Genomic DNA, 55987 nt, shown 5'->3' with positions numbered 1-55987 from the left:
CCGGCTCGTCGCAGGTCACCCGCAGCATCTGGTCGTGGTGGCGCAGCTCCACCACGTCGTCAGGGCCGCCGTGGCGCAGCGAATACGTCGTCTGGTGCGGCCGGACATCCACCCGCAGTGCCAGCCCGCGCCACTGGAGCGAGAACTCCAACCGGTTGAGTCGGCTGGAGAGCCGGGGGGCGAAGGACAGTTCGCCGTCGTGGTCCCGGAGACCGCCGAACCCGCTGACCAGGGCGAGCCACGCGCCGGCCAACGACGCCATGTGTACGCCGTCGCGGGTGTTCTCGTTGAGGTCGTGCAGGTCCATCAGCGCGGCCTCGCGGAGGTAGGTGTGCGCGAGTTCGGGGTGGCCCACCTCGGCGGCGAGGACCGACTGGGTGCAGGCCGACAACGACGAGTCGCGTACGGTGCGGCGCTCGTAGTAGAGGAAGTTGCGCACCTTCTCCTCGGGGGTGAAGGCGTCCCCCCGCCAGTGCATGGCGAGGACCAGGTCGGCCTGCTTCACCACCTGCTTGCGGTACAGCTCGAAGTACGGGTAGTGCAGCAGCAACGGGTACTTCTCCGCCGGTGTGTGGGTGAAGTCCCATTCCTGGAGTCGGGTGAAGCCCTCCACCTGCTGGTGGACCTCGAGCTCCTCGTCGTACGGGACGTGCATGGAGGTGGCGGCGTCCCGCCAGCTCGCGGCCTCCTCGTCGGTGACGCCGAGGTGGAACGCCTCGTCCCGGTAGCGCATGACCACGTCGGCGGCGGCGAGCAGGTTCCGCTGCGCCATCAGGTTGGTGTAGACGTTGTCGTTCTTCACGGCGGTGTACTCGTCCGGGCCGGTGACACCATCGATGTGGAACTGCCCGTGCCGGTCGTGGTGGCCGATCGAGCGCCACAGCCGGGCGGTCTCCACCAGCAGCTCCAGCCCGATCTCCCGTTCCGACTGGGTGTCCCCGGTGACCATCACGTAGCGGCGCACGGCGTCGGCGATGTCGGCGGCGATGTGGAACGCTGCCGTACCGGCCGGCCAGTATCCGGATGATTCCGGGCCCTCGATGGTCCGCCAGGGAAAGGCGGCACCCCGGAGGTTGAGCGTCTCGGCACGTTCCCGCGCCGAATCCAGCGTGCTGTGTCGCCACTGCAACGCGCTGCGCACCGCGCTCGGCTGGGTGTACGTGAGCACCGGCAGGACGAACATCTCGGTGTCCCAGAAGGCGTGACCGTCGTAGCCGGGGCCGGTCAGCCCCTTCGCCGAGATCGGCCGCTGCTCGGCCCGCGCGCCTGCCTGCAACACGTGGAAGAGCCCGAACCGGACCGCCTGCTGCACCTCCGGGTCGCCCTCGACCAGCACGTCGGAGGCGTCCCAGAACGCGTCGAGGTAGTTGCGCTGCTCCCGGTGCAGCCCGTCCCATCCGTCGAGCCGGGCACCAGCCAGTGCCGCGCCGACCTGGTCGCGCAGAGCCGGCAACGACCGGCGACTCGACCAGCTGTACGTCAGATACTTGATCACCCGCAGCTTCTCGCCGGGCTGGAGCACGCAGGCGATGGTGGTACGCACCCAGTCCTGGTATCCCTCGGACTCGATGGTGGTGTGGTCCGGGCCGTGCACCTCGTGCTCCATGGCGGCGGCGACCCGCAGACCGGAGACCTTGGTGCGGTGGATCAGCTGGCCGCCGTCGGGGGTGGTCAGCTCCTCCTCGGCCTGGAGCGGCGACTCCAGCACCGCCGCGACCCGGGGGTCCTTGCTCTGCGCGGGCAGCGACTCGTTCGCCACCAACTCGGACTGCACGATCAGTCGCAGCGGGCCGTCGACGGCCTCCACCTCGTAGCTGATGGCGGCCACGGACCGCTGGGTGAACGAGACGAGACGGGTGCTGCGGACCTTGACCTCCCGGCCGGCGGGCGAGCGCCAGTGCAGCTCCCGGTGCAGCGTGCCGGCCCGCAGGTCGAGGATCCGCTCGTGGGCGATCAGCTCGCCGTAACGCACGTCGAGCGGTTCGTCGTCGACCAGCAGCCGGATCAGTTTGCCGTTGGTGACGTTGACGATGGTCTGCCCGGACTCGGGGAAGCCGTAGCCCGCCTCCGCGTACGGCAACGGACGCAGTTCGTAGAACGAGTTGAGGTAGGTGCCGGGCAGGCCGTGCGGTTCGCCCTCATCGAGGTTGCCCCGCAGGCCGACGTGCCCGTTGGAGAGCGCGAAGACCGACTCCGACTGGGCCAGCACGTCCATGTCCAGCCGGGTCTCGCGGACGTGCCACGGCTCCACCGGATAGGCGCGCTCCCGAATCATCCGGAGCCTCGTTCGGCGGCGAGCGGGTCGGTAGCGGTGCGGTTCGGCGCCGGTGGGTCCGCGCGGTCGAGAAGGTCGGCCAGGTCCGTCACCACGACGTCGGCGCCGTGGGCGAGCAACTCGTCGGCCTGCCCGACCCGGTCGACGCCGACCACGTAGCCGAAGCCACCGGCGCGGCCGGCGGCCACCCCGGAGAGCGCGTCCTCGAAGACGGCGGCCTGCGTCGGCTCGACTCCGAGCACCCTGGCCCCGGCGAGGAACGTGTCGGGGTGTGGTTTGCCGCGCAGCCCCTGCGCACGGGCGACCAGCCCGTCCACCCGGGCCTCCAGCAGCGGCTCGAATCCGGCGACGGCGACCACCTCGCCCCCGTTCGCGCTGGCGGTGACCACGGCTCGGCGGAGCCCGGCGGCGGTCGCCGCCTTCAGGTACCGCACGGAGCCCGGGTAGACCTCGACGCCGTCGGTACGCAGACGGTGCAGCAGCAAGACGTTCTTGCGGTTGCCCAGGCCGTTGACGGTCTCCGCCTCCGGCGGGTCGTCCGGGCTGCCCTCGGGCAGCACGATCCCGCGGGAGGCGAGGAACGACCGGACGCCGTCGGCCCGGGGGCGGCCGTCGACATAGCGGTTGTAGTCCGGGCCCGGATCGAACGGTTGGAACGGTTCGCCGGAGACCGTGGCGCGCTGGCGGAGAAACTCGTCGAACGTCTGCGTCCAGGCAGCGTTGTGTACGCGGGCGGTCTGCGTCAGCACACCGTCCAGATCGAAGAGACAGGCGGTCACGTGAGCAGGTAGGCCCAGCACGGTACGAATCTATCCACCCTGCTGGGTCCGCAAACCCGTTTCGGCCGCCATGGGGCGTTTCAGTTCGGTCGCAGCGTCCAGATCACTGTCATCTCCGAGGTCGGCTTGCCGTCCTCGGTGGCGATCTGGACCGCGACGGGGAATTCCGGGCGCCGACCGGCGGCCAGCTCCTCGGTCACCTCGGCCGCCGGCCGGCCGAGTCGCGCGGTGGCCAGCACCGGACCCATGGCGAGTTTCCGGTAGGCGATCTCGGCCCGGACGGCCAACGGCACGGCCCGGTCGAGCAACTGCCCGAAGGCGGCCAGCACTACCGCGCCGGAGGCCGTCTCGCCGAGGGTGAACATGGCGCCGGCGTGCGGGCCCCCGATGTGGTTGTGGGTGGCCGGCGAGTCGGGCAGCCGGACGACTGCCCGCACGCCGCCCTCCGCCTCGGGTGCCACCTCGACGAACTCGATACCGAGCGTACGAGCGAACGGCACCGCTTCCAGCATGCCGGCCGCCACCTGGCGGGAGTCGATAGTCATGGCCTGACGTTACTAACCGGTAACCAGGCCGGCAACCAGCGACTCTGCCGCCGGGGCACGGTCAGAGGTTGCCGATGATCCGCAGGATCTCCGCATAGAAGTTGCCGTCGATGCTGCGGAAGAAGGAGAAATCCTGCCCCGGGTCGCCAAAGAACGGCCGCAGCGTCCAGGCCAGCTGGGTGCCGACAAAACCGAAGAGCAGGATCCAGATGTAGAGCAGGGTCATGCTGGCCGGACGCTGCGTCGGCTCCCCGCGTCGGACCGTACGGCCGTCCCACGGGCGTTGCGCCACGTAGCCGGGCGGCAGCATGCCGGGCGGGAACGAGGTGCCGGCCGGCTGCCCGGCCCACTGCGTCGGAACCTGGGCCGGAACCTGGGGCGGAACCTGGGCCGGCGCCGTCGCGGTGGTCACGGCACCATTAGCAGTCGACTCGGCCACGGCGGCCCCGGCCGGCACGGCGACCGGCTCGGCGCTCTGACCCGCGACCGGCGCGGCAGCCGGCGTCGGCCCGGCGGGCACCGCGGCCGGCACGGCCTGGACCGGCGCCGGGGCGCCGGCCTGCCCGTCGACAGTGGCGTTGGCGGCCTCGGGCGCGAGCAGGCCGTGGTCGTTGAGCACCTGCATCCCGCTGGTCAGGAAGCGCAACCCGACCAGCGCCGACAGGGTCAGGATCGACACGTTGAGCAGCTTGAAGAACCCGTAGTCGTTGGCGGTGATCAGGAAGAAGAGGCTGATCGGCGCGAACGCCACAGCGAGCATCGAGGTGACGGTGATCGCCACCATCACCAGCGCCAACGACTGCCGCACCGAGAGCCGGGCGCCGAAGACCAGGTTGAACAGGTAGAGCGTGGGCAGGCAGATGACCAGGGTGACCAGGAACAGCAGCGGCAGCTTCAGCGCCGAGGTCAGCGCCATCAGTGGGCTGTGGAAGAAGCCCAGCACCGCCCCGTAGCAGGCCAACGCGATGGCGGAGCTGGTCAGCATCCGCCCGGTCAGGGCGTTGAGGTCACGCTCGGCAACGATCTGCTGCCAGATGCTCTCGCGATCTCGCAGGATGCGCTCGATGACGAGCGGGCTGGGACGGTCACCCGACACGGGTGCACCCCTCTCGGTGGTCTTTCACTGTGGACTGGTGGGCAGACGGTAGGGCACCGGGTGGCGGGCCCGCCACCCCGTCCGGGCACGTCGTCAGCGCCAACCCACGTCGATCCGGTCGCCGCGCTCGTCGAAGAAGTGCAGCGCGTCCATCCGTACCGAGACGGCGAGCGGGTGACCGGCGCTGACCGCCGGGTACGGCGCCAGCCGTACCGCCAGCTCCGCCGGGCGACGGTGGTGCCGGCCCGGATCGGGCAGCACGCTGGTCTGGACGCCACTGGCCGGTGCCTCCTGCGCCTCAACCGGCTTGCCGGTGAGCCGCTGCATCACCGAGCCGAAGCGGCGCAGACCGCGCTGGCCGACCGGCGGCGGTTCGAGCGGGGCACCCATCTCGTCCACCACGATCGCTGTCGCGCCGATGTCGAGGAACGCCAACGACTCGTGCCCGTGGTGCTCCAGGTAGCGGATCCGCCCGCGCAGCACGTCGCCGGGGCTGTCCGGAGCGACCGGGGTGAGCGCCTCGGCCCGCATACCGACCACGATCCGCTCACCGTGGTAGTGCGCCACCGCCCGACTGCGGATGTCGTTCCAGGGCAGGTAGAGCGACTGGTCACCGAGGTTGAGCGTGACGTACCGGTCGAGATGGACGTAGACCGACGCCTCCAGCAGGTTCATCCGTGGGCTGCCCAGGAACGCCGCCACGTAGAGCGTCGCCGGCCGGCCGTACACCTGGGTCGGTGTGCCCACGTCCTGGAGCACGCCGCGGCGCATGATGGCCACCCGGTCGGCCATGGTGAGCGCCTCGGCCTGGTCGTGCGTGACGTAGACAGTGGTGACGCCCAGCTCGCGGGTCAGGCCGGAGATCTCCGCACGCAACTCGGCCCGCAGGCCGCTGTCCAGGTTGGACAACGGCTCGTCCATCAGGAACAGGCCGGGCCGGCGGACGATCGCGCGCCCCATCGCGACCCGCTGCCGCTGCCCGCCGGAGAGCTGACCCGGCTTGCGGGCCAGCACGTCACCGATGCCCAGCGCGCTCGCCACGTCGCTGACCCGCTCGCCACGCGGCTCGGGCTCGACCCCGGCCAGCCGCAGCGGAAACGCGATGTTGTCGCCAACGGTCATGTGCGGGTAGAGGGCGAAGTCCTGGAAGACCATGGCGATCCTGCGGTCCCGTGGGGGCAGGTCGTTCGCCACCTCCCCGTCGAGCATGACCGCACCGGTGGTCGGCTCCTCCAACCCGGCGATCATCCGCAGCACTGTCGACTTGCCGCACCCGGACGGCCCAAGCAGCACCATGAACTCGCCGTCGTTCACATCCAGATTGATGCTGTCGACGGCCAGCGTGCCATCCCGGAAAACCTTGGTCACATCCTTGAGCGTGACGGTGCTCACCGTCGTCCCCCCCAGCGCGCGTCGACCGAACCCCACAAGACTGTGACCAGGATCATGGGTTTGTGACATCGGGTAAACGTCTCATGTTCGATCGATGACACTGCTATTACACGACAGAAACCGCGATCAGCAGCGCGTGGATCGCTCGCCCGGCTCCCCGAGGAACACCTGCCGCACCACCCGCTCCGCCGCCCGCCCGTCGTCCAATGTGCAGAACCGGGCCCGGAAATGCTCGCGGGCCTTGGTCGCCGCGTCCGAGCGCACCCCGTCGGTACGGAACAGGTCGAGCAGATCGGCGAAAGTGGAGGCTACCGCGCCCGGCGGTTCGGCGGTGACATCGAAGTAGACCCCCCGGGCCAGCCGGTACGCCTCCCAGTCCGGGGTGTAGAGCACGATCGGCCGGTCCAACACCGCATAGTCGAACATGGCCGACGAGTAGTCGGTGACCAGCACATCCGCCACCAGGTAAAGATCCTCGACCCGTTGATGGCCGCTGACGTCACGAACCCGCTCCCAGTCCCTCGGCTGGCCGGGGCGTCGATCACGGTCGTGGAAGTAGTGGCTGCGCATCAGCAACCGGCCCGAGTCACCCAGCGCCTGGACGAACCGGTCCGGGTCGAACGGCGGCCGGTAGCCGGGCAGGTGCTCGCGGTGCGTCGGGGCGTACAGGACGACCTGCTCGTCGGGGTCGAGGCCGAACTCCGCGCGGAGCCGGCGCACCTCGTCCGGGCTGGCGGTGACCAGGCGGTCGTTACGCGGGTACCCGACCTCCAGCGTGGTGTACGTGGCCGGGTACGCCCGGTCCCACATCTGGGTGGAGAAGCTGTTGGCGCTGACGCTGTAGTCCCAGCGGTCCACCCGGCGTAGCAGCCCGGCGAAGTCCATCCGGCCCGCGCCGATCGGGTAGCGCTGCTGATCCAGCCCCATCACCTTGACCGGCGTGCCGTGGTGGGTCTGCACGTGCACCTGTGCCGGTCGCTTGCGGACGAAGTCGGGAAAGTTGACGTTGTTGATCAGCCACCGGGCGCGGGCGAGCACCCGGTAGTACGCGGGCGTGCCGGCCACCACGTACTCCACTCCGGCCGGCACGGTGTCCACCCGGTCCCGGCGCACCACCCACACCCCGCGCACCCCCGGCGCCAACCGGCGGGCAACCTCGTAGATGGCCGCCGGGTTGCAGGAGTAACCCCGGTACCAGTACGCCGCGTACACCGCGAGCGTCGGGTCGACCGGCCGCCGCAACTCGGCCCGGTAGTACTCGCGCAGCAGCCCGTCCCGGGTCAGCCGGGCACCGCGCCGGGCGACCGGGCCGACAGTGCGCCGCGCGGTGCGGGCCCGCCGGCGGGCGGCGTCGCGGACCCGGCTGGCGGCCCGCAACGCGCTGAAGGTGCGCCACCGGCCGGACGCGACCAGCTTGTGCTTGATCCCCTCGACCCCGTCCGGCACCGGATAGCCGCCGGCCGGCAGCCAGCGCTCGTAGTCGGCGGTGATCTGCGCGAAGAACGCCTCCCGCAGCTCCGGCGCGATCCGCTGACCGTTGCCGAGCACTGTCAGGTAGTGCCAGATCATCCGCTCGAAGACCGCCGGCCGCAGGGCCTCCGTCGCCGACCCCCACGAATCCATCAGGTGGAAGACCCGGTGCCACTGCGGGAAGACCTCGAAGTGCCGGTCACCGCGGGTCCGGGTGATCGCGCCGGCGCGGCGTTGGCGGTAGTTGACGCAGACCCGGTCGAGTACGCCGATCCGGTGCGCCGCCATCAGCACCGGGTAGCTGAACGAGACGTCCTCGTACCAGCCGGGCGCGAAGCGCAGCCCCAGGTCGGCGAGGAACTCCCGACGGACCAGCCGGTTCCACGCGGTGTGCAGCAGGTGCATCGCCTGCGGCCGGTCCCGCAGGCGGAAGGTCCCCGGACCCGGCGACTCCGGAAACACCTCGGCCATCGCGCTGCGGGTGGCGGTGTCGTTCCAGTGGGTGCGGACGTGGTCGACCAGCAGGACGTCCGGGCGCGTGACCCGCAACCGTTCGGCGACCTCGGTCAGGCACTCCGGAGCCAGCCAGTCGTCGCCGTCGAGGAACCACACGTACTCGCCGACGGCCCGGTCCAGCCCGATGTTCCGGGCCGGACCGAGGCCGACGTTCTCCGACAGCCGGACCGAGTGGACCCGCTGATCGCGGGCCGCGTACTCGTCGATGATGTCGCCGCTGGCGTCCGGCGAGCAGTCGTCGACGGCGATCACCTCGATGTCCGTCTCCGGCTGACCGAGGATGGAGTCCAGGCATTCACGCAGGTATCCCTGCACCCGGAAGGCCGGCACCACGAAGCTGATCAGAGCCATCCGGCCGCCCTCCGTCAGCGCGGCGCGGCACCTCCAGCGCCCGCCGGCGCCACCGACGCCCGCGCGCTACGGGCCGGTCGCACGAACCAGGCCAGGACGACGCTCACCACGAAAACCACGAGAAGGTACGCACCGAGTGTAGCCAGTCCGATACCCGCAATACCGGCGATCGCCGCGAGGGCCAGCAGCACCGAGCGCCCCTCCCAGCCCAGCGTCGCCGCGTGCAGGGGCGGTGCCACCTGTCGCTTCTCCAGCCGGGCGGTCAGGTCGTAGTGGTGCACGGTGAGCACGAAGACGTACCCGAAGATCAGCCAACCGGGCGCCGCACCGACCACCCCGACCGCGATGGCGAACAGGTACTCGGCGGCCCGCAACGCCGCAGGCACCAGCCAGTCCAGCGGACCGTTGTGCGCCGCCCCGGCACCCAGGCCGCCGACCAGCAGCACCAGCAGCGCCACCGGCACCGCCCAGCGCAGCCCCTCGGGCGCGTCGCTCAGCAGCGCCCCGACCAGCAGCGCCGCCGGGCCGAGCGCGGCGATCACCGCCAGGGTCAGCGGCCCCATCGGGCGGACCACAGGCAACCAGCGGGCCAGCGGGCCGTCGTCGCGGTGCAGGGTGGCGTCGACAGTGTCCAGCACCGGCACCCACATCCAGCGGGCGCGCAGCGTCCGCAGCGCCCCGGTGTACGCGAACGCCAGCACCCCCCAGACCAGCACGGCGATCAGGCTGACCAGCGGGTTGAACAGCGCCACTGTCAGCGCGATCAGCGCCCACCGCTCACCGATCGGGAAGACCACTGTCCGCTTCAGCCAGTACGACACAGACCCGGTGTCCGCCTGCACCCGGGTCGACGCCGCGTTGAGCCGGTCACCGATCCCGCCGCTGGCGTTCGTCGCCGTACGCGGGCGACGGGCTGCCTCGTCGTGCAGCACCCCGTACCAGGTGTCGGTCATGTGCCGGACGGTCTGCAACGTCATCGCGGCGATCGCGAGCGCCCACCCGTTGCCCAGCCCGGCGTGGCTCACCCCGAAGCCCAGCCCGGCGTAGACCAGGTATTCCTTGGCCCGGTCCGCCATCGTGTCCAGCCAGCCACCCCAGGCGCTGAAGTGCCGGGTGTAGCGGGCCAGTTGGCCGTCCACGCAGTCCAGCACGAAGCCCAGGTAGAGCAGCACCGCGCCACCGACCAGCGCGGGCCGCCCACCGACTCCGAACAGCACCGCCGCGGCCAACGCGAAGAGCACCGATATCGCCGTCACCCCGGTCGGGGTGAGCCGGAGCCGGGCCGAGAGCCGGACCACGTACGGCGACCAGGTGCTGACGAAGTAGGTGGAGAAGAAGTCGTCCTTCTCCTTCACCGACAGCCGCAGCTCGGCCCGGTCCTCGTCGACGGCGGTCACCGCCGCCTCGGCAGCGGTCAGCCCGGCCTGGTCTCCGACCCGGTGGGCGACGAGCAGGCGTACCCGCTGGGCGAAGATCAGGGTGCCGAGCGCCGCGAGACCCGCGAAGAGCCGGTCCACGGCGGACCCGGGGCCACCGGCCGCGACCGACCCTCCGGACCCGGCCCCGCCGGTCGCCGGCAGCGGCGCCACGTCGCCGACCGGGCCGATCGGGGCGGCGACGGGGAGCATCCCGGACGCGGCGGCCCGGGCGGCGGCCGCGAGGGTCGGCAGGTCGTCCACGCCGACCCGCAGCGCGCCGCCGAACACGCCGGTGGCGGCCCCGTCGAGGGCGTCCAACGCGCCGGCGTCGACCACCTGGCCGCGCTCCTCCCGCACGGCGGTCCGACCGGGCACCGGCGGGTCGCCGAGGACCAGCGCCACAGTGGGACCTACCGGGCTGGTGGCCAGGTGCCGCAGTACGGCGGTGTGCGCGACCAGGTCCGTGCCGGTGATCAGCACCGGGGCGGTCGCGGTGGTGACCAGGTCGGACAGCTCGTCGAGGTTGGCGGCGAAGCGCACCTCGTCCGCCCCGGCCAGGCGCAACTGGGCGGCCAGCCGGTCGGCCAGCGGCTCTCCGGTCGCCGTGGTCAGGCCCGCCGCGGGCGTCCCGGCGGCGAGCACGATCGCGAGCGTCACCGCGGGACCGCGGCGTGGTACGCGTCGAGCGCCTCGGCGATGGTGCCGTCGAGCGTCAACCGGCCCGCGTCGAGGTACAACCCCCGACGGCAGAACCGGGTCAGGTCCTTTTCGTTGTGTGACACCAGCACCAGCGTGCGCCCCTCCCCGAGCAGACGATCAATAGTCGCGTAACACTTCTTGCGGAACTCCGCGTCCCCGACCGCGGTCACCTCGTCCATCAGCAGGATCGGGTGCGGCAGGTGCGAGATGATCGCGAAGCCCAGCCGCACCTTCATTCCCGACGAGTAGTGCCGCACCGACGTGTCGATGGCCCGTTCCACCTGCTCACCGGCGAACTCGACGATCTCGTCGAAGTGCCGCTTCAGGTAGCTCGTCGACAGTCCGTGCAGCCCACCGACCAGGTGCAGGTTCTCCCGCCCGGTCAGGTCGTTGGAGAAACCGGCGGACAATTCCAGCAACGGCGCCACAGCGCCGTGCACCCGGATGCTGCCCTCGTCGGGTATGAGCACCCCGGCGATCAGCCGCAGCAGTGTGCTCTTGCCGGTGCCGTTGCGCCCGATCACCCCGACGGTCTCACCGGGCTGCACGGTGAACGACACGTCCCGCAACGGCCAGAACTGGCCGGGCAACGCGCCGCGGGCGCCCCGGTGGATGAACAACTCGCGCAGCCGCAGCTGGCGGCGACGATTGCGGACGAACCGAATGCCCAGGCCGTCGGCCTCGATGATCGGCGCGGCCACCTCAGAGCTCCTTGAGCACGGCGGGCTCCAACCGGCGGAACGACCACCAACCGGCGGCCAGCACCAGCAGGCTGCCGACGATCGTGGTGGCGAGCAGCCGGGCGTCCGGGAACTCGTCCGGATACCAGATCGCGTGGTGCAGCTGGAAGATCCCGACCAGCGGGTTCAGCTCGTACACCACCTTCAACCAGCCGGGCAGCCCGGACTCCCGGACCAGGCTGAGCGGATAGATGATCGGCGTGGCGTAGAAGAGCACCCGGATGATCAGCCGCATCAGCCGTTCCACGTCGCGCATCAGCACGTTCCACGCGGACAGCAGCAGGGCGAGCCCGGTCAACAGGACGGCCTGGACGGCCACCGCCAGCGGCAGGGAGAGCAGCGACCAACCGGGGTGGATCCGACCGTGCACCGCGTAGATCACCGCGATGGCGATCAGGATCGGCAGGCCGGCCGCGTACTCGGCGAACCGGCCGGTGACCCGGCCGATCGGAAAGACCTGACGCGGCACGTTCATCGTGGTGATCAGCCGGGACTGGCCGGTCAGAGCGTTCGTCGCCTCGCTCAGCGCCGAACTGGTCCACATCCAGGCGAAGATGCCGGTGATCAGGAACAACGGGTACGACCCGGCCGCCTCACCGAGGTGCCGACCGGTGTCCCGGGAGTAGAGCACCCCGAAGACGAACCAGTAGATGGCGCCCATGCCGAGCGGCTCGATCAACGACCAGAAGTAGCCCAGCACGGACTGCTGGTACTTGACCGCGAGATCCCGCCTGACCAGGATGCGCAGCGAGTTGCGGTGCGACCACAACGCCGCGACGCCAGAGGTCACCGCAGCCTCCCGCCTCCTGAAACGGACGACAGGTTAGCAGTCGGTGAACGATTGCCCCGAATCGACCGGACTCAGCACTCGATCACGTTGACGGCCAGACCGCCGCGCGCCGTCTCCTTGTACTTGACCTTCATGTCGGCGCCCGTCTCCCGCATGGTCTTGATGACCTTGTCCAGCGACACCTTGTGCACCCCGTCGCCGCGCAGCGCCAGCCGGGCGGCCGTGATCGCCTTGATGCTAGCCACCGCGTTCCGCTCGATGCAGGGGATCTGCACCAGGCCACCCACCGGGTCACAGGTCAACCCGAGGTTGTGCTCCATCCCGATCTCGGCCGCGTTCTCCACCTGCTCAGGGGTGCCACCGAGTGCCTCGGCCAGCCCCGCCGCCGCCATCGAGCACGCCGAACCGACCTCACCCTGGCAGCCCACCTCGGCACCCGAGATGGAGGCGTTCTCCTTGAACAGCACACCGATCGCGCCCGCCGTCAGCAGGAACCGCACCACACCCTCGTCATCGGCGTCCGGCACGAACCGGGTGTAGTAGTGCAGCACCGCCGGAATGATCCCGGCCGCGCCGTTGGTCGGCGCGGTGACCACCCTGCCCCCCGCGGCGTTCTCCTCGTTCACCGCGAGCGCGAACAGCGTCACCCAGTCCATCGCGTGCAGCGGGTCGGCCGTCCCGGCCTCCGCCTCCAGGCCACGCCGCAGCTCCGCCGCGCGCCGCCGGACCTTCAACCCCCCAGGGAGTACGCCGTCCCGCTCGCAGCCGCGCTGCACGCACTCCTGCATCACCCGCCAGATCTCCAGCAGACCGGCCCGGATGTCCGCCTCGCTGCGCCAGGAACGCTCGTTGGCCAGCATCACCTCGCTGATCGACAGCCCGGTGCGGGTGGTGACGTCGAGCAGCTGCGCCCCGGTCAGAAAGGGGTACCGCACCACAGTGCTGTCCGGCTTGATCCGGTCCGCCCCGGCCGCCGCCTCGTCCACCACGAACCCGCCACCGACGGAGTAGTAGGTGCGGCTGCGCAGCTCGGCGCCGGCCCCGTCGTACGCCACGAAGGTCATCCCGTTCGGGTGGTACGGCAACGACCGGCGGCGGTGCAGCGTCAGGTCCCGATCCGGGTCAAAGTCGATCTCGTGCGCGTCGAGGATGTTGAGCCGCCGCTCGGCCCGGATCCGCTCGACCCGAGGACCGACGGTGTCCGTGTCAACAGTCTCCGGCGACTCGCCGGCCAACCCGAGCAGCACCGCCGGACCGCTGCCGTGGCCGTGCCCGGTGGCACCCAGCGAGCCGAACAGCTCGGCCTGCACCCGCGCCGTGTCGCTGAGCAGCCCGTCGGCCTTCAGCCCGCCAACGAACGTCCGCGCGGCCCGCATCGGCCCCACGGTGTGTGAGCTGGACGGCCCGATACCGACGCTGAAGAGGTCGAAAACACTGATCATGGCTGCGCTTCCTCGCCGTCGTCCCGGCGTACGGGACCCGGACGGGTCGTGACCGCCGGTCTGGCGGCCCCGCTCGTGACCGTCCGGGGTATGGGGTGCCGGCCCTCCGGGGTGTGGAAGGCCGATCAATCAGCCTACCCGCCCAGCTCACCGCCCACCCGGTCCGGGACGTGAACACCCGACCACCGTCTCTCCCGCCCGGCGCACGCCTCCCCCGGGCCGGCTGCGGCGGACGGCGGGCGGGGCGGGGAGGCGTCAGCGGGGGGCTGCCCGGGTAAAGCACCTACGGGTCCACGGGTTGCCGCTCCTCCTCGGGACCGAGGGCGAGGTGGCCATCCCTTTCTACCGTGGATTGCAGACGCGGCGCACCGCCGCAGAGTGGGAGTACGACGATGAGTCGCAAACTGGTCCGGCCCCGCGAGGGGCGCATGATCGCCGGTGTCTGCGCCGGCCTCGGACGGCGGTTCGGCATGTCGGCCGGAATGGTCCGGCTGCTGTTCCTGCTGTCGTTGCTGCTGCCCGGCACGCAGGTGATCGTCTACCTGATCCTGTGGGTGCTGATGCCGAACGAGGACCGCTACCTGGCGTCCACCGGCCACTAATCTCGCCCCGCGCACCCCACGTAAGCAGATCTTGGACAGTTTCCGTCACGCGCTGACGGAAACTGTCCAAGATTGCTCGTATCGCGGCCACACCGACACCTCAAATCCGGCAGATCGGTGCCGGAGACCGGCTTGGGGCCGCAGGCCCCCGCGGGGCACCACGGAAGCGCCCGCTCCGACGAGAGTCGGGGCGGGCGCTTCGGCGTACGGGGGCAGGTCAGGGGGCTATGTAGGTGACCGTGATCTGTTGGTAGCCGAGGGAGCGGAGCAGCCCCTCCAGCATCTTGCGGGTGTTCTCCTCGGCTCGGGCGGAGAGCCCGCTGTCCCGGGCGGCGGCGGTGATCCGGTCCTCGGCGAGCTGGTAGACCTGCTGCTGCCGGTTGGGGTCGTTGCCGACCAGGTCACCGAGTCGGTTGAGCAGACCGCGCTCCTCGGCGAAGACGTAGCTCTTCTCCATGTCGAGGTTGGTCTCACCGAGCTGCGGCGCGGGCAGCTTGATCTCGACGGACTTGCCGTCGGCGGACTGGACGACGGCACCCTCACCGATCTTGGTGAAGTCGACGTACGCCTCGACGCTGCCGGCCCCGACGAACAGGGTGCGCTCGTTGAGCAGGAAGTCCGGAACGTTGCGCCGGTCGTTCTGCGTGTCGACCACGACCTGGAAGTTGCCCTCCGCGGCCACGTAGCGGCTGAGGTCCTGGATCGACTTCAGCAGCGGTGGCTGACTGCGGTCGGTCTGCTCCTTGGCGAACGGGTTGCGGAACTCCGGCAGGATGCCGGTCGCCTGAATGCCGAGCAGGACGACCACGGCCAACGCGGCGGCGCCGAGCAGCAGGAGCAGACCTCGGGCCGCCCCACCGCCACCACCACCGCCGGGGCCGTCGCCACCGCCCGTCGGGCCACCGGGACCACCGGGGCCTCCAGGCCCGCCGGGGCCAGCAGGCCCACCGGGACCGGTCGGCTCACCGGGGCCACCCGGCGTATCCGTGGTCCAGTCGTGTGTCGCGGTCGACCGCGCCTTGAGATCGTCACCGGTCGGGTAACCGGGGAACTCTCTCGTGGGCTCGTTGCTGCCAGCGTCGCGGGCCATCACGCTCACCGTCCTCGTCAGACACGTCGTCTGTCAATGACGGTACGGCCCCGATACGACAGGCGCGCGGCGAGCGCCAGGAAGCGACAAACGAGCAGGTCAGGCGAACGCGGAGAGCCCGGTGAGCCGCTGCCCGATGACCAGTTGGTGGATCTCGGAGGTGCCCTCGTAGGTCAGCACGCTCTCCAGGTTGTTGGCGTGCCGCATCACCGGGTACTCACCGGAGACGCCGTTGGCGCCGAGGATGGTGCGGCACTGCCGGGCGATGGCCAAGGCCTCCCGCACGTTGTTCAGCTTGCCCACGCTGACCTGCTCGGGTCGCAGCCGCCGGGCGTCGGCGAGCCGGCCCAGGTGCAGCGCGAGCAGTTGCCCCTTCACCAACTCGACGGCCATGTCGGCGAGCTTCGCCTGGGTGAGCTGAAAGCCGGCCAGTGGGCGACCGAACTGGGTGCGGCTGCTCGCGTACGCCAGGGTGGTCTCCAGGCAGTCTCGGGCCGCACCGACCGCGCCCCAGACGATCCCGTAGCGGGCCTCGGTGAGGCAGCTCAGCGGCGCCTTGAGCCCGACCGCCTCGGGCAGTTGGGCGTCGGCCGGGAGCCGGACGTCGTCGAGCACGATCTCGCCGGTCACCGACGCGCGCAGCGACATCTTGCGGCGGATCTCCCGGGCCGTTACGCCGGGAGTGTCCATGGGTACGGCGAAACCCCGCACGCCCTCGTCGGTGCGCGCCCAGATCACCGCGACGTCCGCGATCGGGGCGTTGGTGATCCACATCTTCCCGCCGGTGAGCACCCAGTCGTCGCCGTCGCGGCGGGCCCGGGTGGCCATCGAGGCGGGGTCGGAGCCGTGATCCGGCTCGGTCAGGCCGAAGCAGCCGATCGCCTCACCGGTGGCCATCGGCGGGAGCCACCGTTGCTTCTGCTCCTCGCTGCCGTAGCGCCAGATGGCGTACATGGCGAGCGATCCCTGCACGGAGACCAGGGAACGGAGGCCGGAGTCGCCGGCTTCCAGCTCCTGGCAGGCCAGCCCGTAGGCGACCGCGGAGGCGCCGGCGCAGCCGTAGCCGGTCAGGTGCATGCCGAGCAGGCCGAGCTTGCCGAACTCGCGGGCCAGCTCCCGGGCGGGAACCTTGCCGTCCTCGTACCAGTCGGCGACGTGAGGTCGCACCCGGTCGTCGACGAGTTGGCGGACGACGTCACGGATCTGCCGCTCCTCCTCGCTGAGCGACGGGTCCAGGTCGAGCAGGTCCAGCGCAGCGGTCATGGACGCCACCCTAACGAAGGTTCAGCGCGGGAAAGAAGGGCTCGTCACTCGATGGGCTCGGAGAGCACCAGCACCCGCGCGTGGATCTGGTTGCGCTGCTGGAGGGCGGCGCGCAGCGCCCGGTGCAGCCCGTCCTCCAGGTAAAGCCCGCCGTTCCACTGCACCACGTGCGGAAAGAGGTCACCGTAGAAGGTGGAATCCTCGGCGAGGAGCTTGTCCAGCGCCAACTCGCGCTTGGTGGTGATCATCTGATCCAGGCGCAGTGGCCTCGGCGGGATCTCCGCCCACTGCTTGAGCGTCAGATTGTGCTCCGGATAGGGACGCCCGTCCCGGACCGCTCTGAAGATCACGACGGCACGCTCCCCTCCCCGTGGCCGGGCCGACCGACGGCGCCGAGCCGGGCCGCGGCGGGCACCGCGCGGCGCGGCACCGATGACCGTGCCAGCCTAGCCGCCCAGCGCACGCTACGTTCTGCTCCCTGATGTCAGTTTCGCTACCGCTCGTCCGATCCTCAACCGGACGAACGGGACGTCGGCGTCAGTTCCACCGGCCGCGCCGCACGACCTCGTCCATCGGGCGACGTCCACGGCGCAAAGATGGTGACCGATGGTCGGGCGCACGGTAACCGATTGTGACGGCGCCGATGGGTTGGTACTCCGCCGGCACGCCGAACGCGTCCCGGTACGCGGCGAGCCGCTGCGGCGGAATGCCGAAGAAACACGCCCCCAGCCCCTCGTCCACAGCGGTGAGCAGCATCAGCAACGCCGCGAATCCGGCGTCCACGTGCCAGTACGGCACCGGCCAGCGGTCCGTGGACTGATCCGTCCAGCCCTTGTCCGGCTCCGCGTACCGCCGCAGGTAGGCCGACTCGTTGGCGTGCGGCACCACGATCAGGGGTGCCCGGCGCATGCCCGCGAGCCAGCGCTCCCGCCCACCGCCGTCGGGGGTGGTGGCGGCCCAGAACCGGTCCCGATCGGCCAGTTCCTCCAACACCAGGAAGCCCCAGCCCTGGGCGAAGCCGGCCGACGGCGCGCGGACCGCGTGGTCGAGCAACCGGTCCACCACGTCGGGCGGGACCGGGCGGTCCGGGTCGTAGTTGCGCACCATCCGCCGTCGGCGGACGACCTCGGCGAACTCCATCAGGCGCCGGGGCGGATGCCCCAGGCACCTCGCCAGGTAGTGCCGGGCTTGAGGGTGAGCAGGTCCTTACCCGACCGGAACGCGTCCGGTGGGCAGGTCATCGGCTCGATCGCCACCGAGCGGCGGTGCCGTTCGCCGGTGAGGGCGTCCCCGGTGAACACCTGCCACCAGCCGAACTCGGCGTCCGCCCAGATGCTCACCCCGGCCGAACCGTCCGGAGCGGCGAGGCTCACCGAGGAACCGCCGTCGGCGTCCCGAATCACGTCGCCGAAGCAGGAGTCCAGCACTGCCGCGCCGATCCGGCGGGGGCTGGTCCAGTCGTACTCGGTGCCGGCCACCGGGGTCACCCCCACCGGCAGCAGCCGACCGTCCACCAGCACCCGGCTCCGGGTGGGCAGCCGCAGCACCAGGTCGTCCACCGCGACACCCGGCAGTTGCAGGTACGGGTGCACGGAGAAGCCGAACGGGGCCAGCTCCCCGCCGATGTTTGTCACCTCGTGTTCGGCGCGCAGCCCGTCGGCGTCGACGCTCCACCGGCTGCGCAGCCGCAGCGGCCACTGGTAGCCGGGCTGCGGCGGCAGGTCGTAGCCGACCGTCACGGCGTCCGCCGACTGCTCAAGCAACTGCCACGGCACCCAGTTGACCAGCCCGTGGATGGCCACGTGCCGCTCCGGCTCGGTCAGTGCGAGCTGGTGCGTCCGCCCGTCGAACGAGTAGCGACCATCGCGGATCCGGTTCGGCCAGGGTGCCAGCACCTGCCCCGTGCAACCGGGGCAGACCTCGTCGGTCTGGTACCCGTCGAGCAGGTCGACACCGTCGTGCCGGTACGTCCGGAGCCCACCGCCGACCTCCACGATGACGGCCTCGTGGCCGGCGGCGGAGATGGTCCACTGGGCGCCGGAGAACGGGCGCGGATCGGGGCTTTCCATGCCGGCGACCCTAACCGGTCAGGTCCGGTTGTCGCTCGACGCCGTCGCCGCCCGGTAGCGCAGCAGCGCCGGGAACGCGACAGCGAGCACCACCACGAGCACCGCGGAGGCGAGCCCACCGGCCACCCAGGCCACCCCGCCACCGAACCCGGCGGCCATGGTGCCGGCGCGCAGATCACCCAGGCGTGGGCCACCCGCCACCACTACCGTGTTCACGCCCTGGAGCCGGCCGCGCATCCGGTCCGGTGCGTAGACCAGCAGCATCGACTGACGCAGCACCGCGCTGATCAGGTCGGCGGCGCCGGCCACGGCGAGCAGCACGACCATCAGCCAGAGCTGGTGGGCCAACCCGGCGGCGGCGATCGCCAGGCCCCAGCCGACCACCGCGAGCACCAGGCCGAGCCCCTGCCGGCGGAGCCGACCGATCCAGCCGGAGGTCAACCCACCGATCATCGAGCCGATCGCGATGGCGCTGTAGAGCAGACCGACCGCGCCACCGCCACCGAAGCGCTCGTGCGCGATCTCCGGAAAGAGGGCCCGTGGCATGGCGAGGATCATCGCGATCAGGTCCACCCCGAAGGACAGCAGCAGAACCGGGGTGGTGGCCAGGTAGCGGAACCCGTCGACGACACTGGCCAGACCGGCACGCCGGGCCTGGCCGTCGGCGGTGGGCTCGGGCGGGAGCGAGGGCAGCCGCAGCGCGGCCCAGAGCATCGCGGTGAACAGCACCGCGTCCAGCCCGTAGGCGATCGGCAGGACCACAGTGGTGTCCGGCGAGGCGGAGAGGATCAGGCCGGCGGCGAGCGGGCCGGCGACCGAGGCGGCGGTGAAGGTCGTGTAGTTCAGCGTGGTGGCGGACGCCACCAGGTCTTCCGGCACCAGCCGGGGCAGCATGGCGCTGCGGGCCGGCGAGCTGATCGCGAAGGCCACCGACTGCAACGCCATCAACGCCAGCAGCAGCACCGGGCTGCGCACGTCCAGCACCGCCTGGAGCAGCAGCCCGAGAGTGGATGCCCAGAGCAACAATGAGCCGCCGAGCAGCACCGCACGCCGGTCACGGGCGTCGGCGATCGCGCCGCCCCAGAGCCCGAAGACCAGCAACGGTACGAAGGCAGCCACGCCCAGCAGGCCCACCCAGAACGAGTCCCGGGTCAGGGCGTACATCTCCACCGGCACCGCGACGGCGGTGAACTGGAAGCCGAACATCGCCACTGTGTTGCCGAGCCAGAGCCGGCGGTACGCCGGAACCCGCAGCGGGCGCACGTCGATCGCCCAGCGGCGCGCGGCGCGCGGCCGGGTCTCCCGCACACCCGTCACGGCGCCAACCGCTCGACGATCCAGCCACCCTCGTCGAGGCGACGGAAGCGGAGCCGGTCGTGCAACCGGCCGGCCCGGCCCTGCCAGAACTCCACCGACTCGGGTTGGACCCGCAGTCCGCCCCAGTGCGACGGGGTCGGGATCTCGGCCTGGTCGGCGAACCGCTCGGCCACCTCCTGGTACCGCTGCTCCAGCGCCGCCCGACCCGACACCACCTGGGACTGCGGGCTGGCCCAGGCACCCAGTTGGGAGCCGCGCGGCCGGCTGGCGAAGTACGCCTCGCTCGTGGCGCGGTCGACGTGCGCCACCCGCCCGGCGACCACCACCTGACGCTGCATGGGAAACCACGGAAAGACCAGGCTGGCGTACGGGTTGGTGATCGCCTCGACGCCCTTGCGCGACAGGTGGTTGGTGAAGAAGACGAAGCCCTCCGGGTCGTACCCCTTCAGCAGCACCGTCCGTCCGCTCGGCCGGCCGGCCGAGTCGGCGGTGCCCACCACCATGGCGTTCGGTTCGGGTAGCCCGAAGGCCACCGCGTCGGCGAACCAGCTGTCGAACTGGGTGTGCCAGTCGACGGCCAGGTCAGCCTCGGTCAGGCCCAGGTCCGCGGCGTACTCGTTACGCATCGCGGCCGGGGCGGGTGTGTCGCCCGTCACGTCCCCACTCCTTCTCGGGGGCCCCACCAGCACCCTCCCGCGCTGACCAGCCCGCCCTGCCCAGTCTCACTGAGCCGGACGGAGAATGCGCGTCCGGGGATGTCGCGTGCAGCACAGTCGCAGCGGGTCGCGTATCCCTTACTCAGCAGGCAGTATGTTGCGAACACATCCCTGAGGGTCGCCTAAGGCGCTCGGCCGATCGGGCCGGATGAGCGATCGGGCGCACCGACCAGATCCAGGAGAGCGACATGGCCGATTTCAAACCCGGGCTGGAGGGCGTCGTCGCCTTCGAGACCGAGATCGCCGAACCTGACCGTGAGGGCGGTGCGCTGCGCTATCGCGGAGTCGACATCGAGGATCTGATCGGCCAGGTGTCGTTCGGCAACGTGTGGGCACTGCTGGTCGACGGCCGGTTCGGGCCGGGCCTGCCGCCGGCGGAGCCGTTCCCGGTGCCGGTGCACTCCGGTGACATCCGCGTCGACGTGCAGTCCGCGGTCGCCATGCTGGCCCCGTACTGGGGTCTCAACCAACTGCTGGACATCTCCGACGAGCAGGCCCGTGAGGATCTCGCCCGGGTCTCGGTGACCGCGCTCTCCTTCGTCGCCCAGTCCGCCCGCGGCCTCGGCCTGCCGGCGGTGCCGCAGAAGGAGATCGACAAGGCGCAGACCATCGTCGAGCGGTTCATGAAGCGCTGGCGCGGCGAGCCCGACCCGCGGCACGTCAAGGCCGTCGACGCGTACTTCATCTCGGCCGCCGAGCACGGCCTGAACGCGTCCACCTTCACCGCTCGCATCGTCGCCTCCACCGGGGCGGACGCGGCTGCCTGCATCTCGTCGGGCATCGGCGCCCTCTCCGGCCCGCTGCACGGCGGCGCCCCGTCCCGGGTGCTCAGCATGCTGGAGGCGGTGGAGCGCAGCGGCGACGCCGAGGGCTACGTCAAGGGCGTCCTCGACCGGGGCGAGCGGTTGATGGGCTTCGGCCACCGCGTCTACCGTGCCGAGGACCCGCGCGCCCGAGTGCTCCGGCGTACGGCCAAGGAGCTGGGCGCGCCGCGCTTCGAGATCGCCGAGGCGCTGGAGAAGGCCGCCCTCGCCGAGCTTCAGGCCCGCCGCCCCGACCGGGTGCTGGCCACCAACGTCGAGTTCTGGTCGGCAGTGGTGCTGGACTTCGCCGAGGTGCCGGCGCACATGTTCACCTCGATGTTCACCTGCGCACGGATGGGTGGCTGGAGCGCCCACATCCTGGAGCAGAAGCGCCTGCAGCGGCTGGTCCGCCCGTCCGCCCGCTACATGGGCCCGGAAACCCGCAAGCCGTCCGACGTCGAGGGCTGGGCGGCCATCCCGCACGGCGTCTGAGCTGGTAGACAAGGGCCCCTCCTCGACGCCGGACGTCAATGAGGGGCCCTTCTCGTCGGTTACCGGAGCCGACTGTGGCGAAGGACTCAGACCGACCGCCGGGACCCAGCCCATCGCCGTCCGGCCCGGGTGCGAGGATGAGGGCCGGCAGTGTCGCCGGGCCCGCCCTCGCCCTTGCGGAAGGATCTTCAAGACCGTGGCTGACGCACCGATCATCCGGATTCCCGATGAGATCAAGCCCGCCGATGGACGCTTCGGCTGCGGCCCGTCCAAGGTCCGCCCGGCGGCGGTGTCCGCTCTCGCCGAGGTCGCGACCACCTACCTCGGCACCTCGCACCGGCAGAAGACGGTCCGTGACCAGGTGGCCCGGCTGCGCTCCGGCATCGCCGAGTTCTTCTCGCTGCCCGAGGGCTACGAGGTGATCATCGGCAACGGCGGCACCACCGCGTTCTGGGAGGTCGCCACCTTCGGCCTGATTCGCGACCGGGCCCAGTTCGCCAGCTTCGGCGAGTTCGGCGCCAAGTTCGCCAAGTCGGTCAAGGACGCCCCGTTCCTCGGTGAGCCGACCGTCCGCAAGTCCGACGCGGGCAGCGCGCCGACCCTGGTCGCCGAGTCCGGCGTGGACGCGTACGCGACGCCGCAGAACGAGACCTCGACCGGTGTGGCCGTCCCGATCAGCCGGGTGGCCGGTGCCGACGAGGGCGCGCTGCTGCTGGTCGACGCGACCTCCGGCGCGGGTGGCCTGGAGGTCAACGTCGGCGAGACCGACGTCTACTACTTCGCCCCGCAGAAGTGCTTCGGCTCCGACGGCGGTCTCTGGCTGGCCCTGATGTCCCCGGCCGCACTGGACCGGGCCGCCGAGATCAAGGCGTCCGGGCGCTACATCCCCGCCTTCCTCGACCTGGTCACCGCGATCGACAACTCGCGGCTGGAGCAGACCTACAACACCCCGGCGCTGGCCACCATCTTCCTGGCCGCCGAGCAGACCGACTGGATGAACGCGCAGGGCGGCCTGTCCTGGGCGGCGAAGCGCACCGCCGAGAGCGCCGCCGCGGTCTACGGCTGGGCCGAGCGGTCCAGCGTGGCCACCCCGTTCGTCACCGACCCGGCGCTGCGCTCCAACGTGGTCGCCACCATCGACTTCGCCGACTCGGTGGACGCCACGGCGATCGCCAAGGCGCTGCGCGCCAACGGCATCGTGGACACCGAGCCCTACCGCAAGCTCGGTCGCAACCAGCTGCGGGTGGCGCTGTTCCCGGCCGTCGAGCCGGCCGATGTCGAGGCGCTCACCGCGTCCATCGACTACGTGGTCGAGCGACTCTGACGTTCGGTCACGGTCGGTGTCCGTTGGGGCCTCCACGGACACCGACCGTGATCATCGCCGCAGCTCAGTCACGACATGCGGGGTGTCGCTTCCCCCACCCCGAGGCAGATGCGCGTACGGTGGTCCGAGACGCCTGGGTGGCCGACTCGTGGCGTGCGGTCAGCGAAGCGGGACGGAGGCAACGCTATGCGCCCAGTACGCTTCGTCGCCCTCTCCGAGGACGGCCAGGCCCTGGTGCTCGCCGACGAGGTGGGGCGACTCCTCGCCCTGCCGATCGACGAACGCATCGCCGGCGTGATGCACCCCGAGCCGGGTGCCCCGCCGCTCGCTGTGGCACCGAGCACCGTCGATCCGATTCCCTCACTGTCTCCTCGGGACATCCAGGCCCGCATCCGCTCCGGTGAGTCCGCGGAGGATGTCGCCCGCATCGCCGGGGTGCCGGTCGACCGGGTGCTGCGCTATGCCGGCCCGGTGTTGCAGGAGCGGGCGATGCTCGCCCAGCACGCCCGCCGCACCCGCCTCAAGGGCGCGGAGAAGCCCACCCCGCTCGCCGAGGTGGTCAACGGCCGGCTGAGCCAGCACGGCATCGACACCGAGAAGATCTCCTGGGACGCCTACCGACGCGACGACGGCACCTGGCGGATCATCGCCACCTGGCCGTCGGGCAAGGCCACCGCGCAGGCCATCTGGGACATGGACAAGGCCCGGCAGGTGGTCACGCCGCACGACGACATGGCGCAGTACCTGTGCGCCGAGCGGCCCACGCCGATCCTCGGCCAGGAGCCGGCACCGGAGCGGACCGGGCACGCCCTGCCCGGTCCGTCGCGTGGCGAGCCGAGCCGTGGTGGGCACGGGTTGCCTGCCGCGTCCGAGCACCCGCGCCAGGGCCGCGATCCGATCCGGGCGGGCCGTGACGCGCTGCTCGCCTCACTGGACCGCCCGCTCGGCGGCTCGTCGGGCCGTGGCCTTGAGCCGCGCACCCCGGCTGCCCTTGCCGGGTCGGACGCGCCCCGGCAGCGGCCCGTCGGCGGGGGTGCCGCCGCGCTGCTCGGCGGCGGCCAGGGGTCGGCCTTCGACGACGACTCGGACGCGCCCAAGGAGGTGCCGGCCGTGCCGTCGCTGGCGGTGCTGCGGCCCCGTAGGACGGCCGCCGCGGCAGCCTCCGGCGAGTCCACCGACGCCAACGGCAAGCCGCGTAAGCGGTTGCCGAGCTGGGACGACGTGCTCTTCGGCAGCGGCCCGGCCGCCCGCGAGTCTTCCTGACGCTTCGCGTTGACGGGTGACTGTCGCCCGTCAACGCGAGCGTGCGGACCTCACCGGATGTCTCCGGCCCCTTCGCGATGAGGGGCGGCGACCCCGCGTACGGCCTCGGCGACGGCGCGGAAGTCCTTCTTGAGGATCGCACCGTGGTTGCTGGCGACCTTCGCCCCGATGGTGATGTGCGGGTTGCGGGCGGTCACCGCGTCGAGGCTGGCGCGGATCTGCTCCTGTTCGTCGCCGCGACTGCCGAGGGACGTTCCCGAGGCGACCACGTACCGCACCGGGACGCTGATGGCGTCCAGCACCGGGCCCAGTTCGCGCTCGCGGGAGAGTTCGCCGAGTTCGATGTTGCTGTCCGCCATCTGGTCGGCATTCATCCGTGGGGTCAGGCCGGTCGGGCGGAGCAGCGGCATGAACAGGTTCATCCGTCGGAACATCTTGCGGATCCGTTGCGCCATGGCCTCGTCGAGCCAGTCGTGCGGGAACGCGCCGTCGACCAGGACCGCCCCCAGGGCACGCTCCGGGTTCCGGTTGGCCCAGTGCGCCCCGACCACCGCTCCGTAGGACCAGCCCACCAGCACCGCCCGGGCCACCCCCCGGGCGGCGAGAACGGCGTCGACGTCCCGGACGGCCGCTTCGAACGAGTAGTCGGCTGAGCGCTTCGACTTCCTGCCGCGAGCCCGCTCGTCGTAGGTGATGTGCCGGAATCCGGTGCCCAGTTCGGCGATGACCCGCCGCCAGTAGCCCTGGGTGGCGAACTGGCCGTTGAGGTAGACCACTGGGATGCCGGGGCCGCCGGTGTCGGTGACGGCCAGGGCCGTGTCGTCGACCGGCACCATGCCGGTCCACGCCGAACTGGTCGAGGACATGCTGTTGTTCGTCATCTCGATCCGTCCTTTTCAGAGGCTGCGGGCGTTGATGTCGCCATGCAGGGTGCTGGCGTGGATGTCGAGTTCGACGGTGCCGTCGTTCTTGAGGGCGTTGCTGACGCGGCCGTTGCCGGTGCCGGCGTCCAGGGCGGCCGAGACGCCGGCCGCCGCCGCGACCGAGATGTCGCCGGACTGGGTACGGAGGACGACAGTGCCGCGCATGGCCTCGGCGACAGTGATGTCACCCCGGGCGGTGCTGATCTCGGCGGGGCCGTTGAGCCGGCCGACCTCGACGTCGCCGTCTATCGCGGTGAGGCGAACACTCGCTGCCTCGTCAATCTTGATTTCCCGGTACGCCCCGTCGAAGGCGACGTCGCCGAGGCGGCCGACGCCCCGAAGCTCGGCGCTGGCGGCCCTGCCCTCGAGGTGGGAGTCGGCGGGCACCCGGACGGTGACCTCCAGGGAGCCGGAGGGGCCGAAGAGCTTGTTGATGGGACGTGCGGTAGTGATGCGCAGGACGCCGTCGGCGTAGGCGACGGTGGTCTGCTCGGCGGCCCTGGTGTCGCTGCTCTTGGCGGGGTCGGCCGGGAGGACCTCGACGGTGGTGTCGGCGCGGTCCGCGGCGATGAGTTGGATGCGTCCGGCGGGGATGTCCAGGACGGCGGAGATGGGGGCGGGTGTGTCGAACGTCTGCATCGTGCTCTCCCAGGTTGGCGCGTGTTTCCGATGTGGGAAACGCTACGTTGCTTTCCAGTTTCTGCAACTGCCTCGTTGCAGCGAAGCGACGTTTTAGCTGTTCAGAATTGTGCAATCGTTGCAACGATCCTGAATCTAATGCAACGCTATTCCCGCCCTCGTTGCATTGACGTGTGGGTTAACGCTATGGTGGCGGGGTCGGGGGCCGCCGCCCTACGGGACCACGAGGGAGATCGCGATGCCGGGAGGCAGGCTCACCCAGCAGGAACGCCAGCAGATCGCGCTGGGGCTGGCCGACAGCCTCGCCTACGCCGAGATCGCCCGACGCCTCGACCGTCCCACCTCGACGGTCACGCGCGAGGTGATGCGCAACGGCGGCCCCACCGGCTACCGTGCCGACCTGGCCCATCACGCGACCGAGCGCCGCGCCCACCGGCGCAGGCCCGCCCCTTCCCGAGGCGCCGAGGCAGCCCTCCGACCGGACGGACGCGACGCCCAGGCCGTGGCCGACTACGAGGAGGCGTTCACCACCGTCCTCATGGCCTCCGGTCTGAACAAGATGGGCGCGCGAGTGTTGACCAACCTGTTCCTCACCGACTCGGGCAGCCTCACCGCGGCTGAGCTCGCCCGGAGCCTCCAGGTCAGCCCGGCGTCGATCTCCAAGGCGATCACCTTCCTGGAGAGCCAGAGCCTCGTCCGCCGCGAACGCGACGAACGCCGCCGCGATCGCTACCTCGTCGACGACGAGCTCTTCTACCAGGCGACGATCGCCAGTGCCCGGGCCAACGACCATCTCGTCGCTATCGCACGCCAGGGTGTCGCTCTCCTCGGCGCGCACACCCCCACCGCCGCCCGACTGGAGAACATCGCCCGTTTCCTCGACTTCATCAGCGAGAGCATCACCCGCGCCGCCGAACAGGCCCGCGAGCTTCTCCGCAGCGGGCCTTCCACAGCGGCCAGCCACGTGCCGCCGGGTCACAGCGACCAGGCGGCGATCCGCTCGTAGCGCGGTCGGCCCCCGCCGAGGTGGCTGCGCACCAGCAGCAGCTCCGACGCCGGCCACGATGGCCCTTCGTACCCGTCCAGGCTGGCCCGGTCGGCCTCGACGTCGGCCGGGTCCATCCGGTCACCGGGCCGGGCGACGGTCAGGTGCGGCCGAAACGGCTTCTCGTCGCACGGCAGCCGGCCGTGGCTCAGCCGGGACCGAATCAGCCCGGCCAGCACGTGCAACGCCTCGATCTCCCCGCGCAGGTCCACCCACAGCACCGCGGATCGGCCCCCTCCGAACCGGCCACCGCCGCCGAGACTCAACCGGGGTGCGGCACCTCGGTCGTCCCGGAACCGCTCGGCGGCCAAGCCGAGCGCACTCTCCACCTCGACCAGCCGGTCAGACTCGACGGCGCCGAGGAACGCCACTGTGAGGTGCAGGTCGGCCGGGTCGGCGAGCCGGACGTTGACGCCAGCGGCGGTCGCCGCCGCGACGCGCAGACGGGCGACCCGTACGCCAAGGTGATTGACCGCTTCGACGGACGGGCGGACCGCGACGAAGAGTCGCACAGCGTGCGGCCGCTCAGCGGTGCCGCTGCCGAAGCCCAGCCCGCGCCGCCGGAAGGGCCAGCCCGGCGGCGTGCAGCACGCCCTCCACCCGGACCCGCTCGATCTCCTGATCGACGCCCTCCAGCTCGGCGAGGTGTTCGGCGATGCCGAGGGCGCGACAGGCGAGACGAAGCCGGTCGTCGTACGCCTGGAGCAGCGCGCTGTGCCAGACCATCGATCGACCACCGCCGCCGATCCGCTGACCGCCGAGGCGGCGCAGGTCGGCGGCGAGCTGCTCCAGCGGCCGGCGGTCCACGCTGTCGAACTCGCTGAGGTCGATGTCCCGGGTCAGCGCGTCGGCCTCGATGGCGCGGTCGAGACGGGCGATCGTGCGCTTCTCCCGCCGGCGGTCACGCCACTCGGACCAGCCGCAGACCACCCGGTCGACGATCTCGTCGTAGCAGAAGATCAGGGCGAATGCCGCCGGCAGCGTGGCCACGGCGAGGAACGCCAGGGCCAGCATCAGCGCGCGTCCGACTCCCACGTATCGACGCTAAGCCCCACCGTGCCACCCCGCCACCGGTTTCGCCGCATCCGCGCGATCCGCGCAACCGGACGCGGCCGGCGCCGGTGGTAAACCTCAGCAGTCGGTGGAGGTGACGTAGAAACGGGGCATCGGCAGCACCCGGAAACGCAGCCGGGCACCGGAGTGGCGGAGCTGCCAGGTGAGCGCGACCACCGCGGCGGCCAGCGAGATGAGCCCGCCCATCCAGATGCTGGCACCGGCACCGTAGTGCTCGGCGACCCAGCCGATCAGCGGCGCGCCGACCGGGTTGGTGCCCAGGAACACCAGCACCCACAGGGCCATCACCCGTCCCCGGAAAGCCGCGTCGACGCCCATCTGGATCCGCTGGTTGGCGGCCTGGGCGAAGAAGACCATGCAGAAGCCGGTCGGCACCAGCAGCGCCACGACCAGCCAGTACGCCGTGGAGAGGCCGACCAGGGTGCCGAAGCTGGCGCAGGCGATCGCCGCGCCGAGCACCAGCCACACCGACGGACGGCTACGGCGGCCGGTGCCGCTGAGCGCGCCGCCGAGCGCGCCAACGGCCAGCGCCGTGCTGAACAGGCCGAAGGAGGCGGCGCCGGTGTGGAAGACCGTCTTCGCCAACGCGGCCAGGGTGAGCTGGAAGTTGAACAGCGACATGCCGATCACCGACATGATCGCCATCGGCAGCAGCAGGTCGGGGCGGCGCCACACGTACCGCAGCCCGTCGACGACCCGGGCGGACGCCCGCTCGTCACGGGGCAGCAGGGCGTCGCGGTGCAGTTCGGTCGTACGCATCCGGACCACGTTGACCAGGGGCGCGACCGAGCTGAGGGCGGTGAAGAGGAAGACCGGACCCACGTCGAACGCGGCGATGGCCAGGCCGGCGATGGCCGGGCCGACGATCCGGGCGGAGTTGAACACGGCGGCGTTCAGCGACAGCGCGTTGGGCAGCAGCGACGTGCCGACCAGTTCGGAGACGAACGCCTGCCGGACCGGGGTCTCCACCGCGTTGGCCGTGCCGAGCAGGGCGGCGAAGGCGAAGACGTGCCAGAGCTGCACCAGGTCGGTGAGGACCAGCACCGCCATGCCGAGCGCCAGCAGGCTCCAGAAGGCGTTGGCGGCGAAGAGCAGCACCCGCTTGTCGTACCGGTCAGCGAGCCGGCCGGAGAGCAGGGTGAGCAGGAGCACCGGGGTGAACTGGCAGGCGGTGACCACGCCGAGCGCGGTCGCCGAGTTGTTGGAGAGCTCGAGGACGAGCCAGTCCTGGGCGATGAACATCATCCAGACGCCGATCAACTTGATCAGCTGCCCGGATGCGAAGAGGCGGTAGTTGCGGACCTGTAGGGACTGGAACATCGTGCTCAGCTTCGCCTGCACTCTTGGTGCGCCTCCTCCGGACGTACGCGTCATCGACACGTGACGGCACGGACCCGGTGGCGCGGGTGCGGCTCAGGCGCGAGCGAGCTGCTGAAGAATCTCGGCGGCCCTCTGCAGGGTCTCCCGTTCGTCCTCGTCGAGTGCGGCCAGCCGGTGGGCCAGCCACTCGTCGCGGGCCCGCTCGAACTGGTCGAGCACGGCCTGCCCTCCTTCGGTCGCCGCGAGGATGACCTGCCGCCCGTCGGTCGGATGGGGTGTCCGCCGCACGAGGCCGCGGTCCTCCAACTTCCCGACGATCTTGGTCATCGTCGGCGGCTGCACCCGCTCCACGTCGGCCAGCTCCCGGGGTGTCATCGCGCCCGCCAGCCGCAGGCTGGTGAGCGCGGAGACCTGGGTGACCGTGAGGTCGCCGACCGGTCGGGCCTGTCGGACCCGTCGGTTGAGTCGGGTGATCGCATCACGCAGCTGGGGAGCCAGCTGCGCCGGTGGCACGCGTTCCGCCGTCACCGTCCGCTCCGTCACAGTAGTTAGCTTAACTAATGAGCCTGGCTAACGACATCCGTTATGACCAGGCTCACGAGGGGATTCAGATGGTACGGGCGGGGAATCCTGATCGACTCCCCGCCCGGACGTGCCTCAGAGCACCAGGGACTCGATCGGCCCACGCAGGAAGTACAGCACGAACAGCGCGGCCACCCCGTACAGCAACGGGTGGATCTCCCGGGCCTTACCCCGCGCCAGCTTGACCACCACGAAGGTGATCAGACCAGCGCCGATCCCGTTGGAGATCGAGTAGGTGAACGGCATCAACACGATGGTGAGGAACGCCGGAATGGCGATCTCGTAGTCGGACCAGTCGATCGTCCGCACCGCTGTCATCATCAGGAACCCGACCACCACCAGGGCCGTCGACGCCGCCTCGAACGGCACGATCACGACCAGCGGCGCCAGGAACATCGCGAGCAGGAAGAGCGCGCCGGTGACCAGGTTGGCCACGCCGGTCCGGGCGCCCTCCGCGACACCGGCCGCGCTCTCGATGTACGACGTGTTGCTGGAGGTGCTGGCCGCACCACCGGCCGCCGCCGCGATCGAGTCGACCAGCAGGATCTCCTTGGCCTTCGGCGGGGTGCCCTGCTCGTCGAGCAGGCCGCCCTCCTGGCCGACCGCGACCATCGTGCCCATGGTGTCGAAGAAGTCCGTGATCAACAGCGTGAAGATGAACATCAGCACGACCAGCCAACCGGCCCGGCCCCACGAGTCCAGCACGTTGAACTTGCCGAGCAGCGACAGGTCCGGCAGGTCGACCACCGACTTCGGCAGCTCCGGCACGTTCAGCGACCAGCCCTTCGGGTTGGGCTGACCGTTGACGAACGACGGGCCGATGTTGCCGATCGCCTCCACGATCACCGCCAGCACCGTCGAGGCGAGAATGCCGATCAGGATCGCGCCCTTCACCCGACGGACCACCAGCACCAACGTGATCAGCAGACCCACCACGAAGACCAGCATCGGCCAGCTCACCAGCTTGCCGCCGATGCCCAGGCCGACCGGAACCGTGGTGTTGGCATCATCCGGGACGCGCCGGACGAAGCCGGCGTCCACCAGGCCGATGATGGTCAGGAACAGACCGATGCCGACGCCGATCGCGCTCTTCATCTGGGTCGGCACCGAGCGGAACACAGCGGTCCGCAGACCGGTCAGCACCAGCACCGCGATGATCAGACCCTCGATCACCACCAGGCCCATCGCGTCGGCCCAGGTCATCTCGGGGGCGATCTCGTACGCCACCAGGGCGTTGACACCCAGACCGGCGGCGAGCGCCAGCGGGAACCTGCCGACCACGCCCATCAGGATGGTCATCAGGCCGGCGACCAGCGCGGTCGCGGCAGCCAGTGCGGGAATCGGGAGGGTCTTGCCGTCACCGTCGACGGCGCCGCCCAGAATCAGCGGGTTGAGCACCACGATGTACGCCATCGTGAAGAAGGTCGCCAGGCCACCGCGTACCTCACGGCTCAACGTCGAGCCACGGGCGGAGATCTCGAAGAAACGGTCGAAACCGTTACGCGGATGAGCGGGGTTGGGAGGTGTGCCGTTCTCGGGCGGCGCTACGGCCATCAGGTCCTCGCAGGTGATCTTCCAGTTGTCGCGCGCATCGTCCCAGATCGTCGGTGGGCAGGGGAAGTAGATCCCGTACGCTTGCCGAATGCCGAACGAGCAGCCACCGCGGCCCGCACCACTGGATCCGCCGATGGTGCCGTTCGCCCTCGCCGGGTTGATCGCGTGGGCGGTGGCCGGGCTGGTCCTGCTGATCTTCTTCCGGGGCTGGCTGACCGACCACGGTCACCAGAACTGGCTCTGGACCTGCCTCGCCGGTTTCCTGTGGGGTTTCCCGGGCCTCGCCGTGATGATGCGGCACGACGCCAACCGACGCCGCCGTCGCGCGAGGTGAGCTGGCCGCCGCGCCGGAGCACTCCGGCGCGGACGATCAGGAGTGCCCGTACGGCTCCGCCGGCTCAGCGGCCTCCACCGAGCCCGGAGCCCGGCTGACCGACATGGCCTCCACAGCGCTGTCGTCGTACACGGTGGGCAGCTCGTCGACAGCGGTCTCGGCCGCCTCGATCAACGTCTCGGAGTGCGCGCCGCACCCGTGATCGGCGCTCACCACCCGGCCGTCGTCCGGAGCGTAGAAGTTGCCGCACGCCCCGAAGGCCTGCCGCATCGCACCGGCCAGCGGCAGGTAGAAACCGCAGGTGCCGCAGCGGGCGGCGGACGGTGCGGCGGTCGAGATGGCCGCGGCGGGGCCGTGGTCACCTTCGTACCAGCGCTGCGCCGTGTCGATGCGGCCCTCGCGGGAGAGCACGCGGGCGCGCCCGAGGCCCAGCTCCCACGCCGTCTCCTCGACAGCCGGGTCGTCGGAGAGCAGGTAACCGGGGACCAGTCGATCGTCGTCGGGCGAGGTCGGGAGCAGGTCACCCGGACCCAGGTCGCCCGGCTTGAGCCGCTCCTGCCACGGCAGCCAACCGGGCGCGAGCAGCGCGTCCGGGCCGGGCAGCAACACCGTCTCGCAGATGGTCACCGTCTTGCTGCGCGGCACCCGGGTGACGGTGACCGCCCACCGCCAGCCGTTGTAGCCGGCGAGGCGACATTCGAAGTAGTGGGTGACCAGCCGATCACCCTCGGCCACGACCTGCAGGTGGTCGCCGACATCGTCGGCGTCCACCTCGGTGATGCCGGCGCGGGCCACCTCGACGGCGGCGGCGCAGACCTGGTCGAGACGGGCGGCACGGGTGGAGGCGGGCCTGGTCACCCGACCATTGTTCCCCATGCGCCTCGCAGGGGTGACAGGGACTCCCGGGGAACCTTTCCCAGCGGTGGTGCGGCGTACCCGGATCAGATGGGCGAGGATGGTGCACATGCCGTCGTACTCCCGCTCCGGGCGTTCCGTCCTCGGGCGGACCGTCGGCACCGGCATTCGCGCCGTCCGTCTGCTGTTTCGCGGTTCGGTGGGCAGCGGCCGCTGGGTGACCCGCCGGGCCGGGCGGGCCCGGGCCCGGGGTGCCGGCGGCGAGGTCGGCATGGTTCGCCTGTTCGACCTGCACGCGCTCTCCTGTGCCGGCGACACCCTGATCGCCATCGGTCTGGCCGGCACGATCTTCTTCAACGTGCCGCTCGGCGAGGCCCGCAGCAAGGTGGCGCTCTACCTGCTGGTGACCATGGTGCCGTTCGCGATGCTCGCCCCGGTGGTGGGCCCGCTGCTGGATCACTTCCGGCACGGCCGGCGGTACGCCCTGGCCGCGACGATGCTCGGCCGCGCCTTTCTGGCCTGGTTGATCTCCGACTACATCCACGGCTTCGGGCTCTACCCGGCCGCGTTCGGGGTGCTCGCGCTCTCGCGGGCGTACGGCGTGGCCCGCTCCGCGGCGGTGCCCCGGTTGCTGCCGGAGGGCCTCGGCCTGTCCCAGGTGGGTGCCCGGGCCAGCGTCTACGGCACTGTCGCGGGTGCGCTGGTGGCCCCGATCGGGTTGGCCGCGTTCTGGTTCGGGCCGCAGTGGCCGCTGAGGGTCGCGTCCTTGATCTTCCTGGTCGGCATGGTGATCTCGTTGCGGCTGCCGCCGAAGGCCGACTCGGAGCCACCGGAGCGCGTCCCCCGGCCACTGCGCGCGCTGGGCCGCCGCCGTGGCGACCGGCCGCTGGGTCGGGGCCGACCGTCCGGCCGGCTGGTGATCGCCACCCTGATCGGCGCCGCAACGCTACGCGCGCTCTACGGCTTCCTGCTGCTCTTCCTCGCCTTCGCGATCAAGAAGGGCGACCTGACCACTGTGGTGTTCGGCCGGGATCTGGGCGCCGAGTGGGCGTTGGGCGTCGTCGGCGGTGCGCTCGCGGTAGGCACCTTCCTGGCCACCGCCATCGGCACCCGACTGCGCATCCACCGGCCGACCGCCATCCAGTCCAGCAGCATGATCATCGTGGCCGGGGTGGCGGTGCTCGCCGTCATCCAGTTCTCGCTGCTGATGGTCGCCCTGCTCTGCCTGGTCGCCGCGCTGGCCAGCGGGGTAGCGAAGCTGGCGGTGGACGCCTCGATCCAGGAGCGCATCCCGGAACGGTTGCGGGCCAGCTCCTTCGCCCACTCCGAGACGGTGCTGATGCTCGCCTTCGTCGCCGGCGGCGGGCTCGGGCTGGTGCCGTTCGATGGTCGGATGGGCATCGCCGTGGCCGCCGGGGTCGGCGTATTGGCCGCGACCCGGGGTGTGCTGGCCGCCGCCCGGCTGCGCGGCGAGAAGCTGGCCGGCCGACCGCTCGGTGACGACGAGCTGACCGAGGACGAGCCGGCGGACGAACCCGGGGACCCCACACCAACCTCACCGGCGCCGGTCCAGACCAGCTCACCGCAGTACGACGACCCGAGCCCCGCCCCGCCGGGCTACCACATCTACCGCCCGTCGTCGGCCGTTGGCGGCCCGGGTGGCGGGGTCGACGACGAAACCCGCCGCGAGTCCCCCGGCTCACTCTCGTGACCGGTCTGCTGGTGTTGACGGCGGTTCCAGCCGAGGCGGACGCGGTCCGCGCCGGGCTGACCGACCCCACCGTGACCGTCACCCCGATCGGTGTGGGCCCGGCGGTCGCCGGTGCCGCCACCGCCCGGCTGCTGGCGCTGGCCGAGGCTGCTGGCCGCCCGTACCGTGCGGTCGTCAGCGCCGGCGTGGCCGGCGGCTTCACCGGGCGGGCCGAGGTCGGCGACACGGTGCTCGGCACCGCCAGCATCGCCGCGGACCTGGGCGCGGAGTCGCCCGACGGCTTCATCCCGGTCGACGAGCTGGGCATGCCGCCCGCGCTGCTCGGTGCGGGCAGCAGGGTGCCGGCGGACCCAGGTCTGTTGGCGGCACTGCGAGCCGCCCTCCCGATGGCCACGGCCGGCCCGGTGCTCACGGTCAGCACCGTCACCGGCTCCACGGCCAGCACCGACGAGCTGCGCCGGAGGCATCCGGAAGCGGTCGCCGAAGCCATGGAGGGGTACGGCGTTGCGGTCGCCGCGGCGCAGGCCGGGGTGCCGTTCGCCGAACTGCGCACCATCTCCAACCCGATCGGCCCCCGCGACCGGGAAGCCTGGCGGCTGCGCGAGGCCCTGGCCGCCCTGACCGCAGCAGCCCCGGCGCTGCGCTGACCCGGCGCTGCGCTGACCCGGCGCTGCGCTGACCCGGAGGACGTTCAGGAGAAGCAGCGTTTGCCCGGGTGGCCCAGGCGCAGTGCGGTTGGGCGGCGTGCCTCGATCTCGAAGCCGCAGGCCAGCAGCAGGTCGGTGCCGGATCCCTCGGCGATAGCGGCCGCGTCGTCGATACCCGCCTCGCGCATCGCGGTCAGCAGCGCGGTGACCAGCCGACGCCCGAGCCCCAACCGCCGGTACCGGGCGTCGACAAGCACGCCGTCGAGCACCACCTCCCGCTCCGGCATGTCCGGATGCCACTCCCCGTACTCCAGGAACGGGCTCCTCTCATGCGCCCGCAGCTCACCGACCAACGTGCCGTCGGGAAGCTCGGCGACGTATCGCCAGCAGGTGGCCGGCAGGTCGCTACTGATCACGCGGCGCACCTGCGCAGTCCGCCGGACCTCGGCAGCCCACCGCCGATTGTCGCGATAGCGCCGGTTCAGCTCGTACGCGGCCGGTGGCAACGGGAGCGGGTACCGCTCGGGCGGCAACCGGTACCACTCCGCCCACCAGGCACCGGGCCAGTCCCGAGGTTCGTGGACCGGCCAGACGTCCAGGTGAGCCGGGTATCGGCGGCCCGCCTCGTCCCGCATGTCGTCGTGCGGGACCGGCGCGGGTTCGGTGAGGCCGGAGATGGTTTCTGGGACGCCAAGGGCCAACATCCCACCCGCCGCCTGGACGAGGCGTTCCACTGTCCGGAACCGGGGATCGAGCGCCCGCCCCGACTCGATCCGGGCCAGCGTCGACTGCGGCACCCCGGATTTCTCGGCCAACTGCCGCTGACTCAGATCGGCCCGCCGACGCAGCGCACGGAGCGCCTGCCCGAGATCGGCTCCGCCGGCCTCGTCGGTGTGGTCACTCGCCTCGGTCACAGGCCGATGTTCCCGGCTGGTCAGCGAGCTATCAACACCCTGCGCCGAGCTGTGGATAACGCTGTGGACAACCCCGCCGACCGGTGGATGACCTACTCCCGCGAGCCCTTTGGAGCTGAATCGTTTGCGGCATCACCACCCTCTCGGGGCCCGGGCAAGATCGCCCGGCCCCCGGCCCCGACCCCGGCCCCGACCCCGACCCCGGCCCTGGCCCCGGCTCCGGCCCCGGATCTGGCCCTGGCCCTGGCCCCGGCTCCGGCCCCGGATCTGGCCCTGGCCCCGGCTCCGGCCCCGGATCTGGCCCTGGCCCTGGCCCCGGCTCCGGCCCCGGATCTGGCCCTGGCCCTGGCCCCGGCTCCGGCCCCGGATCTGGCCCTGGCCCCGGATCTGGGTGTGGATCTAAGTCTGGGTCTGGGAATGGCCCTGGATTTGGCCTGGGCCTGGGCCTGGGTTCCTGGCCTTCGAGCTCGCACCTTTGGCCCGAGCTCCGGACAACGGTCACCGACTCTGGCGATTCGTTTACGACATCAGCTCCAAAGGGAGACTGGGGTGGGTGCTCGACCCTGCTGGGCCGGTTGTTTTCACGCGTTGTTCCGCCCGGCGGCGTCCACCGCAGTTCGTGCCGCCGCCACGCTCCGACGCAGATCACAGCTGCAGACCACAGCCCCGGGTCACAGCCCCGGGTCACAGCTGCGCGTCACGGTCGCGGATCACAGTCGCGGGGGTGGGCGCGGGCCCCGGGCGGAGGGCGGGGCTACCGTGAGGGTGTGGCGCTCTCCCTGGCGATCTCGCCCTGCCCCAACGACACGTTCGTCTTCCACGCGCTGGTGCACGGGCGGGTGCCCGGCGCGCCGCCGGTCGAGGTGACGTACGCCGACGTGGACGTCACCAACACGGCGGCCGAGCGGGGCGCGTTCGACCTGGTGAAGGTGAGCTTCGCGGCGCTGCCCTGGCTGCTCGACGACTACCACCTGCTGCCCTGTGGCGGCGCCCTCGGTCGCGGCTGCGGTCCGCTGGTGCTCACCCGGGGCGACCGTGACGGCGGGCCGGACCGGACCGACCTGACCGGTGCCACGGTGGCGGTGCCGGGAGACCGGACGACCGCATACCTTCTGTTCCGGCTCTGGTCGGCCGGGCGGCCGCCGGCCCGGATCGAGGTGGTTCCGTTCCACGAGATCATGCCGGGCGTGGCGGCTGGACGCTACGACGCTGGGTTGGTCATCCACGAGGCACGGTTCACCTACCACCGACACGGCCTGAGCGCCCTGGTCGACCTCGGCGAATGGTGGGAGGCCGATACGGGCCTGCCCATCCCCCTCGGCGCGATCCTGGCCCGGCGCGGGGTGGTCGACCCGGAGGCCGCGGCCGGCTGGACCCGCGAGTCGGTCCGGCAGGCCTGGGCGGACCCGGCGGCCAGCCGGGAGTACGTGCTGGCGCACGCCCAGGAGATGGAGCTCGACGTGGTCGACCGGCACATCGGCCTCTACGTCAACGAGTTCACCGCAAACCTGGGCGAGGCCGGTTTCGCCGCGGTGGCGGCACTGCTCGACCGGGCCGCCACCGCCGGCCTGGTGCCTCAGACCTCCAGCTCGCGCGCCACCGCGTGGACCAGCTGAGCGATCTTCTGCGCGGCCTTCTTGTCCGGGTACCGACCCCGGCGCAGGTCCGGCTGGACCTTCGCCTCCAGCACCTTGATCATGTCTTCGACCAGGCCGTGCAGCTCCTCGGCCGGCCGACGGCGCAGCTCTGCCATCGACGGCGGCGCGTCCAGCAGCTTGACCCCCATGGCCTGCGCGCCCCGGCGGCTGTCCACCACGCTGAAGTCGACCCGCTGGCCACCCTTGAGGTCGGTGACACCCGCCGGCAGCGCCCCCTTGGGCAGGAACACGTCGCCGCCCTCGTCACTCGTGACGAAGCCGTATCCCTTGGCCGTGTCGTACCACTTCACTCGACCCGTAGGCACCTGAAAACCCCTGCTTCACTTGAGCCGCTACTGCTCCAAGGCTAGCTGGATCATCCCGTCGAGCGCCGCTGGGAATTCGGTGAGCTCGTCCAGCACCACTTCCGCGCCGGCCGCGCGCAGCTCGTCGGAGGAGCAGGGGCCGGTCGCCACACCGATGCCGGGCACCCCGGCCGCTGCCGCCGCCACCATGTCCGCGACATGGTCACCGACGTAGTGGGTCGCGCCGTGTTCCCGCAGAGCGGTCGCCTTCTGCTCGGCGAACAGGTCGCCGGCCAGCTCGTCGACCGTGAGACCGAGGTGGTCCAGGTGCAACCGGGCCAGCCGGCCGATCTTGGACGTGACGACAAGCACCCGGCCACCCCGCGCGCGGATCGCGTCGATGGCCTCCCGCGCACCGGGCAGCAGAAGCGTCGGGGTGATCGCGTACGCCGGGTAGAGCTCGCGATACACCCGCACCGCCGACTCCACCTGCTCCGGTGGGAACCAGTGCGCGATCTCGGTACGCAGCGGCGGCCCGAGCCGGGACACCGCCAGTTCGGCGTCGACCGGCACACCGGTCCTCGCGGTCAGCGCCCGGTACGCCGCAGCGATGCCGGGGCGGGAGTCCACCAGGGTCATGTCGAGGTCGAATCCGACGGTCAGTGCGGGCATGTCGAGAAACGTACCGGCTACTCCCAGTCGACCGGACGTCCGAGGGGCGCGGAAGCCCGGTACCGGGCTAGCGTGGAAAGACGATGACCACCTCACTCGCCGACGACCTGCGGTCGCTGCCCGACGAGTCACTGGCCGCGCTCCTCCAGCTGCGGCCCGACCTCGTCGTGCCCGTGCCGGCCGACGTCTCCGCCCTGGCCATCCGGGCCCAGTCCCGGGTCTCCGTGGCCCGCGCGCTGGACGGTCTGGACCAGTTCACCCTCCAGATCCTCGACGCCGCCCGCCTCACCCGGAATCCGGACGACGCCACCACGGCCACCGACACCGTGCTCGCGATGGCGACCGCCGGGCCGCAACCGCCGGCTCCGACGGCCGTCCGGGCCGCCGTGGGCCGACTGCGTGCGCTCTTCCTGCTGTACGGCCCGGAGCACGCGCTCCAGGTGCTGCCCGCCGTCGACGAGGTCTCCCCGTACCCCGCAGGGCTCGGCCGACCGGCCGCGGAGCTGGACCCGCGCACGGCCGCGCTCTGCGCGGACCCGGCGAAGCTCCGACGGACGGTGCTCGCCGCCCCGCCCTCGGCCCGGGCGATCCTGGACCGGTTGGCGGCCGGCCCGCCGGTGGGCAGCGTGCCGCCCGGAGCATTGCAGGCGCCGCCGCTCGGCGCGGAGGACCCGGTCCTGTCCGACCCGACCAACGGGGGCGCCCCGACCGGCTCCCCGGTGCGGTGGCTCGTCGACAACCGGTTGTTGGTCCCGGTGACGACCGGTTCGTCCACGGCCAGCGGAACGGTGGAGCTGCCCCGCGAGGTCGGCCTCCTGCTGCGCCGCGACAGCGGCCCCCTCGGGCCCCTGCGCACCAGCCCACCGCCGGTGGCCACCGCGCCTCGCGAGCCGAAGGCGGTCGACTCAGCCGGGGCCGGGCAGACCATGGAGGTGGTCCGACACACCGAAGGGCTGCTGGAGCAGCTCGCCGACGAGCCCGCGCCGGTGCTGCGTTCGGGTGGCATCGGTGTACGGGACCTGCGCCGGTTGGCGCGTACCGCCGGGCTGGACGAACCGACCACAGCGCTGCTGCTGGAGGTGGCGTACGCGGCAGGGCTCCTCGGTGAGCTGGAGATGCCCGGTGCGACCACCGGTCGGTACGGGGCGGATCAGCAGGTGCTGCCGACCGGCGGGTACGAGGTGTGGCGGGCCGCCTCGCTGGCCCAACGGTGGGAGCAGCTCGCCCGAGCGTGGCTGACCATGACCCGGCAGGTGGGGCTGGTGGGCCGCCGTGACGACCGGGACCGGCCGATCACCGTGCTCTCCTCCGAGGCCGAGCGGGCCAGCGTGCCGGCCACCCGACGGGCGGTGCTCGGCGTACTCGCCGATCTGGAGCCGGCGACGGCACCCACCCCGGAGGAGGTGCAGGAACTGCTGGACTGGCGGGCTCCGCGTCGCAGCCGGGGCCGGGACGCCGCCCACCGGGAGGTGCTGGCCGAGGCCGCACAGCTGGGCGTGACGGGGCTGGGGGCGCTCACCTCGTACGGTCGGCTGCTGCTGGGGGACCTGACGTCGACCAACGAGCGGGGTGACGACCCGCTGGGCGTGCACGCCGACGTCGAGAGCGGCGACCCGTCCAGTGCCGCTCGGGCGCTGGACGCCCTGCTGCCCGCACCTGTCGACCATTTCCTGGTGCAGGCCGACCTGACCGTGGTGGTGCCCGGCCCACCCGAGCCGGCGCTCGCCGTCGAGCTGGAGGCCATGACCGAGCTGGAGTCGGCCGGCGGGGCCAGCGTGCACCGGGTCACCACGGCGAGTGTGCGGCGGGCCCTGGATTCCGGCTACACGGCCGACGATCTGCACGACGTGTTCCGGCGCCGGTCACGTACCCCGGTGCCGCAGGGGCTCACCTACCTGATCGACGACGTGGCCCGTAAGCACGGCGGGCTGCGGGTCGGCCTGGCTGGGGCGTACCTGCGCAGCGACGACGAGACGCTGATCAGCGAGGTGTTGGCCGACCGGCGGCTGGAGTCGTTGGCGCTGCGCCGGCTCGCGCCGACGGTGCTGTGTACGCAGTACCAGGTTGGTCGGCTGCTGGGCGCTCTGCGCGACGCGGGGTACGCCCCGGTGCAGGAGGACGGCACCGGCAGCACGGTGCTGGCCCGGCCGCGGATCCGGCGGGCCCCGCCCCGGGTGTCGGTGACCACCCGGACGATCGACCCGCTGGCCGCCCCGAAGCTGCCCATGCCCCGGCTGCTCGGCGTGGTGGAGCACATCCGGCGAGGCGACGCGGCGGCGCGGGCGGCCCGACGGGCACCGGCGGTGGTGCGCGGCGGTGCGCCAGGGCTGGGCGGCGGCCCGGTGCCGGCGCACACCCACAGCGAGGCCCTGGCGGTGCTCCAGCAGGCGGTCCGGGACAAGGCGCTGGTCTGGGTGGGTTACGTCGACGCGCACGGGGCGACGGCGTCACGCCTGCTCAAGCCGGTCTCGATCGGTGCCGGCTACCTGCGGGCCGAGGACGAACGGACCGAGATGCTGCACACGTTCGCGCTGCACCGGATCACCGCGGCGGTGGTGGCGGACTGACCTCCACCGCGCGGGCGCCGTCGGTCAGCGGCGGCTGCGGCGTACGGTGCCGACCACCGAGATGATCAGCAGCAGCGCGAAGCCTGCGCCGGCGGATTCCCCGACAGAGTCCACGAAGCCCTGTTGGAGCACCAGCCAGCCGAAGAGGAACCACCCGAGGAGGAGCGTCGCCGCGACGGCGTACGCGATCACCGTTGCTCGGGACACCTCGTCGGGTGGTGCGTGCTCGTGCTCCGCGATCACGTCACGGTCGACCGTCATGCCCAGCCTCCCCGCCGGTCCGGCACTGGACTCCAAGGGTGACACTCGTTAGTCCGGTCGGACAGGGGGTTACCGCCGCGATTCGTTCCGTGTCACTCAGGTGCCGGGGCGCCGGCCGATCAGCACCACCCGGGTGCCGACCTTGCCGAGCTCCCACATCCGTACGGCGTCGGCGTGCAGCAGGTTGACGCACCCGTGCGAGCCGATCGACTTGTCGTGCAGGTAGGTGGTGGTCTCGTGGAAGCCCATCCCCTGGGTGAAGTGCTGCCAGTACGGCAGCCACACCTCGTACGGGTTGGACCACTCCTTGGGGTTGCGGTAGTTGACTGCGTACGTGCCGGCCGGGGTGCGGTAGCCGGACATGCCGGTGCGGGTCACCGTCGGTGCCATGATCACCTTGCCGCCGCGGAGCGCCCAGACGGTCTGCCGGGTCAGGTCCACGCAGAACGTGGTGCCGGTGCCGGCCTTGCAGCGGGTCGTGTCGGTGGTGGCGAGGCGCTGGGCCACGTCGAGGGTGGTGGGTCCGGCGCGACCCTCGACGGGGCGAATGCCGTACCTCTTCTGGAACTTCTTGATAGCCGCGCAGTCGGCGGCGGACTGCCGGCCGTCCACGGTCACCGCCCCGAACCCGCCCAACCGGGCCAGGTGGGTCTCCACCGCCTGCTGGTGCTGCCCCTGGGGGCAGCCGGCGACGGTCGGCGTACCGGTGCCGGGGGTTTTCGTGGGTGCCGGGCGGGTCGGCTTCGGCGTGGGTTTCCGGGAGGGTTTCGGGGTGGGCGAGGCCGGGGTGGGCCGGCCGTGCTGGTCGGCCCCGGGTGTGTCGCCCGCCCCCGTTGCCTGTTCCGCGGCACCGGCTGGGGCGGCTCCCCCGCCACCACTCCCGCCGGACTGCGGATCGAACGCGCACGCTCCCGCGCCGACCAGCACGACCACCACGAGGGCAACCAGCCGGGAAGTGATCCGGACATGCTTCATGGGCCCTCCCCAGACAGTCGTCCCTTTACTAGACGTTCGTGAGTGCCGTCACGGTTGCGCCCGGTGAGCATCTTTCTTCCGCCGTCCCGCATCGTGCAACACTGGATGGTCGGCCAGCAGCGGGTATGCGACCCGTTCGGGCCGGTCGGCCAACCGAGGAGAGGACGCTGGCGTGAGCGGTGGACCACTGATCGTGCAGTCGGACAAGACCCTGCTGCTGGAGATCGACCACCCCGACGCGCAGGCCTGCCGGATGGCGATCGCGCCGTTCGCGGAGCTGGAACGCTCGCCGGAGCACGTGCACACCTACCGGCTGACCCCACTGGGTCTGTGGAACGCCCGCGCGGCGGGCCACGACGCCGAGGGTGTCGTGGATTCGCTGCTCAAGTACTCGCGTTACCCGGTGCCGCACGCGCTGCTGGTGGACGTGGCCGAGACGATGGACCGGTACGGCCGGCTTCAGCTCGCCAACGACCCGGCGTACGGGCTGGTGCTGCGCGCACTGGACCGGCTGGTGCTGATCGAGGTGGCCAAGAGCAAGAAGCTCGCCGGGATGCTCGGCGACAAGATCGACGACGACACCATCCGGGTGCACCCGTCCGAGCGTGGCCGGCTCAAGCAGGCGCTGCTCAAGCTGGGTTGGCCGGCGGAGGACCTGGCCGGTTACGTCGACGGTGAGGCGCACCCGATCGAGCTGGCCGAGGCCGGCAAGGACGGGCGCAAGCCGTGGACGCTGCGGTCGTACCAGCGGGAGGCCGTCGAGGCGTTCTGGGCCGGCGGGTCGGGGGTGGTGGTGCTGCCCTGCGGCGCCGGCAAGACCCTGGTCGGCGCGGCGGCGATGGCCGAGGCGAAGGCGACCACCCTGATCCTGGTCACCAACACGGTCGCCGGCCGGCAGTGGAAGCGGGAGTTGATCGCCCGTACCTCGCTGACCGAGGAGGAGATCGGCGAGTACTCCGGCGAGCGCAAGGAGATCCGCCCGGTCACCATCGCCACGTACCAGGTGCTCACCTCGCGGCGCGGCGGCGCGTTCACCCACCTGGACCTCTTCGGGGCCCGCGACTGGGGCCTGGTCGTCTACGACGAGGTGCACCTGCTGCCCGCGCCGATCTTCCGGTTCACCGCGGACCTCCAGGCCCGCCGCCGGCTGGGCCTGACTGCGACTCTGGTACGCGAGGACGGCCGCGAGGGTGACGTGTTCAGCCTGATCGGGCCCAAGCGGTACGACGCGCCGTGGAAGGACATCGAGTCGCAGGGCTGGATCGCACCGGCCGAGTGCACCGAGGTCCGGGTGACGCTGACCGACGCGGAGCGGATGTCGTACGCGACGGCGGAGGCGGAGGAGCGCTACCGGATGGCGGCTACCGCCCGCACGAAGCTGCCGGTGGTCAAGGCGCTGGTCGACCGGCACCCGGACGACCAGGTGCTGGTGATCGGCGCGTACATCGACCAGCTGCACCAGCTCGGCGAGTACCTCGACGCGCCGATCATCCAGGGCTCGACCACCAACAAGGAGCGGGAGCGGCTGTTCGACGCGTTCCGGTCCGGTGAGTTGCGCACCCTGGTGATCTCGAAGGTCGGCAACTTCTCGATCGACCTGCCCGAGGCGGCGGTGGCGATCCAGGTGTCCGGGACGTTCGGGTCACGCCAGGAGGAGGCGCAGCGGCTCGGTCGGGTGTTGCGCCCGAAGGCCGACGGCCGGCAGGCGCACTTCTACACGGTGGTGTCCCGGGACACGATCGACACGGAGTACGCGGCACACCGGCAGCGTTTCCTCGCCGAGCAGGGCTACGCGTACACCATCGTCGACGCCGACGACGTCCTCGGCCCGAAGCTCCCGACCGTCGACTGACCCGCGCGGCCTCGATCGATTCGGCTTTCCAGCCTTGATCGACTCGGTTTCCAGGAAGTCGCGGTGTCCGGGGCGCTCCGATGCCCCGGTTTCCTGAAAGCCGAGTCGATCAGCGCGGTGGGCGCGGGCGCGGGGCGGGGACGTGGTGTCTCGCGCGCTCCCTATCGAGCTGATGTCGTAGACGAATCAGCCTTCCGGCGTGGACTTCGGCCACGGGCAACGCCGGCAGTCACGCCTCGCGCAACGCGCTCCGGGCAGTCGGCGAGCGTCAGCGCTTGCGGGACTCCGCGACGAAGACCCCGCGCCCCGGACGCCCGACGAGCACGCCCTCTTTCCGCAGCTTCGCCACCGCACGGCTGATCGTGGACTGCGAGACGTCGTATTCGTCTGCCAGCACGCGCCCGGACGGAAGCTGTGACCCCTGCGCATAGGTCCCATCCTTGATCTTCTTCAGGAGATCGTCGAGCAGCTCGTCCATTGTGGGCGGGATAGGCACGTGGAGCCCCTTGCAGTCGGTTGGCTCGCCCAGTATTGATCAGCCAGTTCGACGTAGGCAACGCATGTACCGCGAGTGACGTAGGCGGGTAGGTGACTCGGAGACGTCCTTGACATAGGTGACTCAGTATCGGTAGCGTCGCTCTCGGTGATGCGGTGCTGCTGCGGTCGGTTGGCGCCTCTCGGCTGGCGAGTCGACGCGACGAACCGCCTCCGACGAGAAGGCGGGAAGAGTCGCCGCAGCCCCTGGGAGATCCTCGATCGGTGCCGCTACCGATGAGTGAGCGTTGGGTGATCCACCTGCCGATCATCGCGCCCGACCTGCTGCGCGCCAGGATCTTCGCGCGTACCGCAGCTCGGGTGCTGGTCCGGCTCAGCGCGCGGGTCGAGCCGGGCGGGGTGACCGTTTCGGCGGAGGACCAGCAGGGCGTACGACATTGGGTCTTCTGCGATCGGCCACTGCCCGGCGGTGCGCGGTGCGCCCTGCCGGTCGACCACCTCGCGCCCTGCGCCCGACGTACGCCCAGGCCCGGCGGACGGTGAATTCGGTGCGCGCGGCAACGCTCACCGGGCGAAGCGGTCCACCAACACCGCCAGTCGGCGGTCGTGGTCGGCGCGGCGGAGCCGGCCGCTGCGCATCAGTGTGACCAGGCCGTGCAGGCCGCTCCAGAACGTCTCGGTGACCGCCTCCAGGTCGTCGTCCCCGACGAACGGACGCACCGTCTCCGCCAACTCGGCGAAGCCTCGGGCCAGGTCGGTCGGCACGTCCTGGCTGGCGAACGGCAGGTCCACGGCGAGGGTGAACATCGCGTCGTAGATCGCGGGCCGCTGCTCGGCGAAAGCGGCGTACGCCGCCGCGACGTCGGCGACCGCCTGACGGGGATCGGCGGCCGACGCTCGGGCTGAGACGAGCCTGGCGGCCAGTTCGGCGAAACCCTCGACGGCGACCGCCGCCATGATGGCGTCCTTGCCCTTGAAGTGGCTGTAGAGGACGGGCTGGCTGTACTCGATCTCGGCGGCGAGCCGCCGGGTGGTCACCGCGTCCCAGCCTTCCGCCAGAGCCAGGTCGCGTGCTGCGGCGATGATCGCCCGTTGCCGTTCCGCCCGCTCGCGCTCCCGGCGTCCCTGAGTCGACATGACAGCCATCCTAGCAGCGCTAGCGTTCCTTTCGGCGCTCTGCTAGCGTCGCTCTTGTATCTAGCAGCGCTAGAAATTGGAGCAGATCATGCTGGCACCCCTCGCCTACGGGCTCGCCGTCGTACTCAGCCTCTTCGTCGTCTTCATCGGTGCGCGGTTCCTGCTGGTACCGCAGGCCGCCGCCGCCGGGTACGGCGTGCCGGCCCGCCCGGACGGCGACCCCGCCTACCTGACTGTCAAAGGACTCAAGGACCTCACGTTCGGGCTGCTCGGCCTCGCCCTGATCGCCTTCACGACCGCCGACGCTGTCGCGTGGTTCATGCTGATCGTCGCGCTCGTCCCGCTGGGCGACACAGTCATCGTGCTGCGGAACGGTGGAACGAAGGCCGTCGCCTTCGGCATCCACTTCGCCACCGCCCTCGTCGTCCTCCTGGACGCCGCCCTGCTGTTCGCCCTGTAACCAGGGCTCGCCCCGGCCCCGACCCCACCCGTGTTGATCAAGAGGTTCGCGTCATCGATCGGCCTGATGATGACGCAAACCTCTTGATCAACGCAGTCGACGGGTCACGACGTGGGGGGTGGGCAGCGGTCGGGGAGGGTGACCTCGCCGGGGCGGTGGTCGAAGGTGTCCATGGTGAACCACTCGTCCAGCTCCGGGTCGAAGAGGTTCTGCAGGCCGAACTGCAACACCTGCCACCACCGGCTCGGGTCGTGCTGGTCAACGTAGATGTCGCCGAGCGCGATCGGGAACCGGAAGAACTCCCCCGGCACTGTGGAACCGCCGACGACCCCCACCCGCCAGTGGTCCACGTGCCTGTCCTTCTCACCTTGCAGGATCTCCGGCCCCACGTAGCGAGCGGTCTTCAGCTTGTCGTTGAAGATCTGCCGGTTGAAGAACCCCGGGATTTTGCTGCACGCACGGGGCGGAAACAGCGGGATGTTCGGCCACCTGTAGGTGAGCGTGTAGAGCGTGTTCTCGTAGATCAGGTTCGTGAACCAGATCGGATGGTCCGGGCCGCCGGCGGTCATCTGGCTGTTGCCGTCGCGGCCCTGCCAGGAGAACGGCACGTCGATGCCGAGGTCCCGCACGATGTACCGGCCGGTGCCCTGGAAGTCGGCGGGGAGCAGCGGTGGGCGCGGCTCGGGAACGGTCGGGCCGTCGGCCTGGGCCGCGCGGGGCGGTGGCGCTGCCGCCGGGCCGGGCGCGACCACACCGAGGGCGAACAGTCCACCGGCGACCACCGCCACCAGTGTCCGACGTGTACGCCCCGACGCCATGTGTCCTCCGCCGATGAAAGTGCCAGATGCCTTCGGCGAAGCGTAGGAGCAGGCAGAACGTGAGGATCGGCGGAACGAGCGGGCTCCACCGGAAGGGTGAAGCGATCGGGGCCGACGGTTCGCCGCAGAGCGACCCGCCGGCCCCCGACCTCCAGTGGGCTATCCGGCCCCGCCGGTCCGGAACGCCACCCAGGCGTCGCTCATCCGGTCGGCCTGGCCGGCGGTGAACATGTTCATGCAGGAGTCCTGCGTGTAGTCCATGAAGTTGTGGATCGGGTCGAGCCCGGGCGCGGTGCAGGAGTCCGCGCCCACCGGGCAGTCGAACTGCGGCGCCGCCTCGCGCGGGGTGTCCGCGACAAAATCGCCGGAGGCGGAGCAGCCGTGCGCGAAGGTGTGCTCCAGCATCAGCCAGTGCCCGACCTCGTGCGTCAGCGTGTCACCCAGGGCGTACTTGCCGGCCGTACCGCCCGGCATCGACTCGTCGAGCATCACCACGCCGTCGATGTAGTCGCGCCCGTTGTTGTAGCCCTTCGGGAAGTACGCCCAGCCGAGCAGCCCGCCGCCGATGTTGGCCGCGTACACGTTCAGGGTCTCCGAGTCGCCGGTGTACAGCGCCTTCTTCATGTCCCGCTCGTTCTTGCCCGGCACGACCGTGTACCAGGCGCTGTTCACCGTCCACGTCGTGTCGACGAGCGAGAACCGGAACGGAGTGTTGGCGGCGTCTCCAGCCGTGCGGCCCGCGAACGAGTCGTTGAGCACCGTCATCTGCGCGGCGATCAGGGTGTTCCACCTGGTCGTCTCGGCCGCGGTGAGCGGATGGTCGGAGATCATGTGGAAGACCGTCGGCACTGTGACACTGCCGTTCGGCAGGCGCGGCGCGTCCTTGATCACGCCGTAGGCGTTGGCTTCGTTAGTGGAGTACAGCTCCGGTTCCTGGGCGGTGGCGCCCTCGGCCAGCCGGGCTGCGCTGTGCGCGTCGGCGCCTGGCTCACACGCGGTGACGCCCGGGGAGGCGGTCGCTGGCGCGGCCGTGGCGAGCGCCCCGGAGGCACCGCCGGACGCCAGGAACGTCGCGGCGGTGGCGGTGAGGACCGCCAGTCGGAAGGTTTGTCTTCTGCGCATCGGTGCACCTTTCGATGAGGGAGGCGGTGCGGGGTCGATGACGTCGCTGTTCGGGTATGAGAACACGCCGGCGGCATCGACAAAAGACCCTCTGAGCAGGGCAGATGGCGATGTAACGGAACCGGATCGGCGAGCGCTGTTTGGGCGCTCCGGCGGAGGTCAGAGAACCCGGGTCACCTGTTCGGCGGCGACCACCGCGTCCCGCCGCGCCGGGTCAAGGTTGGCGCTGATGACCACTGACGCGCCGGCCGAGAGCGGCGCGAGCAACCACTTCAGCGGCTGCTCGGTCTCGGCGGCGTCGACCAGCAGCCGGTCGCCGGCGCGCAGGTCCAGCATCGTGGCGAACTCCTGGGCGAGCGCACCCCACTGACCGTAGGTGGTGCCGTCCGCCGTGGCCGGGTCCGACGGGTGGATGGCGGTGTGGTCGGGCGCGCCGTCGCCGTGCCGAAGCACCTCGGCCGACCAGTCCAACCAGCCCAACGGCACGTCGTCCAGCCGCCCCGGCCCGGTGCCGACGAGATAGCGGTGCGGCGCGTCCGGCACGTCCTCCAGCCAGTCGTCCTGCCGCTCCGGCGTCACGAAGACCGCATCGAACGGCCGGTCGCCGCCCGGTTCGAGCACCGCCAGGCCCGCGGTGGCGCGCGGTCGGAACGACACCGCCAGGCCCGAGGCCCAGGCGCCCAACAACACCGCTGCGGTACGCCAGTGCGGCGGCAGCAGGACCGCTACGCGGCTGCCGGGGCCGAGACCGCAGCCGTCCCGCAGCAGGCTCGCGCTGCGTGCCGTCCATTGGCCGACCTGCTGTGCGGTCAGGTCGACGCGCTCGCCGGTCGCCTCGTCGCGGTAGCTGAGCAGCGGACGCTCGGCCTCGACGGGCCGGGCCGCCAGGTTGGCCGTGACGGTTGGCTGCATCTCCACGCTCCCCGGGTCGACGTCGGCACCACAGTACTCAACGACTTTGGTCGCACCGGTCGTCGGCCGATGGCCGTATCGGGTGACCGGGTGGCCCGCGCACGGTGCAGGGAACCCCCGAAACGCCGCCGAGGAGCGCCCATGCCGACCGGACCCGAACCCGTCACCGCCGACCCTCCCGCCGCCCGTCTGCCTCTGCGCCGACGGCTTCTGCCGGTCATCGCGTTGCTGCTGCTCGCGCCGTGGGCGGCCGAGTGCTCGTGGGGTGGCTTCGCCATCGACGACTTCCTTCCGGTGCTGATCTTCCTGGGCCCGATGTACGGCGGCGCGGCGATCCTCATCCGGGAAACCGCCCGGCACCTCGGCGCGGGCTGGCCGACCATGGTGCTGCTCGCCGCCGCGTTCGGCGTACTCCAGGCCGGGCTGGTCGACCAGTCGCTGTTCAACCCCGACTACCTCGACGACACCCAGTACGCCGACACCCGAGCCGCCGCCGAGGCGACGCTGGTGCCGGGGCTCGAATTCAGCCTCCGGCAGGCGTTCGACTACGTGGGCAACCACATTCTGCTGACCATCTGCGCGCCGATCGTGCTCATCGAGTCGTTCCTCGCGCCGGGGCGGCGGCTGCGGCCGTGGCTGAGCCGGCCCGGGTTGGTGGTGGTCGCCGTGGTCTACCTGCTCGGCAGCCTGCTGGTCTTCACCTCCTCGGAGGGCCGGAAGAATTTCCTGGCCAGCCCGCTTCAGCTCGCCTTCGCCGGCACGGTGATCATCGTCCTCATCGGTGCCGCTCTGCTTCCCTCCTGGCGGAAGCCACGGCCGCGGCCCACCGATCCGTCGAGCGTCGGGGCGACCCGGCGCTCCCGTAGGGCACCCCACCCGCTCTGGGTGGGTCTGCTGGTCGTCGTCGTCCGCTTCGGCGCTGACCTGACACCTGGTTGGCCGGGGGTGGCCATCGCGCTGACGCTCGCCGCCGCCGCCGGAGGGCTGATCGCGTACTGGTCGTCGCGCAGCGGTTGGGGGGAGCGGCACGTGCTCGTTGCGGGCACTGCGGGCCTGGTCACCGCCGCGGCGTTCGCGTACCTGGTGCCGCCGTACTCCCCGGCGAGCCCGGCGGCGGCCCTGGCCGGCGACATCGCGGTCAGCGTCGTCACCGTGGCCCTGGTGGGTGGCGCCTGGTGGCGGCTGGCCGCGCCTCACCGGACGGTGATCAGGGCTGGTCGCGGGCCCCAGAGCCGGCCTGGATGAGCCGGTCCAGGACAGCACGAGCGGCGGCGAGCCGGTCGATGGACGTGGTGATCCGGTTGCGCTCCACCGCGAGCGCGTCGAGGAGTTCGGGGCAGGTGGGGGCCAGCACGGTCACGTCATCGGGGATGCAGGGAAGGATCTCGGCGATCGCCGTGGTGTTCAAACCGGCGGACAGCAACAGTTGGATGTGCCGCACCGTGCCCACCGCCTGCGGCTCGTAGTAGCGGTAGCCGCTCGCGAGACGGGCCGGTCGCAACAGCCCCTGCTCCTCGTAGTAGCGCAGGGCCCGTGGGGTGGTGCCGGCCTGCCGCGCCAGTTCACTGATCCGCACACCCAGAGCAGACCAGCGCTTGACCTTCACGTCAACGGCAAGGTTTAGCGTCGTCGCTGTGACTCACCGCAATCATGAGGACAACCAGTCCGCCACCGTCGCCGTCCTGGGGCTCGGCCCGATGGGTCGGGCGCTGGCCGCCGCGTCGCTCGCCGCCGGTCACCCCACCGTGGTCTGGAACCGCACACCCGGCCGGGCGGCCGCGCTCGTGGCCGCCGGAGCGGTGCTCGCTCCGACGGTGGCCGATGCGGCACGCCGGGCATCGGTCGTCATCGCCTGCGTCATCAACTACCGGGCAGCTCGCGCCGTCCTGTCGGGCCTCGAAAGCCCGCCGAGAGGACCACTCGTCAACCTCGGCAGCGGGCACGCAGCCGAGGCGCGGGGCATGGCGACCTGGGCCGCTCAGCGGGGCATCAACTACCTGGACGGTGCCATCCTGACGCCCGCGCCAACCATCGGGACTCCGGCCGCGACGATTCTCTACAGCGGTCCGCGGGCCCTCTTCGACGACAGCCTTCCGTCGTTGGAGAGCTTCGGCGGCTCCAGCGTCTACCTCGGTTCGGACGCCGGCACGGCAGCAGCGTACGAAATGGCGTTGCTCGACCTGTTCACCATGTCCGTCGGCGGACTCGCGCACGCCTTCGCCCTGGCCCGCACCGAGGGCATCCCGCCGGCCGCGTTCGCCCGTTTCGCCAGAGGAATCGGTGGCCTGTTGCCCGACATGGCCGACCGGTTCGCCGAGCAACTCACGTCCGGAACCTTCACCGCCGACGTTTCCAGCATCGCGTCGGCGGGCTCGGCGGTCACCCACGTCGTCGACGCCGCCGCCGCGCGCGGCGTCGAGACCGCACCGCTGCGTGCCGTGCAATCGATCATCGACCGGGCCGTCGCGGCAGGCCACGGCGGCGACAGCTACGCCCGGCTCGCCGAATCGCTCGTGCCAGCCGATCAGGCGTAGGACGAGTAATTCCCAACCCTGGCTGGGGCGGTGGGCAGCCAAAGCGGATGGCCAGCGCCCTTCGCCGCAACCCCAGCCCCGTCTTGAGTCAGGACTTACTCGTTCAGTCCGGCAGTTCGGGCCCACCGTCGAGCAGTGCGGCCAGCAGGTCCCCGTCCTCCTCGACCCGGGCCAGGACCTCGGCGGCGGTGAACTGGCGGACGGCCGGCTTTCGGCCCCGCGCGCCGGCCTCGACCTCGTCCCAGGTCAGCGGCGTCGACACCGACGGCACCGACTGGGCCCGCAGCGAGTACGGCGCGACTGTGGTCTTCGCCGCGTTGTTCTGACTCCAGTCGATGAAGACCTTGCCCGGGCGGAGGTTCTTCGCCATCTTCGACACGATCAGCTTCGGGTGGGCCTTCTCCAACTCCTGGGCGATCCGCCGGGCGTAGTCGGAGACGAGGTCGGACGGCTGGGTGCCGGCGATCGGGCAGCAGAGCTGCATGCCCTTCTTGCCGGAGGTCTTCGGGTACGACTCGATGCCGTCGTCGGCGAGCCGGTCGCGCATCAGCACCGCCACCGGGCAGCACTCGGCGAGCCCGGCCGGCGGCCCCGGGTCCAGGTCGACGACCATCATGTCCGGGTGTTCGCCCACCTTCCACTGGGGTGTGTGCAGCTCCAACGCGGCCAGGTTGGCCAGCCAGACCAGGGTGGGCAGGTCGTCGGCGACCACGTAGTCGATGGTCTCCCGGCCCTTCGTCGACCCGGGCGCGGGTAGGTTCTCCACCCGCACCCAGTCCGGGGTCGCGGCAGGCGTGTTCTTCTCGAAGAACGACTTGTCGTCCACCCCGTTGGGGAAGCGGATCCGGGTGAGCGGTCGGTCGCGCAGGTGCGGCAGCAGCACCGGGGAGATCCGGGTGTAGTAGTCGATCACCTCGCCCTTGGTGAACCCGGCCGCCGGGTAGAGCACCTTGTCCAGGTTGGACAGCTCCAGCGCGCGACCCTCGACGTCCACCCGTAGCCGTTCAGCCGGCATCGTCGACCTCCTCCGGAGGCTTGTCCGGGCGCAACCTCAGCACCCGGGGGAAGCGCAGCCGGCCGTCGGGGGTGCGCTGGCCGTACTTCACCTCCACCACCACCTGGGGTGTTACCCAGATGGCACCCCGCGCATCCTCGCGCGGCATCCCCGGCGCGAACGGTGACACACCGGAGCGCAGCGGCTCCAGCTCGGCGAGGAGCTGCCGCTCGATGGCCGCGCCGATCCCGCCGCCGACCCGACCCCGGTAGATCAGTCGGCCGTCCGGGCCGGGCACCCCGACCAGCAGCCCGCCGATCCGGCGGGCTCCCGGCCGCCAACCGCCGATGACGAAGTCACCGGTCACCTCCAGCTTGACCTTCACCCAGTCCGGCGAGCGCACCCCCGGGCGGTAGACGGCCCCGATCCGCTTGGCCATCACCCCCTCCAAACCGTGCTCTCCGGCCGCCTCGTAGGTGGCCGGCCCGTCGGCGAACATCGGCGGCACCGCCCACCGGAGGCCACCGAGCGCAAGCGCGTCGAGGGCCTCCCGGCGGCGCTCGTACGGCCAGCCGGTCAGGTCGTCGCCGTTCAGCCGGAGCAGGTCGAAGATCATGTACGTCACCGGCATGACCGCCGCCAACCGGGCCGCCTTGGCCCGGTCCCGGACGTGCATCCGCTCGGCCAGCGCAGTGAACGACGGCTGCCCGCCCTGGCCGAGCAGCACCACCTCACCGTCGAGCAGCGCGTCGTCGACCTGCTCGGGCAGGGTGGCCAACTCCGGGTACGCGGCGGTGATCTCCACGCCGGAACGGGCATACAGGTGCTGACCGCCACCTGAGATGTCGGCCAGAGCGCGGACGCCGTCCCACTTGAACTCGTAGGCCCAGCCGTCACCCGCCGGGAGCGGCCCGGTCATCGCGAGCATCGGCTTGAGCGGCGCGCCGGGCACGACCCGACTGTAGTAGCAGCCCGAACACCTCGCGTCCGGTTCTTTCGGATGCGAGCATGGTCGATACCGGGGAAGGGAGCGCAGGATGCGTGCCATCTGGAAGGGAGCCGTGTCGTTCGGGCTCGTCTCGATCGGGGTGAAGCTCTACTCCGCGACCGAGGAGAAGGACATTCGGTTCCACCAGGTGCACCGCGAGGACGGCGGCCGGATCCGCTACAAGCGCACCTGCTCGGTCTGCGGCGAAGAGGTCACCTACGACGACATCGCCAAGGGCTACGACATCGGCGGCGGCGAAATGGTGATCCTCACCGACGAGGACTTCGCCGACCTGCCGCTGACCAGCTCCCGTGCCATCGACGTGCTGGAGTTCGTGCCGGCCGAGCAGGTCGACCCGATCCTCTACAACAAGGCGTACTTTCTCGAGCCGGAGGGCGCGGCGACCAAGCCGTACGTGCTGCTGCGCGACGCGCTCATCGACTCGGAGCGGGTGGCCATCGTCAAGGTGGCGCTGCGCCAGCGGGAGCAGCTGGCCACGCTGCGGGTCCGCGAGGGTGTGCTGCTGCTCAACACCATGCTCTGGCCGGACGAGATCCGTACCCCGGACTTCGGTTTCCTCGACGAGGATCTCAAGGTGCGCCCGCCGGAGCTGGCCATGGCCAGCTCACTGATCGACTCGATGACCGGCGAGTTCGAGCCGGACGTCTTCACCGACGACTACCGGGCCGCGTTGCAGGAGGTCATCGACGCCAAGGTGGAGGGTCGGGAGGTCGTCCAGCCCGAGGAGGTCGAGGAGGCCCCGGCCGCGGCGGTGGACCTGATGGCGGCGTTGAAGGCCTCGGTGGAGCGCGCCAAGGCGGCTCGCGGCGAGCAGCCGGCCCGCGGCGGTGGTGGCGGCGGCGAGCCGACGCCCATCTCGTCGGCCCGCTCGGCGCAGAAGGCAGCCGAGAAGAAGGCGGCCAAGGCTCCCGCGAAGAAGACCGCGGCGAAGAAGACGGCCGAGAAGAAGGCGGCCGAGCCCGCGAAGAAGACCGCCGCCAAGAAGACCGCCGCGAAGAAGGCGGAGCCGGCGAAGAAGACCGCCGCACGCAAGACCGCACCCCGCAAGAGCGCCTGACCGTACGGCAGCGGCGGCGGTGTCCGCCTCGCCGGGTACGCTCCGCCGGCCGCTGGCGACCGGAGGAGCCCCCATGCCGTACACCCCTGATCTGGACCGGTTACTGACACCCGGCGCCCGCTTCACCGACCAGCACGGCGCGTACCTGATCGAGGCCCACCCGGCGGGCGACGTCGTGCTGCCCACCGGCCAGGTGGTCGGGTGTGACCCGCTGGTCTGCCCGGAGGCCGAGCCGTTCACGGTCACGGTGCCGCCGGGGCGGTATGCCGCCCGCGCCTGGGTGGCCGTGGTGCTCCGGGAGGACGCCGAGGTGGACCGGCGGATGGCCGCGTTTCAGCTGGTGATCTCCGATGAGCCGACCACCCACTGGGAGCCGGCCGTCGCGGGCGACCAGGACGTCGCCACGCTCGGCGCGGACGACTACTTCGGCTACGGGGTGGACGCCGGCGTCGGCACCCTCGCCGACCCGACCGCGCTCGCCGTCCTGGAGAGCTGGGACTCCGACCGGGTCGAGGAGGTCTTCATCCCGACCGAGCTGCCCTCGTCCCCGGTCCCGGGGCTGATCAGCGCCGTGTTGGACCAGGCCAGCGGCGCCAACGTCGTCACCGTGTCCACGGGCTGGGGCGACGGCTGCTACGGCACCTGGATCGGCCGTGCCGCCGACGGCCGGGTCACCTCCTTCGTGACCGACTTCATGGTCGTCCCGGAATAACCGCCCGGGAAAGCCCCGGAACTGTCGCACTGGGCGATCCGAGGCGTCCGCGGCGGGCACGGTAGGCCGCGGTGCGGGTACCGTGTGCGTCGGCTTTCCCCCCGGCACCGGGTGCCGGCCACACTTCGCAGCAGGGAGTCGACGACGTGAGCGAGCGGACGCAGCAGACGGGCCCGGACCAGAGCCCGGCAACCAAGTCGGGGCGCCGCCTGGCCGCCCAGTTGGCGGAGAAGAAGGCCGCCGACGCGAGGCGCAAGCGCAACGCGTGGGCCAGCGGCCTCGCCGCCGTCGCCGTGGTCGGGGTGCTGATCGGCGTCTTCGTGACGATCGGTGGGGGCGACGACAAGCCCAAGACCCAGGCCGACGCGACCCCGTCCGCCTCCGCCCCAGCCCCCGACGAGGCCGGCGCGCCCCCCGC

The 55987-nt window shown here is 71.3% G+C and carries 56 protein-coding genes (2 of these 56 only partly in view); 18 read left to right on the top strand and 38 right to left on the bottom strand.

Features of this window, described 5'->3' with window-relative positions; genetic code table 11:
* The 10 genes from MED15_RS11195 to MED15_RS11150 form a co-directional block, all read right to left on the bottom strand.
* Positions 1-2275 carry the 5' portion of a glycoside hydrolase family 65 protein gene (locus MED15_RS11195; protein WP_112581802.1) on the bottom strand. The gene continues 98 nt to the left of window position 1, outside the view, so 2275 of the gene's 2373 nt are visible here — the first part of the coding sequence; its start codon is at positions 2273-2275; the stop codon falls past the left edge of the window.
* Entirely contained in the window at positions 2272-3075 is an 804-nt protein-coding gene (locus MED15_RS11190) for an HAD family hydrolase (RefSeq protein WP_112735537.1), read from the bottom strand. Before MED15_RS11190 ends, MED15_RS11195 begins: the two co-directional genes overlap by 4 nt.
* 59 nt (positions 3076-3134) lie before the next feature.
* Positions 3135-3599, bottom strand: coding sequence for a DUF4442 domain-containing protein (locus MED15_RS11185; RefSeq protein ID WP_112581804.1), 465 nt, complete (start codon positions 3597-3599; stop codon positions 3135-3137).
* 61 nt (positions 3600-3660) lie between these two features.
* Positions 3661-4695, bottom strand: a complete 1035-nt coding sequence (locus tag MED15_RS11180; protein ID WP_112735535.1) for a hypothetical protein — start codon at positions 4693-4695, stop codon at positions 3661-3663.
* Between the two features lie 93 nt (positions 4696-4788).
* Entirely contained in the window at positions 4789-6087 is a 1299-nt protein-coding gene (locus MED15_RS11175; protein WP_091397356.1) for an ABC transporter ATP-binding protein, read from the bottom strand.
* A gap of 126 nt (positions 6088-6213) precedes the next feature.
* Positions 6214-8424, bottom strand: a complete 2211-nt coding sequence (locus MED15_RS11170) for a bifunctional glycosyltransferase/CDP-glycerol:glycerophosphate glycerophosphotransferase (RefSeq protein WP_112735533.1) — start codon at positions 8422-8424, stop codon at positions 6214-6216.
* 14 nt (positions 8425-8438) lie between these two features.
* Positions 8439-10499, bottom strand: a complete 2061-nt coding sequence (locus MED15_RS11165; protein ID WP_112735531.1) for a DUF5941 domain-containing protein — start codon at positions 10497-10499, stop codon at positions 8439-8441.
* A complete protein-coding gene (locus tag MED15_RS11160; protein ID WP_112581808.1) occupies positions 10496-11242 on the bottom strand; it encodes an ABC transporter ATP-binding protein in 747 nt (248 codons plus the stop codon). The genes MED15_RS11165 and MED15_RS11160 overlap by 4 nt, the downstream gene beginning before the upstream one ends.
* Position 11243: 1 nt before the next feature.
* Positions 11244-12071 carry an ABC transporter permease gene (locus tag MED15_RS11155; protein WP_112581809.1) on the bottom strand — a complete coding sequence of 276 codons (828 nt, stop codon included), beginning with the start codon at positions 12069-12071 and terminating at the stop codon, positions 11244-11246.
* 71 nt (positions 12072-12142) lie between these two features.
* On the bottom strand, positions 12143-13513 hold the full coding sequence (locus MED15_RS11150; protein ID WP_112603973.1) for an L-serine ammonia-lyase: 1371 nt from the start codon (positions 13511-13513) through the stop codon (positions 12143-12145).
* A gap of 392 nt (positions 13514-13905) precedes the next feature.
* On the opposite strand from MED15_RS11150, the gene MED15_RS11145 reads away from it, so the two are divergent.
* Positions 13906-14115 carry a PspC domain-containing protein gene (locus MED15_RS11145; protein WP_030486383.1) on the top strand — a complete coding sequence of 70 codons (210 nt, stop codon included), beginning with the start codon at positions 13906-13908 and terminating at the stop codon, positions 14113-14115.
* A 217-nt stretch (positions 14116-14332) separates the two neighbouring features.
* On the opposite strand, the gene MED15_RS11140 is transcribed toward MED15_RS11145, so the two are convergent.
* The 7 genes from MED15_RS11140 to pdxH all read right to left on the bottom strand — a co-directional run bounded on the left by MED15_RS11140 (position 14333) and on the right by pdxH (position 20480).
* The gene (locus MED15_RS11140) at positions 14333-15205 is read right to left on the bottom strand and encodes a DUF4230 domain-containing protein (protein ID WP_112735529.1); all 873 of its coding nucleotides are present in this window, start codon (positions 15203-15205) and stop codon (positions 14333-14335) included.
* A gap of 99 nt (positions 15206-15304) precedes the next feature.
* On the bottom strand, positions 15305-16468 hold the full coding sequence (locus MED15_RS11135) for an acyl-CoA dehydrogenase family protein (protein ID WP_112581882.1): 1164 nt from the start codon (positions 16466-16468) through the stop codon (positions 15305-15307).
* Positions 16469-16512: 44 nt separating this feature from the next.
* Positions 16513-16818, bottom strand: a complete 306-nt coding sequence (locus MED15_RS11130; protein ID WP_030329612.1) for a type II toxin-antitoxin system VapB family antitoxin — start codon at positions 16816-16818, stop codon at positions 16513-16515.
* Between the two features lie 187 nt (positions 16819-17005).
* Positions 17006-17608 (bottom strand): nitroreductase family protein, encoded by a 603-nt coding sequence (locus MED15_RS11125; protein ID WP_112735527.1) that lies wholly within the window; start codon positions 17606-17608, stop codon positions 17006-17008.
* Complete coding sequence (locus MED15_RS11120; RefSeq protein WP_112581812.1) at positions 17608-18537, bottom strand: aldose 1-epimerase family protein; 930 nt, start codon at positions 18535-18537, stop codon at positions 17608-17610. Before MED15_RS11120 ends, MED15_RS11125 begins: the two co-directional genes overlap by 1 nt.
* An 18-nt stretch (positions 18538-18555) precedes the next feature.
* Positions 18556-19854, bottom strand: a complete 1299-nt coding sequence (locus tag MED15_RS11115; RefSeq protein WP_112581813.1) for an MFS transporter — start codon at positions 19852-19854, stop codon at positions 18556-18558.
* Positions 19851-20480 carry a pyridoxamine 5'-phosphate oxidase gene (gene pdxH, locus MED15_RS11110; protein WP_167457642.1) on the bottom strand — a complete coding sequence of 210 codons (630 nt, stop codon included), beginning with the start codon at positions 20478-20480 and terminating at the stop codon, positions 19851-19853. The genes MED15_RS11115 and pdxH overlap by 4 nt, the downstream gene beginning before the upstream one ends.
* A gap of 278 nt (positions 20481-20758) precedes the next feature.
* Here pdxH and MED15_RS11105 point away from each other — a divergent pair, with 278 nt between their 5' ends.
* From MED15_RS11105 to sepH, 3 genes are all read left to right on the top strand, one after another.
* Positions 20759-21865: a citrate synthase 2 gene (locus MED15_RS11105; protein WP_091395245.1), complete on the top strand. Its 1107-nt coding sequence runs from the start codon at positions 20759-20761 to the stop codon at positions 21863-21865.
* Between the two features lie 196 nt (positions 21866-22061).
* The gene (gene serC, locus MED15_RS11100; protein ID WP_112581815.1) at positions 22062-23189 is read left to right on the top strand and encodes a phosphoserine transaminase; all 1128 of its coding nucleotides are present in this window, start codon (positions 22062-22064) and stop codon (positions 23187-23189) included.
* 186 nt (positions 23190-23375) lie between these two features.
* A complete protein-coding gene (gene sepH / locus MED15_RS11095) occupies positions 23376-24452 on the top strand; it encodes a septation protein SepH (protein ID WP_112581816.1) in 1077 nt (358 codons plus the stop codon).
* A 50-nt stretch (positions 24453-24502) separates the two neighbouring features.
* On the opposite strand, the gene MED15_RS11090 is transcribed toward sepH, so the two are convergent.
* Positions 24503-25333, bottom strand: coding sequence for an alpha/beta fold hydrolase (locus MED15_RS11090; RefSeq protein ID WP_112735523.1), 831 nt, complete (start codon positions 25331-25333; stop codon positions 24503-24505).
* 15 nt (positions 25334-25348) lie between these two features.
* Positions 25349-26014 carry a DUF4097 family beta strand repeat-containing protein gene (locus tag MED15_RS11085; RefSeq protein ID WP_112735521.1) on the bottom strand — a complete coding sequence of 222 codons (666 nt, stop codon included), beginning with the start codon at positions 26012-26014 and terminating at the stop codon, positions 25349-25351.
* Positions 26015-26252: 238 nt separating this feature from the next.
* Between MED15_RS11085 and MED15_RS11080 the strand changes: the two genes are divergently transcribed.
* The gene (locus MED15_RS11080) at positions 26253-27020 is read left to right on the top strand and encodes a helix-turn-helix domain-containing protein (protein ID WP_112725240.1); all 768 of its coding nucleotides are present in this window, start codon (positions 26253-26255) and stop codon (positions 27018-27020) included.
* Here MED15_RS11080 and thpR read toward each other — a convergent pair.
* From thpR to MED15_RS11055, 5 genes are all read right to left on the bottom strand, one after another.
* A complete protein-coding gene (thpR, locus tag MED15_RS11075; RefSeq protein ID WP_112735519.1) occupies positions 26990-27571 on the bottom strand; it encodes an RNA 2',3'-cyclic phosphodiesterase in 582 nt (193 codons plus the stop codon). The genes MED15_RS11080 and thpR overlap by 31 nt on opposite strands.
* 13 nt (positions 27572-27584) lie before the next feature.
* On the bottom strand, positions 27585-28094 hold the full coding sequence (locus MED15_RS11070; protein WP_112581824.1) for a hypothetical protein: 510 nt from the start codon (positions 28092-28094) through the stop codon (positions 27585-27587).
* A gap of 96 nt (positions 28095-28190) precedes the next feature.
* The gene (locus tag MED15_RS11065) at positions 28191-29474 is read right to left on the bottom strand and encodes an MFS transporter (protein ID WP_112581826.1); all 1284 of its coding nucleotides are present in this window, start codon (positions 29472-29474) and stop codon (positions 28191-28193) included.
* A gap of 72 nt (positions 29475-29546) precedes the next feature.
* The gene (locus MED15_RS11060) at positions 29547-29996 is read right to left on the bottom strand and encodes a MarR family winged helix-turn-helix transcriptional regulator (protein ID WP_030486369.1); all 450 of its coding nucleotides are present in this window, start codon (positions 29994-29996) and stop codon (positions 29547-29549) included.
* Between the two features lie 114 nt (positions 29997-30110).
* Positions 30111-31589, bottom strand: coding sequence for an NCS2 family permease (locus tag MED15_RS11055; protein WP_112735517.1), 1479 nt, complete (start codon positions 31587-31589; stop codon positions 30111-30113).
* 88 nt (positions 31590-31677) lie between these two features.
* Between MED15_RS11055 and MED15_RS11050 the strand changes: the two genes are divergently transcribed.
* A complete protein-coding gene (locus tag MED15_RS11050; RefSeq protein WP_091395273.1) occupies positions 31678-31923 on the top strand; it encodes a DUF2530 domain-containing protein in 246 nt (81 codons plus the stop codon).
* Positions 31924-31959: 36 nt separating this feature from the next.
* Here the strand turns inward: MED15_RS11050 and MED15_RS11045 are convergent, their stop codons facing one another.
* A complete protein-coding gene (locus MED15_RS11045) occupies positions 31960-32799 on the bottom strand; it encodes a DUF3027 domain-containing protein (RefSeq protein WP_112581830.1) in 840 nt (279 codons plus the stop codon).
* An 88-nt stretch (positions 32800-32887) separates the two neighbouring features.
* Here MED15_RS11045 and MED15_RS11040 point away from each other — a divergent pair, with 88 nt between their 5' ends.
* Complete coding sequence (locus MED15_RS11040; RefSeq protein WP_112581832.1) at positions 32888-34489, top strand: MFS transporter; 1602 nt, start codon at positions 32888-32890, stop codon at positions 34487-34489.
* Positions 34486-35136 carry a futalosine hydrolase gene (locus tag MED15_RS11035; protein WP_112735515.1) on the top strand — a complete coding sequence of 217 codons (651 nt, stop codon included), beginning with the start codon at positions 34486-34488 and terminating at the stop codon, positions 35134-35136. The genes MED15_RS11040 and MED15_RS11035 overlap by 4 nt, the downstream gene beginning before the upstream one ends.
* A gap of 44 nt (positions 35137-35180) precedes the next feature.
* On the opposite strand, the gene MED15_RS11030 is transcribed toward MED15_RS11035, so the two are convergent.
* A complete protein-coding gene (locus MED15_RS11030; RefSeq protein WP_208646611.1) occupies positions 35181-36050 on the bottom strand; it encodes a helix-turn-helix domain-containing protein in 870 nt (289 codons plus the stop codon).
* A gap of 767 nt (positions 36051-36817) precedes the next feature.
* On the opposite strand from MED15_RS11030, the gene MED15_RS11015 reads away from it, so the two are divergent.
* The gene (locus MED15_RS11015) at positions 36818-37666 is read left to right on the top strand and encodes a 1,4-dihydroxy-6-naphtoate synthase (protein WP_112735511.1); all 849 of its coding nucleotides are present in this window, start codon (positions 36818-36820) and stop codon (positions 37664-37666) included.
* Here MED15_RS11015 and MED15_RS11010 read toward each other — a convergent pair.
* Positions 37627-38013 (bottom strand): cold-shock protein, encoded by a 387-nt coding sequence (locus MED15_RS11010; protein WP_074316242.1) that lies wholly within the window; start codon positions 38011-38013, stop codon positions 37627-37629. The genes MED15_RS11015 and MED15_RS11010 overlap by 40 nt on opposite strands.
* Positions 38014-38040: 27 nt before the next feature.
* Positions 38041-38664 carry an HAD family hydrolase gene (locus MED15_RS11005; RefSeq protein ID WP_091395288.1) on the bottom strand — a complete coding sequence of 208 codons (624 nt, stop codon included), beginning with the start codon at positions 38662-38664 and terminating at the stop codon, positions 38041-38043.
* 83 nt (positions 38665-38747) lie between these two features.
* Here MED15_RS11005 and MED15_RS11000 point away from each other — a divergent pair, with 83 nt between their 5' ends.
* A complete protein-coding gene (locus MED15_RS11000) occupies positions 38748-41231 on the top strand; it encodes a helicase-associated domain-containing protein (protein ID WP_112735509.1) in 2484 nt (827 codons plus the stop codon).
* Between the two features lie 24 nt (positions 41232-41255).
* Here MED15_RS11000 and MED15_RS10995 read toward each other — a convergent pair whose 3' ends face one another.
* Complete coding sequence (locus MED15_RS10995) at positions 41256-41492, bottom strand: hypothetical protein (RefSeq protein WP_091395293.1); 237 nt, start codon at positions 41490-41492, stop codon at positions 41256-41258.
* Positions 41493-41588: 96 nt separating this feature from the next.
* Positions 41589-42467: a L,D-transpeptidase family protein gene (locus MED15_RS10990; protein WP_112735507.1), complete on the bottom strand. Its 879-nt coding sequence runs from the start codon at positions 42465-42467 to the stop codon at positions 41589-41591.
* Positions 42468-42639: 172 nt separating this feature from the next.
* On the opposite strand from MED15_RS10990, the gene MED15_RS10985 reads away from it, so the two are divergent.
* Complete coding sequence (locus MED15_RS10985) at positions 42640-44319, top strand: DNA repair helicase XPB (RefSeq protein WP_091395299.1); 1680 nt, start codon at positions 42640-42642, stop codon at positions 44317-44319.
* 268 nt (positions 44320-44587) lie between these two features.
* Here MED15_RS10985 and MED15_RS10980 read toward each other — a convergent pair whose 3' ends face one another.
* Complete coding sequence (locus tag MED15_RS10980) at positions 44588-44797, bottom strand: GntR family transcriptional regulator (protein ID WP_112585834.1); 210 nt, start codon at positions 44795-44797, stop codon at positions 44588-44590.
* A gap of 293 nt (positions 44798-45090) precedes the next feature.
* Between MED15_RS10980 and MED15_RS10975 the strand changes: the two genes are divergently transcribed.
* Positions 45091-45357 carry a hypothetical protein gene (locus MED15_RS10975; RefSeq protein WP_112585832.1) on the top strand — a complete coding sequence of 89 codons (267 nt, stop codon included), beginning with the start codon at positions 45091-45093 and terminating at the stop codon, positions 45355-45357.
* A gap of 21 nt (positions 45358-45378) precedes the next feature.
* On the opposite strand, the gene MED15_RS10970 is transcribed toward MED15_RS10975, so the two are convergent.
* A complete protein-coding gene (locus MED15_RS10970; protein ID WP_112585830.1) occupies positions 45379-45951 on the bottom strand; it encodes a TetR/AcrR family transcriptional regulator in 573 nt (190 codons plus the stop codon).
* Positions 45952-46039: 88 nt separating this feature from the next.
* On the opposite strand from MED15_RS10970, the gene MED15_RS10965 reads away from it, so the two are divergent.
* Positions 46040-46411 (top strand): DUF4267 domain-containing protein, encoded by a 372-nt coding sequence (locus MED15_RS10965; RefSeq protein WP_112735691.1) that lies wholly within the window; start codon positions 46040-46042, stop codon positions 46409-46411.
* 104 nt (positions 46412-46515) lie between these two features.
* Here the strand turns inward: MED15_RS10965 and MED15_RS10960 are convergent, their stop codons facing one another.
* The 3 genes from MED15_RS10960 to MED15_RS10950 all read right to left on the bottom strand — a co-directional run bounded on the left by MED15_RS10960 (position 46516) and on the right by MED15_RS10950 (position 49263).
* Positions 46516-47229 (bottom strand): hypothetical protein, encoded by a 714-nt coding sequence (locus MED15_RS10960; protein WP_146766709.1) that lies wholly within the window; start codon positions 47227-47229, stop codon positions 46516-46518.
* A gap of 159 nt (positions 47230-47388) precedes the next feature.
* Positions 47389-48351 (bottom strand): zinc metalloprotease, encoded by a 963-nt coding sequence (locus MED15_RS10955; protein ID WP_112733038.1) that lies wholly within the window; start codon positions 48349-48351, stop codon positions 47389-47391.
* 159 nt (positions 48352-48510) lie between these two features.
* A complete protein-coding gene (locus MED15_RS10950; RefSeq protein WP_112735689.1) occupies positions 48511-49263 on the bottom strand; it encodes a TIGR03089 family protein in 753 nt (250 codons plus the stop codon).
* A 141-nt stretch (positions 49264-49404) separates the two neighbouring features.
* Here MED15_RS10950 and MED15_RS10945 point away from each other — a divergent pair, with 141 nt between their 5' ends.
* Positions 49405-50508 (top strand): hypothetical protein, encoded by a 1104-nt coding sequence (locus MED15_RS10945; RefSeq protein WP_112735502.1) that lies wholly within the window; start codon positions 49405-49407, stop codon positions 50506-50508.
* Here the strand turns inward: MED15_RS10945 and MED15_RS10940 are convergent.
* On the bottom strand, positions 50471-50839 hold the full coding sequence (locus tag MED15_RS10940) for a MerR family transcriptional regulator (protein WP_112735687.1): 369 nt from the start codon (positions 50837-50839) through the stop codon (positions 50471-50473). The two genes, MED15_RS10945 and MED15_RS10940, sit on opposite strands and share 38 nt — an antisense overlap.
* A 58-nt stretch (positions 50840-50897) precedes the next feature.
* Between MED15_RS10940 and MED15_RS10935 the strand changes: the two genes are divergently transcribed.
* Positions 50898-51797, top strand: coding sequence for an NAD(P)-dependent oxidoreductase (locus tag MED15_RS10935; protein ID WP_112699936.1), 900 nt, complete (start codon positions 50898-50900; stop codon positions 51795-51797).
* A 103-nt stretch (positions 51798-51900) separates the two neighbouring features.
* Here MED15_RS10935 and ligD (MED15_RS10930) read toward each other — a convergent pair whose 3' ends face one another.
* The gene (ligD, locus tag MED15_RS10930; RefSeq protein ID WP_112585819.1) at positions 51901-52812 is read right to left on the bottom strand and encodes a non-homologous end-joining DNA ligase; all 912 of its coding nucleotides are present in this window, start codon (positions 52810-52812) and stop codon (positions 51901-51903) included.
* Positions 52802-53743, bottom strand: coding sequence for a non-homologous end-joining DNA ligase (gene ligD / locus MED15_RS10925; RefSeq protein ID WP_112733034.1), 942 nt, complete (start codon positions 53741-53743; stop codon positions 52802-52804). The genes ligD (MED15_RS10930) and ligD (MED15_RS10925) overlap by 11 nt, the downstream gene beginning before the upstream one ends.
* 85 nt (positions 53744-53828) lie before the next feature.
* Here ligD (MED15_RS10925) and ku point away from each other — a divergent pair, with 85 nt between their 5' ends.
* From ku to MED15_RS10910, 3 genes are all read left to right on the top strand, one after another.
* Positions 53829-54857 carry a non-homologous end joining protein Ku gene (ku, locus tag MED15_RS10920; RefSeq protein WP_091395326.1) on the top strand — a complete coding sequence of 343 codons (1029 nt, stop codon included), beginning with the start codon at positions 53829-53831 and terminating at the stop codon, positions 54855-54857.
* Between the two features lie 73 nt (positions 54858-54930).
* Positions 54931-55569, top strand: coding sequence for a DUF4241 domain-containing protein (locus tag MED15_RS10915; RefSeq protein WP_112735500.1), 639 nt, complete (start codon positions 54931-54933; stop codon positions 55567-55569).
* Between the two features lie 146 nt (positions 55570-55715).
* Positions 55716-55987, top strand: the start of a protein-coding gene (locus MED15_RS10910) for an FKBP-type peptidyl-prolyl cis-trans isomerase (protein ID WP_112585811.1). Its footprint extends 400 nt past the window's final position; 272 of the gene's 672 nt are visible here — the first part of the coding sequence; the start codon lies at positions 55716-55718; its stop codon lies off the right edge, out of view.

The organism is Micromonospora noduli, from assembly GCF_003264475.1.
GTDB lineage: Bacteria > Actinomycetota > Actinomycetes > Mycobacteriales > Micromonosporaceae > Micromonospora > Micromonospora noduli.
Note: the sequence above shows the minus strand (reverse complement) of the source record. Positions and strands in the feature narration are given on the sequence as shown.

Coding starts and splice junctions, on each gene's coding strand:
- MED15_RS11185 (WP_112581804.1), bottom strand. CDS start 3,599: ATGACTATCGACTCCCGCCAGGTGGCGGCCGGCATGCTGGAAGCGGTG.
- MED15_RS11170 (WP_112735533.1), bottom strand. CDS start 8,424: ATGGCTCTGATCAGCTTCGTGGTGCCGGCCTTCCGGGTGCAGGGATAC.
- MED15_RS11150 (WP_112603973.1), bottom strand. CDS start 13,513: ATGATCAGTGTTTTCGACCTCTTCAGCGTCGGTATCGGGCCGTCCAGC.
- MED15_RS11145 (WP_030486383.1), top strand. CDS start 13,906: ATGAGTCGCAAACTGGTCCGGCCCCGCGAGGGGCGCATGATCGCCGGT.
- MED15_RS11140 (WP_112735529.1), bottom strand. CDS start 15,205: ATGGCCCGCGACGCTGGCAGCAACGAGCCCACGAGAGAGTTCCCCGGT.
- MED15_RS11135 (WP_112581882.1), bottom strand. CDS start 16,468: ATGACCGCTGCGCTGGACCTGCTCGACCTGGACCCGTCGCTCAGCGAG.
- MED15_RS11125 (WP_112735527.1), bottom strand. CDS start 17,608: ATGGAGTTCGCCGAGGTCGTCCGCCGACGGCGGATGGTGCGCAACTAC.
- MED15_RS11120 (WP_112581812.1), bottom strand. CDS start 18,537: ATGGAAAGCCCCGATCCGCGCCCGTTCTCCGGCGCCCAGTGGACCATC.
- pdxH (WP_167457642.1), bottom strand. CDS start 20,480: ATGCGTAACGAGTACGCCGCGGACCTGGGCCTGACCGAGGCTGACCTG.
- MED15_RS11105 (WP_091395245.1), top strand. CDS start 20,759: ATGGCCGATTTCAAACCCGGGCTGGAGGGCGTCGTCGCCTTCGAGACC.
- sepH (WP_112581816.1), top strand. CDS start 23,376: ATGCGCCCAGTACGCTTCGTCGCCCTCTCCGAGGACGGCCAGGCCCTG.
- MED15_RS11090 (WP_112735523.1), bottom strand. CDS start 25,333: ATGACGAACAACAGCATGTCCTCGACCAGTTCGGCGTGGACCGGCATG.
- MED15_RS11085 (WP_112735521.1), bottom strand. CDS start 26,014: ATGCAGACGTTCGACACACCCGCCCCCATCTCCGCCGTCCTGGACATC.
- MED15_RS11080 (WP_112725240.1), top strand. CDS start 26,253: ATGCCGGGAGGCAGGCTCACCCAGCAGGAACGCCAGCAGATCGCGCTG.
- MED15_RS11055 (WP_112735517.1), bottom strand. CDS start 31,589: ATGGCCGTAGCGCCGCCCGAGAACGGCACACCTCCCAACCCCGCTCAT.
- MED15_RS11050 (WP_091395273.1), top strand. CDS start 31,678: ATGCCGAACGAGCAGCCACCGCGGCCCGCACCACTGGATCCGCCGATG.
- MED15_RS11045 (WP_112581830.1), bottom strand. CDS start 32,799: ATGGGGAACAATGGTCGGGTGACCAGGCCCGCCTCCACCCGTGCCGCC.
- MED15_RS11040 (WP_112581832.1), top strand. CDS start 32,888: ATGCCGTCGTACTCCCGCTCCGGGCGTTCCGTCCTCGGGCGGACCGTC.
- MED15_RS11005 (WP_091395288.1), bottom strand. CDS start 38,664: ATGCCCGCACTGACCGTCGGATTCGACCTCGACATGACCCTGGTGGAC.
- MED15_RS11000 (WP_112735509.1), top strand. CDS start 38,748: ATGACCACCTCACTCGCCGACGACCTGCGGTCGCTGCCCGACGAGTCA.
- MED15_RS10995 (WP_091395293.1), bottom strand. CDS start 41,492: ATGACGGTCGACCGTGACGTGATCGCGGAGCACGAGCACGCACCACCC.
- MED15_RS10990 (WP_112735507.1), bottom strand. CDS start 42,467: ATGAAGCATGTCCGGATCACTTCCCGGCTGGTTGCCCTCGTGGTGGTC.
- MED15_RS10980 (WP_112585834.1), bottom strand. CDS start 44,797: ATGGACGAGCTGCTCGACGATCTCCTGAAGAAGATCAAGGATGGGACC.
- MED15_RS10975 (WP_112585832.1), top strand. CDS start 45,091: ATGAGTGAGCGTTGGGTGATCCACCTGCCGATCATCGCGCCCGACCTG.
- MED15_RS10970 (WP_112585830.1), bottom strand. CDS start 45,951: ATGTCGACTCAGGGACGCCGGGAGCGCGAGCGGGCGGAACGGCAACGG.
- MED15_RS10965 (WP_112735691.1), top strand. CDS start 46,040: ATGCTGGCACCCCTCGCCTACGGGCTCGCCGTCGTACTCAGCCTCTTC.
- MED15_RS10960 (WP_146766709.1), bottom strand. CDS start 47,229: ATGGCGTCGGGGCGTACACGTCGGACACTGGTGGCGGTGGTCGCCGGT.
- MED15_RS10955 (WP_112733038.1), bottom strand. CDS start 48,351: ATGCGCAGAAGACAAACCTTCCGACTGGCGGTCCTCACCGCCACCGCC.
- MED15_RS10950 (WP_112735689.1), bottom strand. CDS start 49,263: ATGCAGCCAACCGTCACGGCCAACCTGGCGGCCCGGCCCGTCGAGGCC.
- MED15_RS10945 (WP_112735502.1), top strand. CDS start 49,405: ATGCCGACCGGACCCGAACCCGTCACCGCCGACCCTCCCGCCGCCCGT.
- ligD (WP_112585819.1), bottom strand. CDS start 52,812: ATGCCGGCTGAACGGCTACGGGTGGACGTCGAGGGTCGCGCGCTGGAG.
- ku (WP_091395326.1), top strand. CDS start 53,829: ATGCGTGCCATCTGGAAGGGAGCCGTGTCGTTCGGGCTCGTCTCGATC.
- MED15_RS10915 (WP_112735500.1), top strand. CDS start 54,931: ATGCCGTACACCCCTGATCTGGACCGGTTACTGACACCCGGCGCCCGC.